Source organism: Streptomyces sp. GbtcB7 (assembly GCF_019091445.1).
Lineage (GTDB): Bacteria > Actinomycetota > Actinomycetes > Streptomycetales > Streptomycetaceae > Streptomyces > Streptomyces mirabilis.
This window is the reverse complement of the sequence record NZ_JAGXJM010000056.1, coordinates 1-56357: the sequence shown is the minus strand read 5'-3', so window position 1 is coordinate 56357 and position 56357 is coordinate 1. Positions and strand designations below refer to the sequence as shown.

Here is a 56357-nt window from a genome sequence, read left to right as displayed (position 1 = left end):
AGCCGACCTGGTCCCCGGGCCCGGCTGGTCCAATCCCTGACAGACGCGGTTCAAAGGGCCCGGTCCGTGGCCACTGGGAAATATGTTGCCGATCAGGTGGGGCTGAGGCAGTGCTGTGCACCAGCCGGACGATCTACGCAACCATCGACGGTACGTGCGCGTTGGGTCCTGTTTCGCTCACGATGTGGCCATAGCTCGTGCCGCTGTCCGTGGATTGCTGGTAGGCCCATTCAGCTCCTGCTTCAACGGGCCTGTCAGCGACGGGCTCGCGGGGGATGGAGCATGCGCGGGGCCGGGGGCGGAAGGCTGTGGACCACATCGGTCATCGGCCCCGGCCGTTCGGGGGACGCACGGGCCGCCTCCAGCGCGGCTCCGTCCCGCCGACCGCCCAGGGGGCATCGTTGACCCCGGAGCGGTTGCGCGCGGGAGGCGTGGCGGCCTCTCGTGCTGACGTAGGCGTCGAGCCGGTGGACCGTTGCGGGGACGGGCGATTGGCCCATCCCCGCTTTCGACCGACGTCAGGCCGCTTTGGTCACGTCGTCGCGCGAGAGGGCCGTCCACAGCGAGAGCAGGCGCCGGTACCTCTCGGCGCGCTCGGTGGAGGCCGGTTCGTCCATCAGGCTGCGGATGCGGTCGTTGACCTCGTTGAGGGCGTGCGGCACCTGGCCGTCAGGCCCGGGGGAGTGGGACATACCCTCACCGTACGGGGAGGGTCTGACAATCGAGACGCGTGTTCTATTCTTTGTTCGAGGCGATGAGCGCTCGTCGCCCAGATGAGGACGCAGACATGACGACCCCAGTGCCACCGATCACGGAGCCCGACCCCAGCACCATGATCTGCCCTGGTAGTCACGTCGGCCTGTGTGCGGGATGCCAGCGGCAGGCCTGGCGGTACGGCCCTGCCGGGCTCCCGCTGTGCACCTGGTGTTTTGCCGCGCAGCGGGAGAAGTGGGGCAGCGGGGTGCGGTTCACCAGCACCCGCGGGTAGCCCGGCCTTGCCCGAGGTCGGCAAGGCCGGACCGCGCGTCAGCCCTGCTTCTCGCCGAGCGCCGAGCGCAGCCAGTCCAGCGAGCCGGTCTCCAGGACCGCATCCGCCAGGGCGTTCCCCGCCTTGGTGACGATGCGGCCGCGGCTGTTGTCGATCCAGCGCTGTGCGTTCTCGTAGCCCTGGGCCTTGTACTCGATGCCCTGGATCATGCACTCCAATTTGTCTGCGTCGCGGGCGCAGATCGCCTCCGGGGAGTCCTTGGCCTCGTACTCGGCGACCAGCTCGGTGAGAGCCTCGGCCAGGATGCCCGGCATGCCGGCGACCTGGTCGGCCGTGATGTCGCGAGGGTCGGCCTCCCCGGCCGTGTACTTCTTGCCGAGGTGGTTCACGTCACCGGTGCGCGTCTCTCCAGTGTCGTGCCACACGGCGAGGAACGCCGCCCGCGCCGGGTCCGCGCCTTCGAGCTTGGCAATGATCGTCGCGATCAGCGCAGTGCGCCAGGAGTGCTCTGCCACTGTCTCGGGCTGGCGTACACCCGCCATCCACCACCCGGTGCGAGCAGTGTGCTTGAGCGTCCCCGCCTCGTACAGGAAGTTCGCCACCGCTGACAGCTCCTCTGCCACCTCGGACTCCTCTCACGCCTCAGCGAGGCGGATTGCGTACTGGATGCTCTCCAGCTCCCGGCGAGCGCGCGCCGACAGCTCCCGGCTATCCAACATCACAGTGAGGCGGTCGCGTAGAGCGCGGCCTGCTGCACCGGATCGCGGCAGGTTGGGGCGGATCTGGAGAAGAGACCACACGCCGTGGACGTTCAGGTCCACGTACCCGTGATGCGAGGCGAGGCCAGCAGAGAGGTGCGTGAGGAGCCGTTCGCCAGGCCATGGGCCGGGTGAACGGCGCGCGATGAAGTCGTCGGACAACTCCAGGTGCGGGGTCTCCCCGAGCCAGTACGCCCAGTAGTTGAGGTTCGCGGCCTCGCCCGCCTCGTCACCTGTGAGGTCGTTGTCGATGAAGTAGTTCATGCGGTCGCGGTCGCCTTGCCGGGCGGCGACTGCCGCGACGGAGCGGCTGTTGAGCCAGCGGGTGAGTCAGTCTTGGGGCCGCTCGATGCTCTGCTGGTAGGCGAGCCATTCCGAGGTGTCGGCCTGGTGGTCGTATCCGGAGAGGTAGAGGGCCTGGCGGCGGAGCAGGAACTGCTGCTGGCCACGGGCCTGCTCGGCCGTACGGCGCATCTGCCGGAAGAACGTAGCCCGGTCGCCCCACGGCAGCTCGGGCCCGGCGGGCGCGGGGCCTCGGCGTGGCCGGGGAGGCGAGGGGAGCTCACGTACGGGCTGAGGCGCTACGCCGTTGAGGGGCCAGGCCAGCACCTCGACCAGATCGCGTTGTATCACCCAGGCCCCGAGTGGGCTCCCTCGACTGCGGCCTCGTCGTCTAACGCGCTCGCGAGGAGCACGTCCGCTTCGAGGGCGCGCTCAAGGGCTTGGAGGAGAGCGGGCGCGGTGCCCATCTGCATGAGCCGGTGGCGGTGCATGAGCATCTGCCCGGAAGGCACAGCGGTGAGGGGGTGGCGTCCGGTTTCCCAGCCGGCGATCGTGTCCGCGCTGACTTTTAGGAGTTCGGCTGCCTCCTCCTGAGTGCGCCCTTGCTGCTCTCGTATCACGCGAAATACGTAGCCCGAGATGACGCCCGCGCGGGGGCGACTGGATGAACCCTGACTGCCGGTCAGGGTGGGTGGCGAACTCGGCCGCATGACTGCCCCAATCCCGGTGACTGACGGCAACCTACCTGTGCTCCCGGTCACTTCAGCAGCTGAGCGAGGGTTTCTACCGTCGTAGTCATCACCGGACGAGCCTAGTAGGGAGGCTCTCCGCATGTGCTCCGATGCTGAAGCCCGCGCCCCGATGGAGGCGGCCCCCGGGGTGATGGTCCACCCCGGGCAAGACCGTGACCTGGCGGTGGAGCACTGGTTGTGCTGTGCCTCGCGGGAGCCGCGGGAGCCGCGGGAGGCGCGTCAGGCCTGGCGGGATGAGGAAACGCCACTGCTGCGATGCGGCATCCTGTTCACCGCCGTCAGCCTCCCCGGCTACCCCATCCACAGTGTGGCCGGGAGCACGGAACCCGCCGAGGTGGACGCCTTCCTGGCCCAAGCCCTGGAGGGAGGCCCGGTCATCGCGTCGGGCGGCCTCATGCGGTACTGGGCGCTGGTGCCTCCTACTGCCGTCGACGGGTGGACGGACCCGGCCAGCGAGTGCCTCACACCCGGGACCTTCCTAGGGGTGCCACCTATCCATCGGAAAACGCGCCAGCCGGGCCTGTCGTACTGGTCGGTGTCCATGGACAGCCCAGCCGTCCTCTGCTCTACAGGTCTCGTCAGTCGGCTGTCCCGGATGGGGCAGACCGTCCACCGCGCCCAACTCGACCGTGAGGGCGCCTGATGAGCAGAGCCCGCCTCGCCGGCGCACCGGTAATGAGTGAGATGCTGCCACGCGAGCTGGAGTCCGTTCCCGTCGCGCGTCACGTCGTCCGCGACATCCTCGACCACTGGGATCTGCCCGAGCTCGCGCAGGACGCGGAAACCGTGATCTCCGAGCTCGCCACCAACGCCATCCTCCACGCCCGAATGGCCGCGATCCGCATAACCGTCACCCGCGTCGACGAGCGCACCGTGCGCCTGGCCGTCATCGGCAGAAGCCGCGTCCTGCCTGTGCTCCGGTCACCGGACACAGATGACGTGCACGGGCGCGGCATGGGAATCGTGGATGCCCTCACCAGGTGCTGGGGCACGGACCGGCTCCCGTGGGGGAAGCGCGTGTGGGCCGAGCTGCGGGACCAGCGGTGAGGGGCGGCTACGGACGCCGATGGCGTAGGGGGGCGCAGATGCCCGCCCCAGCTTGCCCGGCCGGCCAGGTCCTCTGCACGCTTTCCGTCGCCGCGCTCCTTGCCGCACTCATCTACGGCATCGCCACGAGGTAGCAGCCACCCCGCCCGCCACTCCCCACGACGAGGACCCTCATGAAATCTCAGCCCTCCAGCGGCAACCGCACCCCCGTACAGGTTGTAGCGATCAGCATCGGCGCCTCCGGCATCCGGGTCCGCGCCGACGGACGTACGGGGCGCGAGGCGTGGCGGATTATCCGGCAGCGGCATCCCGGGGCGGTCTGGGCCGCTGCGGCGTACGCCGCCGTCCTGGTGCTCGTAGCTTCCCTGGGCGTCACGTCCCTGTTCTGACCTTCCTGTTTTTGACTCCCGCCCTTGGCCGGTCGTGGCACCGGTCCCCAGCCCGGACCTGCAGCCTGCCCTGTCTGGTACCCGGCCAGGGGTGGGACCCACGTCCCGGCTGGTCCTCCGTGGGGGAGTGACGGCAGTCCGGGACAACGGGCCCCGGCCGTCACCGAGACCGGCGATCGGGGCCGGGCCCCTCACTTTCCGCCCCGGCCGAACGGAGCGGACAACCCCCGACGGGAGACCTCATGCACTCACTGATCACGAGCCCGTTCCTGGAACAGCACATGCTCGTACGGCCGGGAAGCCGCGGCGGAGCCCCCCTGCCCGCGCCCCGCTACGAGGAGCTGCGCTCCCTCGATCCCGCCGAGCCGGCCCCGGCCTGGCTCGCGGAAACCGTCCGGGACCAGTGGGACGACCTGGACGTGGCGGGCCGCCCGACTGGTGAGTACCTGCTCGTCCGGCAGCCGTCCGTCTGGGGCTACTCAAAGGCGAGCTGGGAGGTCAACCTCGGCTGCAACTACGCCTGCAAGCACTGCTACCTCGGACTCAAGGTCAACTCGGGCATGCCGCTGGAAGAGAAACTCCAGTGCCTGGAGGTCATGGCCGAGGCCGGGGTGCTGTTTCTCCAAATCACCGGCGGTGAGCCGACCATCGACAAGGACTTCATGCGGTCCTACCGCAGGGCGTTCGAGCTGGGCATGATGCTCACGCTCTCCACCAACGGATCGCTCCTGTGGCGCGAGAACCTGCTCCGCCTCTTCGATGAGTGTCCGCCCTACCGCGTCACGGTCTCCATGTACGGCGCGACCAAGGCCAGTTACGACGAGCTGACGCAGCGGGACGGCGCCTGGGACCTGTTCGTCCAAGGAATGAACGCCGCCCGCCGGGCTCGGCTGCCGCTGCGCATGAGCATCATCGTCACCGAGGACAACGCGCCGGAAGAACAGGCGATGGTCGACCTCTGCGAGCGGTGGGGCGTGGAGTACAACGTCTTCACCAACATGACCCCCACCATCTACGGGGGGCGGTGAGGTCCTCACCGCGCAGTCCAAGGACCACTTGCGGATGCGGAAGCCGTTCACCGGCTGCAACGCCGGCCACACCTTCTTCCACACCGACCCGCACGGGCAGGTGTCCATCTGCAAGATCGGCCGCGACGACCAGATCAGCCTCCCCCGCCAGGGGATCCAGGGCCTCGCCCGGCTGGGTGCGATCGCGGACCGCCTCATGCTTCGCACCGGAGGCTGCTCAGGTTGCCAGCTCTCCGGTTCCTGCACCGTGTGCAGGCCCCTGGCCAAGCACTACCAGGAGGCGAAGGCACCACTCGCAAGTTACTGCCGGCACGGAAAGAAGAAAGCAGGCTGAAATGACCGCTGTAGCAGTCGAGATCTCCCCGAGGCGCCCGCTGCCCGACGACGGGCCCACTCAGAGCGGAGGCCTGCCGTACTTCACGCGGCCCGTCCTCGCCGCCGCCCCGCCGGCCACCGAGATCACCGTCATCACCGACATGGACGAGGTCATGGACAGCGTGAAGCGCTCGTGCAACGCGGGCGACGACAACCCCCACTGACCGGATCCGATCTGCGTCTGACCCGGTCCTGAATGCGCAGGCCCCGGCGTGTTGGCGCTGGGGCCTGCGGCAGGTGCGCGGCATGGGTAGCGTGCGAGCATGCGCTTTCACTGGGGTTGGATCGAGCCCGTGATGCCCGTGCCGTACGTGCCGACTCTCGGCCCTGTCCGTCGAGAGGACCCGCTCCCCGGCCTGTTCGAGGCAGTCGTGGAGGTCGCCGGAACCGGCCGTTTCCTTCCGTACGACAAAGACCGCCGCTGGTCCGACACCAAAGTCGAACGCGTCCTGGCCGACGCCATCGAGCATGACCGCCGCCAGACCCTCGTGCCCACGCTGGTCGAGCGCGGTGCCGGCATCGTGAAGGCCCACGTGTACGGGCTTGGCCCGGACAGCCTGTCCGCTGGCGCCGACCTGGCTCGGAAGCTTGCTTCCGTCCACGGTGCCGCCAAGGCTCGGGTGGTCTGGTTCCTCGGCCCCGACCAGCCCGAGGCGTACGCCCAGGGTGTGGGAACCCGCGTTCAGCTCAAGGACTTCAATGACGGACCTGGACAGGCTCCGGACGTGCCGGTCCGCGAGGACAAGTAGATTTCCGAGGAGGCCGGTTTCGGTGCCTTCGCCGAGCAGATGGCGGCTGACGAGTTCGCGTTCCTGCACGAGCAGATGCGCGCCGGGACCGTCGGCCCCGTCCTCACGGTCCTGCACGACGGTCGCGTGGCCGGCGCCATAGGCCCGATGGAGACCATGGCCGACGCCAGCGGAGCCGCTCGCATGCTGCCCCAGTACTTCGGCGTGCTGCCGCAGTACCGCGGCTGCGGCTATGGACGGGCCCTGTGGCGTGCGGCGATGCGCTGGGGGCACCAGCACAGCGCCGCGTATCAGCTGCTCCAGACCGAGGTAGGAGGCGCCTCTGACCGCCTGTGCGCGGCCGAGGGGCTGACGTCGCTGGGGTTCGTCAACCAGAGGGATGTGTGACGCCAGCCGACCGGCTGGACGAGGTCCGCGAGCGGGTGGGGGCTCAGCCCGAGATCTACGGCATGTGCTGAGGCGGCAGCCCTTGCTCAACTGCGCCTGAAAGGTACGGAATTGTGATGACTTGTTCGTCCGGCCGGACGGATCATCTAGTTCGCGTGCACTAGTTCATCACGGTGATGTACAACCCCGTCTATATGTACAGACGATCGTCGTAGATTGAACCATTCCGGCTAGAGCGGGCCGGAGCGGTCGAGGCACAATGGACATGCCGAAATCGTCCAAGGTCGTTTTGTGTCGGTGCTCCCCGTCGTGCCATTCGCGGGAGGGGTGGGGCGGTTCCTGTCCTTACTCCGCAAAGTCGGGTTCGGAGCCGCAGGTGGGCTCGGCAGACCCATTGCCGGGCCCATCGGTTGTCCGGAGGCGTTGCCCGGCTGGATTGGGTTGCGCGCCCAAGCACGCGCCCATGGGCGCAGAGGTCCGGGTGGAGGCGGGGCGAAGCGGGCCGAGACGGGGAGGAATCCGCTGGTCAGAGAAACGTCGCAGGTCAGAGGGAGTGCCTTCAAGGGTTCAAGTCCGGCTCCGGGCACTTCCTCGTCTACGGAGCAGGATTCCACCCATCGCGACCCTGACCCCGCCGCACTCCCGGCAGGTCTACGGCGCCATCAGCATGGGCCCACCCTTCCAGGCGAGCGGCACCCCGCCGGTGTCTGTGCTGGGACGAACTCGCGCGCCGTGGGCGAGTGGCCGAGCGCGAAGCCTCGCTCGTGACCTCCTGGCGGCGTGGCGCGGCCCTGTCTGCCGTCATGTCGGATGGCTGGGGCTGCTGCTGTACCTGGCGGGCAACGGGCGAGGCGGGTGGGCGACAGCTTTCGGGCAACTTGGCGGTCGGTGCGGACTCGTGGAAGCCGGAGCGGGATACCGGCAGGTCAGGCATCTAAGCGTTCACGGTTCCGGTGTGGCGTTCCCATGGGAACAGGACGGCGGGCTGAAACGGCTTGATGCGGGCCGGAACGGGTCGATGCGGGCCGAAACGGTGGGCGTTTGTGCAGGTCGGATGATAACCGCAGGTCAGGGCGTCGAATGGGGCCCAGTGGCGGGGCGTTCCGGAACGGTACGAGCCGTGGGACCGGACCTATGACCTGTTCCGGCGCTGGCAGCGCGACGGCACCTGGAAGCGGATCTTCGAGCAGTTGCAGGCCGAGGCCGACGCGAAGAGCCTCATCACGTGGGACGTCGGCGTGGACTCCACCATCGCCCGGGCACGCCGTCGGGCCGCGTAAGAGGGGCGCTGCAGAAAGAGCCTCCCGGCGGCGTCGACACCGAGCCCGACGACCACGGCCTTGGACGCTCGCGCGGAGGACTGGCCACCAAGCTGCTTCTGGCGGTCGACCAGGGGCAGAAACCGCTCTTGCTGATCGTCACCGCGGCTCACCGGCACGACAGCCCTCAGTTCCAGCAGGTCCTGAAGGCCATCCGGGTGCCCGGTACCGGCCCGGGCCGGTACCGGGCACGACAAGGTCCGGGCCGATAGAGCTTACGGCTCCCGCGCGAACCGCGCCTACCTGCGCAGACGCGGCATCCTCTGCGCCATCCCGGAGAAGGCCGACCAGGTCCGCAACCCCAAGAGGCGCGGCAGCCGAGGGGGCCGACCGTTCAAGTTGGACAAGATCGACTACCGCGATCGGCACGCTCTGGAGCGCGGCATCAACCGGATGAAAAGGTACCGGCCGTCGCGACTCGCTACGACGAGCTTGCCGTCCGCTACGAAGCAGCCGTGAGGTGGACCATTTTCTTGGGGTCGACGATCCGGTCGAAGTCCTGGGCTGTGATGTAGCCGGTGGCGAGGGCGGCTTCGCGCAGTGTGGTGCCCTCGTTCTCCGCCTTGTGTGCGATCTGGCTGGCTTTGTCGTAGCCGATCTCCGGTGAGAGTGCGGTGACGAGCATCAAGGAGCGGGAGAGGTAGTCGTCGATCTGCCGGCGATGCAGTTCGACGCCTTCGATGCAGTAGGTTCGCAGCTTCTCGCTGGCGTCTCCGAGAATGCGGGCGGAGTGCAGGAAGTTGTTGATGATGACGGGCCGCATGGCGTTGAGTTCGAAGTTGCCCTGGGTGCCGGCGAAGGCGATGGCGCTGTCCTCGGCCAGGACTTGGATGCAGACCATGATCATCGCTTCGCACTGGGTTGGGTTGACCTTGCCGGGCATGATGGAACTGCCTGGCTCGTTGGCAGGCAGGGCGAGTTCACTGATGCCGCAGCGGGGGCCGGAGGCGAGCCAGCGGATGTCGTTGGCGATTTTCATCAGCGGCACGGCGAGAGCCCTCAGTCCGGCCGAAGCCGCCACCATGGCATCCAGGCTGCCTTGGGCGGCAAAGGAGTTGGAGGCCGTGGCGAACGGGTAGTCGGCCAGCTGTGCGATCTCCTGTGTCACCTGGGCACCGAAGCCTTCGGGGGCGTTGAGACCGGTGCCGACCGCGGTCCCTCCTACGGCCAGTTCGTACAGGCCCGGCAGGGTGGCCTCGATGCGGTCGATGGCGTCGGATACCTGGGCGGCGTAGCCGGACCACTCCTGGCCTACGGACAGCGGGACGGCGTCCTCCAAGTGAGTGCGCCCGATCTTGACGATGTCCCACCACGCCTGGGACTTGGCTTCCACGGCGTGTTGAAGGTCCCTCACCTTCGGGAGCATGTGCTCGTGGATCTGGCGGACGGCGGCGATGTGCATGGCGGTGGGGAAGGTGTCGTTGGAGGACTGTCCCATGTTGACGTGGTCGTTGGGGTGGATGGGTGTCTTGGACCCCAGCGTGCCGCCGGCCAGCTGGATCGCCCGGTTGCTGATGACCTCGTTGATGTTCATGTTGCTCTGCGTGCCGGACCCGGTCTGCCACACGTACAGGGGGAAGTGGTCGTCCAGCGAGCCGGAGATCACCTCGTCGGCGACGTGGGCGATCAGATCGGCCTTCCAAGCGGGCAGGCGGCCCTCGCGCCCGTTGACGAGCGCGGCGGCCTTCTTGACGTAGCCGTACGCGTGGTAGACGGCCTTCGGCATGCGGTCGTCACCGATGGAGAAGTGGATCAGGGACCGCTGCGTTTGGGCGCCCCAGTACCGGTCGGCGGGCACCTCAATGGCGCCCATCGAGTCCGTTTCGAGGCGGGTACCAGTGGCAGTGATGCCGATCGGGATGTCCCGCACCTTCGGTGGCTGCCCGGCGGCGGCGTGCTGGTCCCTGGAGGTCATGGCGACGCCTCCTTCTCGGACAGTGGTCCATAGACCGGCTGCCACATGGTGTCCTGCACGGCCTGGACCAGATCGGCCGGCTGGCGGGTGGCGACCTTGTCCTGGACTGCCGCACGTACTACCGCCACGGCTACCGTCGCCGAGGAAGCGCGCAGGTTCGCCACCGGCGGCAGCAGTGGCGCGCCGGGAGCCCTGGCGTCGACCTGCCCAGCCACCGCCTCCGCGGCGGCGAGCAGCATCCCGGCGGTGAGCCGTGCAGCTCCGGCGACGACGGTGCCCAGGCCCAGACCGGGGTAGAGCAGCGCGTTGTTGGCCTGCCCGATGACGTGGCGGACTCCGCCGTATTCGACGGGGTCGACCGGGATGCCCGTCGCCGTCAGGACCTTGCCGTCGGTCCAGGCCAGCAGGTCGGCCGGCATGGCCTCGATCTTCTCCGTGGGGTTGGACAGCGGGAAGATGATCGGCCGCTCGACGTGCTCGGCCATCGCGGTGACGACCTCTTTGTCGAAGGCGCCCGGCGTGGTCGAGGTGCCGATCAGCATGGTGGGATGGACGTGCCGGGTGGTGGTCAGCAGGTCGATGTTCCCTTGCGCCCAGCCCTGTACCTCCGAGGCCGGCCGTGCGTAGGGGGCCTGGTAGTCACGTAGGTCCGGCATGCCCTCGATCAGCAGCCCCTGCTTGTCGACCAGCCACACCCGGCGGGTGGCCTCCTTGGGCTCCAGTCCGTCGCGGACCATCGCGTCACGCAGCTGGTCGGCAATGCCCACCCCGGCCGTGCCGGCGCCGAAGACCACGACGCGCTGGTCACGGAAGGACTCGCCGGTGATCTTCAAGGCCGACACCGCAGCGGCCAGGGTGATCGCCCCGGTGCCCTGCATGTCGTCGTTGAACATCCGATAGCGGTCCCCGTACGTCTCCAGGATGCGTCGGGCATTGCCCGGCCCGAAGTCCTCGAAATGCAGCAGCGCGTTCGGATACAGCTCTGAGACCGTCTCCAGGTAGTTCTCGATGAACGAGTCGTACTGCTTCCCGCGCACCCGGCTGTGGCGCACGCCGAGGTAGAGGGGATCGTTCAGCAGGTTCTCGTTGTCGGTGCCGATGTCCATGACCACCGGCAAGCAGCGGGCGGGATGCAGCCCCGCCGCAGCGGTGTAAACGGCGAGTTTGCCCACCGAGATCTGGATGCCCTGCACACCCCAGTCGCCGATACCCAGGATCTCCTCGGCGTCGGTGACCACCACCAGATCGACCTCATCCCGGTGGAGCTGAAGTGCCTCGAACGAGCGGCGCACATCCTCCGGCCGGTCGATGGACAAGAACACCCCGCGCGGGCCCCGGTACTCGTGGCTGTACCGCTTGATCGCCTCACCCACGGTCGGGTCGTAGACGACCGGCAGCAACTCGGCAAGGTGATCTTGCAACAGCCGGTAGTACAACACCTCATTGCGGTCGTGCACCTGCTCAAGATTGATGAACTTCGCCAGATCGGTCGGCTCCTGCTGCAACTGCTCGTAGGCACGAATCGCCTGCTGGTCAAGGGTGAGCACAGCGTCCGGCAACCGGCCCGCCAGCCCGAGGCGCTCCCGCTCCTCCGCCGTGAAAGCGGTACCCCGATTGGTCAGCGGATCCAACAGGACAGAATGCGTGTGTATCGGCATGAGAACCCCTCTATGGGCATGACTCCAGCGGTCCAGCCCCTATTTCCATGCTTGACCCGTTCTCCAAGCAGTGCCACCGGGGAAGCCCGCGCATTCCGGCGCCAAGGTCCGCCGCCGTATGCCGTCGATCAGCTGCCGACGCGACCGCGCCGGCAGCCGGCTCGACTTCTTGCCCACCAGCAACGACGGCTCAGGCCAGGCCAACTGACTGATCGTCAGATCTCACGCCGCACAACGCTTGATCATCCGCAGCCGTGATTGATTTGTGTGCGCCCGCACAGAACGGCCTCAACGCTGGAGGGGCCGGGAGCGTGGTCCGCCGGCAGGCCGTCACCAGCGTCGCCCTGCCATGCCGACCGGCCCTGACGCCTCCCGATGCGCCGGCTTCCGTGATCAATTGCCGCGGCAACATCCACTCCGCACCAGCACCGGCTGACCGGCCCGATGTCCGAGGTCCGCCGACTATCGGTCGGTGGGCCAGCCGTCGTTCGTCCGAGCTGCTCACGCAGTTGGTGCGGGGCTCCCCGCACCGAAGCGCCATTCCTCTTCGAGGATGCTGAAGATCAAGGAGTCTCGCCAGCCGTCACGGATCACCTGGGTGTGGCGCAGGCGTCCCTCTTGCGTCATACCGAGCTTCGCCAGGACCCGGGAAGAGCCGGCATTCCGCGGATCACAGGTGGCATAGATCCGATGAAGCCCCAACTCGCTGAAGCCACGAGAGAGGAGCTGCCGGCCGATTTCTGTCCCGATGCCCTGCCCCCAGACCTGCGGATGCACGACATATGTGATCTCGCCCTGGCGCTGCACTTGACTACGAACGTGCAGCTCACCCATGCCCACCACGTTGCGCCCGAGGCGTGCGGCATAGGAGAACCGGCGCTGAGGGCTGTCCGACCAGGCTTTGGCCACCTCTTTCACGAAGTCCCTCGTCTGATCTTCTGTGTTCGGCCCCCACACCTGATAGCGGCACGCCTCCGCGAGGCACGCCCACGAGTGAACGGCCGGCCAGTCCTCGAAAACGATCTCGTCTAAGGTCACCGCACGCCGATTCATGAGGCGATCATGCTCACCCCGACATGCCGCCTTCAAGAGCAAGCCACACGCGTGCTCACGCTCGCCATCCTCCGCACTCCACTCAACGGTGCCAGCCCTCGGGCCTGGCGATGAATACGGCCGGACGACTGCGGAATAGGGGTGGCCCTGCTGACGAGCAGGGCCAGGATGATCAGTCGCGTTCGTGCTCCCGGGAGGTCTGCTGACCGCTGCGGCTCTCGATGTCTTCCGGCATGGCCCTCACCACCCACCGCGAGCGGGGCACGACCCCTCGACCGCGACAAGACTCCGCCCGCATCCGAAACCGAGAGTCAGCTGAAAATCGTAAGATCGCAACGAATGACCGCAATAGGGAGGCATCCGACCGAAGTTGCGGTTCTGGTGCGTTCGCGCTGCGGTCACTGTGACCATTCGCCGAACGATTCCTTCCGAGCCCTCCAGGCCCTCGTCACGCACCGCCGCGAGCAGTAGACCGCGTCCGAACGACGGTCCACCCCGGCCACCCAAGTAGCCCCGCACTCAGGGCACTCGGCTCGGCCGGCACCATCCATCTCAGCCGCCACCCGCTTGCGCAGCCGACGGTCCCGACGCCACTGGCGTCGCGGGCTTCGATGACGCCGTCGGTGTAGAGCAGGAGCGTGTCGCCGGGCTCGAAGGAGAGCACATCGATCGTGTATCCCTCCGACCCCGATCTGCACCACCTGCGCCGGCTTCTCCCAGACCTTCGACTGCTCACGCTGCGAATTCGAGGGCAAGCTCCTGCGCGGGCGGCTGTGTGAACGCTGCACGCTCACCGACCGCCTCGCCGCGCTCCTGGACGACGGCACCGGCCGCATCCGTCCCGCGCTGGTCCCGCTGTTCGACCTGCTGGTGGCGATGGACAAGCCCAGGAGCGGGCTGGCCTGGCTCGACATACGCCGCGACCAGTCGGGAAACGCATCGCAGTTGCTGCGGCGGCTCGGCCTCGGCCAGATCCCGCCGACCCACGATGCCTTCCACGCCTTCTGGAGTGAGGTCGCCGGCCCCGAGCGTCCGGACGCCCGCAGCAAGCTCAAGCAGACACGCGGAGCCGAACTCCCGCACGATGACCGGCTGGTGCAGCGCACGCAGGTCGCGCTCCCCAGTAGCGGGCGTGGTCGTCCAGGACCCGGTGGAGGTTGCCGACATCGGCCGTGACGATCTCGAGTGGCATGCTCCGATCCTCGCAGACGCCCATGGCCACCGGGCCGCGCTGGTCAGCCCCTGCGGCGGCGGGCGAACAGCACCGCTCCGCCGCCGAGCACGGCGAGAGCCCCGGCGGCCGCGGCGAGTGGGACGGTGGCGTTCGAGGTGCCGGTCTCGGCCATCTCACCGTCGGTGTCCGACGGCGCGGCGGGCGGAGCGGACGTGGTGGCGGGCGGCGACGTCGGGGCGGCCGTTGCCACGTCCGTCGGTGAGGGCGTCGAGGTCGGCGCGGTGGCGCTCGGCGTCGGCTTCGCGGTGGTGGGCTCCGGGGTCGGGCTGGTGGCTGTCCGCTGGATCCGGAAGGTGTCGTTGCCGTGGGCGACGCCCGCGCAGGCGACTTCCTTGCCGGTGTCCGGGAAGCGGTAGACGTCCGCGAAGGCGCCCGTGAAGGCGAACTCGGAGCCTCCGAGCGTCTTCGGCACGTCCTTGACGACGCGCACGCGCAGCTCGTACGTCCTCGTCTCGCCGGGCTTCAACGGAGGCGCGTCGATCCTGCCGGAGCCGTCCAGCGGCTGCCACCCGCCGTCCGCGGTCCGTGCCTCCACCTTCACGAAGTCGCTCATGTCGGCCAGCTCCGGGTCCTCGGTCTCAAGCCAGGGGTAGGCACTCGCCACGACCGCCGGCAGGTCCCGCTTGCCGACGTTCGTCACGGAGCCCCGGGCCGGCTGCCAGTCGCCTCCCGCCATCAGCACGGTGGCCGCCACGTCGACCGAGACCGTCACCTCGTCCTGCTCGTAGTCGCCGTAAGCGGTCGACACGTCGGTGCACTTGGGCAGAGACCCAGGGTCCTCCGCCGCCCGGGCCGCGGGCGAGCCGGCGAGCAGGGCGGCGGAGGCGGCGGCCGCGATCACGACCGGACGGAACTTCATGGAAGGGGTCCTCACAGTGTGGGCGGAAGCATCGGGACGTTGCTTGCCGTACACCGTGAAGACATCCGACAAGTGCCCCGGGTTGTACGCTCACCCCTCGGCGATCCTGAGCAACACCGCTCACGGCGTCGAGGGCCGCACCCAGTAGCCGCCGATGACGACCACACACCGTCACCAACATTCAAGACGGAACCGAGAATTGGCGACAGTTGAACACGCGAGCCCACCAATATCACACCCGACAGTCCGGGCCGCCAGCGGCGAGCGACGGCCACCCTCGGCCGGACTCCTTCCGTGTCCCCAGGTGCTGACCTGCGTTTCGTCCGCACGCTGCGTCGCGTCAGCGCGTTGACCAGGTCGACAGCCGCAGTGGTGACAGGCCCTCGCTACGTCGCCTCAACGGTGACGGGCGTGCCATAGATCAAGAAGCTCACCCCTCTCACTGCAGTTGGACGACGTCGACGTGGGCAACCGGCGCATCACCGTTGGCAGCCACGTCAGCCCGCTCGACGACCTCACCCACCGAGCGGTCCTGGACTGGCTCGACCACCGCCGCAACCGCTGGCCGAACACGGCCAACGCCCACCTGCTGATCACCCAGAAGACCGCCGTCGAACTCGGCCCGGCCGGCAAGCTCTGGACCACCCGGGCCACCCGCAACCTCACCGCCATCCTCGGACGGCTCCGCGTCGACCGTCAGCTCGAAGAGGCGCTCACCCACGGCGCCGACCCGCTCCACCTCGCCCTCGTCTTCGGCGTCGACGAGAAGACCGCCATCCGCTACGCGGACTCAGCACGCGCGCTCCTGGGAGAAGCTGCAGAGCAGGCATCGCAATGAAACCCACTCGACCCGCTCAACCCACTGACGAGATCATGGACAGATGCCGTCGACCGAACCAGCAGCCCGCCGGCTTCAGGATCGTGCCGATCTCTGGCGCATGGGCGAGATCCGCGCAACCGACGTCGTCACTGCTGCCTGTGATGCACTCGTTGCCGGCCTCGACAGTCCTGCCCTGCGGATCTTGGCCGCGTGCACACGCGCGGAGGCGGATTACGGCGTCCCCGACCTCCTTCCCCCGGCACTCGACGAATTGGGCCTCACCTTCTACTCAGTGGGCAGCGTTGCCGGACAGGAAGCCGCCGCACGAGCACTTGCCGCCCGGATGCTGGCTGGCGAGCTGACGCCACGCGAGCTGGCCTTCAGGATCCATCAGCGCTTCGGGCACGAGCTGCCTCTGGCCGAGCGACTCGCCGAACTGGACGACGACTACGACGTCCTCGAATACGGCGACAGAACACCGGCACAGGTCGACGCCGATGTCACGGCCGAAGCTCTTCGCCTTGCACAGCATCCTCGTGTTCCAACCGAACCCACGGGTCTACCGACCTGAAGCAGACCGGTGGACCCGTGGGTTTGCTTCGCGCCCAGCCCCTTTGTTCTCCGTCCGAGGAGTCGGCGCAGGGGTGGGAGCGTTCATGCGCCGGGAGTGGTCGTCCGAGGATGTGGTGGCGTGCTGGACCCTGGCGGGCAGTGACTGGGACCTGGTCGCGAACAAGTCCGGCCCGACCCGGCTCGGTTTTGTTCTGATGCTGAAGTTCTTCGAGCTGGAGGGCAGGTTCGCCCAGTTCATCGAGGAGTTCCCGCAGGCCGCGGTCGACCACGTGGCCGATATGGTGAATCATCCACGAGGAGCCGGTGGGGGTGAAGTGGACGTGAAAGCGTACGCGGGCCGCCGGGCGGAAGTCGAGCGCCTCGCGGATCTGCGTACGGTGCCCCTTCGCCGAGCGAGGCGACAGGTCGTACTTCGCCAAGTCCTCCGCCGGCACTGGACCAAGACCGCCGACGAGATCCTCAACTCCCTCGCCGACTACCTCACCAAAATCAACCCGCCGACCACTGAAACCTGAGACAGACTTAAGACCACAATTTTTTGGCGCATCAAGCTAGCTAGGGCCGGGGCCAGCGTCGGGCTCGGGCGATCAGCACGGCGACGTCGTCGTGATCGTCCGGATCGCGCAGTGCGTCCAGGAGCCGATCGCAGGTTTCTTCCGAGGATCGGTCGGGGCTGTGCAGCAGTTGGAGGAGGAGGTCCAGGCGCTCGTCGATGGCGTGGTGGCGGGTCTCGACCAAGCCGTCGGTGTAGAGGACCAGTTGGTCGCCGGGGGCCAGGCCGAAGGTGGTGACTTCGAAGGCGACACCGCCGACCCCGAGGGGTGCGCCGGTGGGCAGATCGAGCAGTTCGGGGGGCTTGCCCGTGCGCATCAGCACGGGGGGCAAGTGTCCGGCGACAGCGATGTGGCACTGGGCGCGGTGCGGGTCGTAGATGGCGTAGGCGCAGGTGGCGTACTGCTCCAGGTCAGCGGTGATCTTGTCGAGGTGGTGCAGCACTTCGGTGGGTGGGAGGTCGAGGTCGGCCAGGGTGGAGGTAGCGGTGCGCAGGCGTCCCATAGTGGTGGCGGCGCTTATGCCGCTGCCCATCACATCGCCCACGACCAGCGCGGTCTTGTCTTCCGTGAGGGGGATGACATCGAACCAGTCGCCACCGACCTCAATGGTCGTCCCGGCGGGCCGATATCGGGAGGCGATCTCCAGGCCCGCCTGCTGCGGTGGGAGGTCCGGCAGCAGGCTGCGCTGGAGGGTGACCGCGGTGTTGCGTGCGCCTTGGTACAGACGGGCGTTGTCGATGCAGACCGCGGCTCGGTCGGCCAGTTCACCGGCCAGGAGGAGGTCGTCGTTGTCGAAGGGCAGCGGGTTGCGGGCGCGGGTGAGGCCCAGGGTGCCGAGCACCTCGCCACGGGCGATCAGGGGCGTCAAGAGATAGCTGTGGACGCCGGCGCGGGCCAGGATGGCGGCGGCCTCGGCGTCACGGGCTATACGGGCCAGGTCCCGCTCGCCGACGTGGGGTATCAGAATGGGGCGGCCGGTCCGCACGCACTGAGTGGCCAGGCGCTCCGCGCCGTAGCTGGCGAGGTGGCCGGGAGGGTCGGCGGCGCGGACGGCCTCGGTGGGGTACGCGGCTTTCACGGCGAGGGCGCGGAAGAGTGCCCGGCCGGCGCCGGGTGCCGTCGGGTGGCGGTCGTTCAGGATGGAATCCAGGATGTCCACCGCTGTCACGTCGGCGAGCTCAGGGACGGCGACATCGGCCAGCTCGCGGGCGGTCTGTTCCACGTCCAAGGTGGTGCCGATACGGGCGGAGCCGTCGGCGATCAGGGCCAAGCGCTGCCGGGCACGGTGCCGATCGGTGACATCCACCAACACGATGGCTACCCCGAGTACCCGGCCGCCGGGACCGTCGAGCCGGTAGTAGGAGACTGACCAGGCATGATCGTTGTCGGGGTCGGCGGGAGTGCGCCCCACGCTGTGCTGGTCGATGATGGGCTTTCCGGATGTGAGGACTTGCCGCAGCGCGCCCTCGATCGCATCGACCTCCAGGAAGGGCAGGGCCTCGCGGACTTGTCGCCCGAGGTGGTCTTCGGCAGGGACGCCGTTGATCTGCGCCAGCGCCGGGTTGACGGCCACGTACCGCAGGTCGGTGTCCAAGACGGCCAGCCCGATCGGGGACTGCGAGACCAGCCGCGTGGACAGGGCCACGTCCCGTTCCACCTGGCGCAGGGCCGCCTCGTCGGTGGCGATGCCCAGGGCATAGAAGTCACCCCGGTCGTCCAGCAGCCGCATGTTACGGAACTCCACCAGCCGGGTACTGCCGTCCTTGTGCCGGACAGGGAAAGTGCCGGCCCATCCCTGTCCCGTCCTCATGACCTCGCTGAACAGCCTGATCATCAGGTCCACGTGCTTCTCATGGACCAGCAGCCGCGCCGCGTACTGGCCCAGCGCCTCCTGCGAGGTGTAGCCGAACAGCTCCTCGGCCTGCGGGCTCCACAACACGATCCGCCCCTCGGCATCCAGCAGCACAGCCGCGACACTGAGCAGATCCAGCAACTCACGCGGCTGTCTCGGCCCGGAACCCGGCTGGTCACCCTCGGCACCGAAGGGATCGGCTGTCCTCATCCAAGCACTCCCTCCGCCTGCCAGCGCGACACGCCCCCTGCGCCGGCTTCAGGCTGTGGCCTGTGTCCCCTGCACCTCGCAGTGCTTCCATGGTCCCCCGGATCTGGGCGGCCGCACGGTCGCGCGAGACAGCTCGCCGCGTCCCAGGCCCCACAGAGGGGCACCGACGAAAAGCTCCGGCCTCCCGGGTCAAGGGGTGGGCGGCGCGGGCGATGGCGAACAGGCCGCCCCCGATCCGGGCCTCGTTCTCGGCGGTCAGGTACAACCAGGCCACGCGCCACGAAACGATCCGGCGGGGCGGAGGCCGCAGCAGAACTCGCTGCGCCGTCTCGGCAACCGAACGTGACAGGACCAGTTCCCGGCCGAGCCGCTCCCGCAGACCGCAGACCACCAATGCGGAAAGCAGGAAACGCAATGATCTGGGCCACGTGGTTGGTCGCGGGCAGCTCGAACGCACCTCCCCCCACCACCTCCACCGGCCCCATATCACCCCCAACAGCCTCAACGGCTCACCCGACTCCACACCAGCGCAACACCCCAACCCCCAGCCGGCCAACCACCGCCACCGCACCCGCTCTCCCCGCACGTCACCAGCGCGGGCCATGCCCCAGGCACCGAGCACAACGGTCTCACCCGGCAGCGGGCACCGTGCCTTCGCCGAAGAGCGCGACATCGGCCACGGTGACGTCCAGGCACGGCCGGACAAAGCGAGCGGGTGCCGCCAGCGCCGCGGTCTCAGGCGTCAACGACGTCGCTGAGCCGTACCCCTGGTGTGGAAGGCTGACAGCCGGAGAGCGCAAGCGGGCACAGAACCGACGGAGCGAGGAGAACGTGATGCGGGACGCTTATCACGAAGAGTTGGACTCGATCAGTGACGGTCTGGTGGAGATGGCGAGGCTGGTCGGCTCGGCGATCGGCCGGGCCACGACCGCCCTCCTCGATGCCGACCTCCAGCTGGCCGAGAGCGTCATCTCGGCCGACACGAGGGTCGATGACCTGCAGCGCGACCTGGAAGACCGGGCGATCGCGATCCTGGCGCGGCAGCAGCCGGTCGCCACGGACCTGCGGGTCGTCGTCACCTCGCTGCGGATGAGCGCGGACCTGGAGCGTTCGGGCGACCTGGCCGAGCACGTGGCCAAGCTGGCCCGGCTGCGTTTCCCCAAGTTCGCGGTACCCGGCGACCTGCATCGTACGATCCTGGAGATGGGCCAGCTCGCGCAGCGCCTGATGGCGCAGGCCGCAGAAGTGATCATCACCAAGGACGTCGATGCGGCCCTCCAGCTGGAGCAGGACGACGACCGGATGGACGAGCTGCACCGCATGCTGTTCCAGCATCTGATGGACGACCGCTGGAAGCACGGGGTCGAGACGGCCGTCGACGTCACGCTCGTCGGCCGCTACTACGAGCGGTTCGCCGACCATGCCGTGTCGGTCGCCCGCCGAGTGGTCTACCTGGTCACCGGCGAGCTGATCACAGACGCGTCAAGCACCCTGTGAACCCGGCCTACGACGGCTCGGCCCCCTACGCTCGGCGAACTGGCGCGACCCGGGGCATCCTGCCGACGGACTGGTCACCGGCCGTCAAAGGGGCTGGGTGAAGCGCCACAGGCGGCAGGGCAGGTCCCCTTCGTCGAAGGCGCGGACCTCGTCGAGTGTCCAGCCGTCGGCAAGCATGCCGACCAGGTCGCGGGGGGGGGAAGTGCACCGCGAAGCCGCCGTGCTCAAAGATGTCGTCGCCGTGGGCGGCGCCGGTGTCATAGTGGGCGTCACCGGTGTGGAGGAAGGTCCCGCCAGGCCGCAGGACGCGGCGAACCTCACCGACCAGTGTCTCAGGGCCATGCACGTACACGCTGATGTTGTTGCCGCCGTTGACGAAGGTGGCCGCCGTGACTTCCCATGGCCTCGGGCCGCCTTCCTTGGCCTCGGCCTCCTTCGTCGGTGGTGTCTGATGGGTGCCCTGGCAGGTCACTGAACGGCGCTCCAGGGCACGGCCTGCCACATCGCAGGACCGCGGAGCAGGCTGGGTGCTCGTAGAAGATCTCTTCCTCTGCTTACCCCTCTTCTTTTGATCCCAGGGAGCCAGACAATGGACACGGACGTAGGCGGTCATCATCGGCGCGGGCGGCATCGGCCTGGCGATCGCCCGACGCGTGGGCATCGGCCGCACCGTGCTGCTCGCCGACTACAGCGAAAAGGCGCTGGACGTCGCCGCCGAGCAGCTTCGCGGCGAGGGCCATGACATGGCCACCCACACCGTTGACGTGTCGCAGCACGAGGCCGTTGTCCAACTCGCAGACGCTGCTGTGGCGTTGGGTCCCGTCACGCAGGTCGTGCACACCGCCGGGGTCTCGCCGGGACAGGCGACGACGGAGCGGGCCCTGCACGTCGACCTGCTCGGCACCGCGCTGGTCCTCGACGACTTCGCGCGCGTCATGGCGCCCGGCGGTGCCGGTGTCGTCACCTCCAGCATGGCCGGCCACATGGCGGGCGCCTATCCCTACGACACCGAGCACGCGCTGGCGAGCACCCCCGTATCCAAGCTGCTCGCCCTGCCCTTCCTCGCCCCCGAGGAGGCGGGCAATTCAGGCGCCGTCTACGCTCTGTCCAAGCGGGGCAACGCGGCGGCGTGTGAGCCGCGGCCTTCGCGGGGACCGTGCGGAGCCGGGCCACGCAGACGCGGCTGTGCGTCGGGTGGTCGCGCTCCGCGTGCAGGCCGCCACCGTCGAGTGGGGCAAGCGCGGTGCCCGCATCAACTGCATCAGCCCCGGCATCATCTCCACCCCCGTGGCCCAGGACGAGATGTCCGGCCCCGGCGGCGACGGGTTCCGACAGATCTCACCCAGTTGCATCGCCTACGCCGAGGACGCCATTTGGATGGCGGGCCTGCGGGGCGAGCGCCTTTGGCGCATCCCGCTCGACGGCTCCAAGGTCGCGGGCGAGCCGTCAGTCGCCCTTGAGGGTTCGTACGGCAGGCTGCGCACCGTGATGGCGGCAGGTGGAGACAGGCTGTGGCTGGCTACCAGCAACACCGATGGCAAGGGCTCCCCGGAGGGCGGCGACGACCGCATCCTGCTGCTCCAGGTGTCCTGAAGGCACGCCACGGCAGTCAGGTCTGCTGCCCCGGCCGTCGGAGTCGGCCGTCTGGACCGGTAGTCGTGTGCGGTGCAATGTTCGCGGCCGTCTCGCGGCCGCGGGGAAGCTCGCGGATCACCCGCCGGATGGCGGAGATGACCTGGGTGACGGTGCCCTGGGTGGCTACCGCGTCATCGAGCACAGTGGAGTCCAAAGCGCGCCGTCGCCTGCTTTTGAGCACCCCGGCTGCGGCCACTATCTCCTTGATCCTGGCGAAGTTCCCTAGGGCCACCACCGCGGCCAGCACCTGCGGCGGGAGACTCGGACGGCTGTCGGACAACGGATAGACGTCGACGAACATCGCCGGCGGGAAGAGCGCCTCCCGGTGCTCAGTCAGGAACGCAAACGGACTTCCGCCGGGATCAACTTCCGATACGTCTCCCAGACATCCGGTCCGACCGTCTCCCCGGCCCATTCCGCCTGCATGCCTACAAGACTGGGTCCGACGCACCGGATCGGCCAGAAGTCGAGATTTGCAGCAGCCTTCTATGCCACTTCTAGGGCGCGTATCGAGTCGTGATCACCAGAGACAGCGGTTCGATCTGCGGCCGGAGCACGGCCGAGGAACGGTGTTGCCCTCGCCTGCGGTGATCACTAAGGTCGGTCGCGTGACTGCCGGGTCGGCCTTGGGCCATGCACGAGTGAGTTTCCCGGCCTCGGCGTGAGCCCGAGGCGGGCCAGAGGCCCGCCCCCTTCTCCGCGTCTTTGCTCCCGGCGCCTGCGTACGGCGCCTTTCAAACGGATCCCAAGACCGGAGACACACCGCTGATGTCCTACAACCAGCCGTACCCACATGCCGGCGTCCAGCTGAACCACACGGCTGTCTACGCGAGCGACCGCTACCTGTCCGCCGAGTTCATCGCCGCGATCCTGGGCCTAAAAGTCGGCGCACCGTTTGGGCCGTTCCTGCCAGTTGACCTCGGCAACGGCGTGACGCTCGACTACTGCGAGAAGAGGGACGAGCCGATCCAGTCGCAGCACTACGCCTTCCTCCTGCCTGACGAGCAGTTCGACGCCGTGATCGCCCGGCTGGAGGTGGTCGGGGTCACCTACTATGCGGACCCTGGCCACACCGACCCCGGCCGGGTAAACGATCTGTTCGGTGGTCGCGGCGCCTACTTCGACGACCCGGACGGTCACAATATGGAGGTCATGACTCGGCCTTACGCCCGCCCGTAGAGCATGACAGGGCTGTGATCAAGGGGCGCCTCGGGTGAGGTCTTTGATCCAGATCATCGAGGCGCGTAAGTGGAGGCCGGCGAGGTAGCTGTCCGGGGTCTTGTCGTACCTGGTGGCGATGCCTCGCCAGGCCTTGAGCTTGTTGATCAGGCGCTCGACGGTATTCCTCTCCTTGTAGAGGTCGGCGTCATGCCTGATGCGTCAGCGCCTCTGCCCCGCGGCTCGTGAGGCACCATCGCAGTGGCCCCGCAGTGGCCCCGCAGTGGAACGCGCGAGGGCGGCGCAGGAGTCGGACAGGCGCTTCGGAGGGCGCGGTTGCTCCTGCGCCGCTCTTGACTGCTCGCGCTCGCTCGGACGAGGACAGGAGGCAGTCGTCAGGATGGAGTGTCGATTCCGAGGGCGCTGTAGACGGCGGTGACGTAGGCGGCGGCTCGTGGGGAACCCAGGATGTCGGGCACCATGTTGTTCATGACATAGCTGATCGTCATGCGCCGGTCGAGGTCCATGATGGCCATGGAGCCTCCCCAGCCGCCCCAGAACGCGACGCGTCCGTCAGGGATCCAGGGCAGGGTGCGCCGGTCGGGCAGCGCGTATCCGATGCCCCACCTGAGGTGTAGGCCGTTGACGAGATCCGCACCGCGGGACTGCTCGTCGAAGATGAGCTTGACGGTGTCGGGTCCCAGGAGCCTGCCGTGGGCGGTGGCGCCTTCGCGGGATACCGGCGCGAGGATATCGGCCACGGACAGGGCGTTGCCGTGCCCGCTGGCCGCGCCCAGGTCCGCGGCGCGCCAGGCCGGGGAGTTGGCCGCCGACGCACGGAAGGAAGGGCCCGTGAAGGTCTTGTACGCGACGGTGTCGTGGTCGAGTGCCGACGGGTCGAAGTCGAGTGCCGGAGGAATGACGCCGGCGACCCGCCCGAGGTCTGCCTCGTCCAGCCCGATGCGGAAATCGGCACCGAGCGGCTCGATGATGTGCCGGCGCACGAAGTCGCGCAGCGACAGACCGGTCAGGCGATGCACCAATTCGCCGACGAGGTGGCCGTAGTTCAGGACGTGGTAGCCGGAGGCCGAGCCGGGCCGCCACCAGGGCGCCTGGGAAGCCATCCGGGCCGCCGCCTCGCGAACGTCGTAAAGATCCTCGAGCCGGGCCGGGTGGTCCAGGCCGGACACTCCCGAGGTGTGGGACAGCAGGTGCCGCACCTCGATGTCCTGCTTGCCGTTCGCGGCGAACTCGGGCCAGTAGCGGGCCACCGGGGCGTGGACGTCCAGGTCGCCGGCGTCGACGAGCAGCAGGGCGGCGAGGCTGGTCACGGTCTTGGTGATCGACCACACGTTGGTGATCGTGTCGCGCTGCCAGGGCTGCGTGTGTGCCGCGTCCCGGTGGCCGCCCCACAGATCCACCACCTTCTCGCCGTCCATGTCAACGGCGAGGGACAGGCCCACCTCGGCACCGCTCTGCAGTTGGTCGAGGACGGCGTTGCGGACGGGCTCGAAGGGTGCGCTGACAGTTCCGTTCAGTTCGGTCATGTCCTCAGCCTCAAACCTTGACGCTGGTGTCAAGGTCAAGTGGTAATCTGCGGCCGTGCGTATCGGCGAGCTGGCCGCACGGGCGGGCGCCACCCCGCGGCAAGTGCGGTTCTACGAGGCGAAGGGTCTGATCACCTCGACGCGCAAGCCCAACAACTACCGGGACTACAGCGAGACGACCCTGGGCCGCGTCCAACAGATCCGCGAGTTGCTGGGAGCCGGCCTGTCGACGGAAGTGATCCGCGCCATCCTGCCCTGCATGGAATCCCCCCGCGACCCGATCGTCTTCGACGGCGTCCTCCCCGAAACGGTGACCGCACTGGAAGCCGAACGCGACCGGCTGACCGAGCGCATCGACATCCTCACCCGCAACCGGGACGCCGTTGCCGCCTACTTGGGGGAGCTCCAACAGCGGGCACGCTGATCCACGAGCAACGGCCCGGACGCCTGGGCCACTCCGGGATGCCGCCGGCATGCACCTGGGTCCGGGCGTCTTCACAGCCTTGGAGAAGGCCGCGGCCGAGGCGGAGAAAGCCAGGTCAAAAAAGCCGAGGCGGAGAAAGCCAGGTCGAAAGAAGGCCGGGCGGCATCGACGGACGAAGCAGGCAGGAAGCCGAAAGCGATCCCGAGCGGGCGGAGCGGCGACGCCTTCGACCCGGTATGACAAAACCCCCGACAGCTACCTCGCCGGCCTCCACCTGCGCGCCTCGATGGTCTGGATCAGGTTTCTCACCCGGACCGCCCACTGATCACGACTCGATACTCGGCCCAGGGCGCCCGTCGTGCGACACGAAACGAATTCTGGCAGGCATCCTCGTCCCCGGCCGGAACATCCCCGTAGCTGTACGGAAGTTCGGCCAGGGACGGGGCGATGCTGTGCTCGCGCTGTTGCTCACCGCGCACGAGACCGGGCCGTATTGTCAGCGCTCGCGCTGATGACGACCCCTTCGCCGTCTAGTCCGTGACGCCCCCGGGTAACGGGCGCATGGCAGAGACACGAAGCCGTCGTTGCAATGCCAAGCAGTCAACCTCCGCTCGTTGACCGGGAATTGGGACGTGGATAGCGTCCCTGGCATGCTGATCTCTCTGCGGTTCACCCGGCGGCGCGCCGTTGATCTGTTGCGTGTCGCCGCCGCGCTGTGTAGCTGAGCCTCACCGCACACGCCGCGGCCGTCCCCACGCCCGTCCGTTCTTGGCGGCGGTGTCGAGCGCGTGAAGGCCGGCGCGTGTGCCCCGGCAACAGCAGTCACCCGCACGTCCGCGAAGGAGTATCCGTGAACCCGAACAGAACCCGCCGCTCCGCCCTGAAGGCGCTGGGCTCGGCCGCCCTGCTGGCCGCCTCCGTCACCCTCCCGTCCGCCACGGCCGCTGTGGCGGACGAACGGAAGTCGCGCCCGTCCGTGGTGCTCGACTGGTACGACACGACGGCCGCGACCATCTCGGCGGCCGGCGCCGCGACCCAGATCACCAACAGCCGTACCTGGGCCATCAGCTGGCTCGCGGCGGCCCGAGCCACCCGCGAGGTGCCGCCCGGCGTCGACCGGAGCGACTTCCAGGACGCGGCCCTGGCGTCCGCCGTACACGACTCCCTGGTGGCCCTGGTCCGGTCCCGCACCCAGGAACTGGACGCCGCGCTGCGCACGACGCTGGACCGCGTTCCGGACGGACCGGCCAAGACGAAGGGCGCGGCGGCCGGTGCCCGCCAGGCACGGCTGCTCCTCGCCTCCCGTGCGGGCGACGGCCTCGACCCGGCCTCGGTGGACGCACCGTTCACCGTGCCGCCGGCGGCTCCCGGCGTGTGGCGGCCGACCCCGCCCGCCTACGCCCCCGCCGCGCAGTACGGCAACCGGATCGCGAGGCCCTTCCTGCTGGTCAGCCCCGAGCAGTACCGGCTGCCCGCGCCGCCCGCACTGGACTCCGTACGCTACCGTGCCGACCTGGCCGAGGTCCGTGCGTACGGGGCTGTGAACAGCACCGTACGCACGCAGCGGCAGACCGAGACCGCCACCTTCTGGTACGGCTCCTCCCTGACGCTGTACACCGAGCCGCTGCGGGTCGCCCTGGCCCGCGCACCGCATTCCACCGCCGGACAGGCCAGGCTGGTGGCCCTGTTCCACGTCGCCGTGGTGGACACGCAGATCGCCACCTCCGACAGCAAGTACGCCTACCTGCGGTGGCGCCCGGTCACGGCCATCCGCACCGGAGCAATCGACCCCGACCCCGAATGGACGCCGCTGCACATCACGCCGGCCCACCCCGACTACCCCAGCGGGCACAACACCTACGCCGGGGCGGCGGAAACGATCCTCACGGCGCTCATCGGACCTCGCACCGCACCGTTCGAACTGACCAGCCCCACCGCTCCCGGAGTGACCCGCACCTACACGGCCTGGCGCCAACTGTCCCGCGACAACGTGAATGCCCGCGTGTACTCCGGTATCCACACCCGCTCGGCCGACGAAGCCGGCCTCGTCCTCGGCCGGCGGGTCGCGGCACACACGCTGCGCAACGCTGCCCGCTTGTTCGACACGCCGTAAGCCGCGCCGACACCGGACGTCCCGGGGACATCCCTTCCCACACCGCGCTGTGGGAGGGGGCCCGGTCGTCCCCGCGGCGGGCGCGGAAGGCGCCACGGCTTCGTTCTGAAGAGGCGGAGAGGTTCCAGGTTTCCGCAATGTGAGACCTGTCCGGAACCTATTGACCGAGGGGGTGGACGTCTGCTCAACTCACGTTCCATGACCCCGCGCGTGGATTTGACTCGGAGGCGCCACATCGACCTGGCGCACGTCTCCAGCGCGTTCTGTTGCCGTTGATCCGGAGAGCGTGTCGCTGAGCCGAAAAGCGTGTCGCTGATCAACAAAGCGACCCCCGGCAGCGATCGGTGTGCGCCGAAGGTGTACCTCCGGGTGGGACGGTGCGAAGCCGTCGCCACATCGGTGCCTCCCCGAGGGACCGCGGTACGCACCGCGTGACCGTCCCCTTCTCCTGATCGTCTCTCCGCCGCTCCTCTCCCGCTGGGGAGAAGTACCTGCGGCACAGCTTCAGGTCGACGAGGTGACGTGCCGTCAGTCAGCGGTCGCGCGACCTCCACCACACGAGCATGACCTTCATCCGGCACTCCTCGAGTAGTCGTCGGTCCCTTGCACGACGCCCGGACCGAGTACTGACTTCGCGGTCGCCCATCCCTGCCCATCACCCGTTCACTCCGACTCTCAGCACCCGGCAGTGCCCCCGAATTCCTTGAGAGGGATTTCCCATGCCTCCGTCCATCCGCAAGCTCACGGGCCGCATCGGCGCGTTCGTCGAGGGCGTCGACCTCGCGGCGCGCCCCGACCCCTCGACAATCACGACACTCCGTCATGCCCTCAACGAGCACAAGGCGATCGTGTTCGGCAACGTGAACCTCGACAACGCCGGTCAGGAGCGCGTGGCCGGGTGGTTCGGCGACCTGACAACCGCCCACCCGAACGTGCCGGCCGCCGACGGCACGACGAACGTGCTCGCCGTCGACAGCGAGACCTCCAAGGCGAACGAATGGCACACGGACGTCACCTTCGTGGTCAACCCACCGCAGCTCACCACGCTCCGGTCCATCGTGACGACGCCGTACGGCGGTGAGACGCTCATCGCGAACGCGGCCGCGGCCTACCGCGACCTGCCCGAGCCGCTCCGCGCTCTTGCGGACTCACTGCGCGTCGTGCACACCAACCAGTACGACTACGCGCGCCCTTCGGCCACGACGGCACAGCGGAAGGAGTACGACCGGGTCTTCGTCTCGACGCCGTACGAGACAGAGCACCCTCTCGTGCGGGTGCATCCGCTGACGGGCGAACGCGGCCTTTTCATCGGCGGGTTCGCCAAGCGGATCGTCGGCCTGTCGAGCAGTGAGTCGGTCGATCTGCTGCGCATCTTCCAGTCGTACGTGACCCGTCCGGAGAACATCCTGCGCTGGACCTGGTCCCCCGACCAGTTGCTGATCTTCGACAACCGGATCACCCAGCACTACGGGGTGGACAACTACGACGGCCACGCGCGTCGCCTCAACCGGGTGACGGTCGCGGGAGATGTGCCGGTCGGCGTCGATGGACGCCGCAGCGAGCCGCTCGTCGGTGACGCCTCGCACTACAGCAAAGTGCTGGAGGTGGCTGCCTGATGACCGAGGTCAGCCTCGAGAGGCCGGTCGTCGGCTCGGCGGCTGCCGAGACGACGAGTGCGCCGGGGCGCGAGGTCTTCCTGCCGCGCGACGCCCGGCGCCAGATCTTGCTCCGCGCACTCCGTGAGCGCCTGCGCTGGCCGCTGGGGATCTACACGACTCCGGTCGTGATCCTCATCGCCTGGGAGATCCTGGCCAGGGCCGGAGTGCTGAAGAAGACCTATGCTCCGGCACCGACCTCCATCGTCAGGTCCGCCGTCGATCTGTGGCAACAGGGCGTCCTCGGGCCAGACTTGGCGATCTCGCTGCAACGGGCCGGCATCGGTCTCGCGATCGGTCTGACGGTGGGCATCGTCAGCGGGGTGCTTGGCGGGCTGCTGCGCAGCGGCGAGTATCTGTTCAACGGTGTCGTGCAGATCCTGAACACGATCCCGCTACTGGCGGTGCTGCCGCTGATGATCGTGTGGTTCGGCATCGACGAGCTCACGAAGGTGCTGCTGATCTCGTTCGGTGCAGGTGTCCCGATGTATCTCAACCTGTTCGCCGCGATCCGGGGTGTCGATCAGCGGTTGATCGAGATGACGCGGACGACGGGCGCCGGCACCTGGCGCCTCGTGACGCGGGTGTTGGTGCCCGGAGCCCTGCCGGGGTTCCTGGTCGGTCTCCGCTTCTCCCTCGCTTACAGCGTCCTGGGTCTTGTGGCCGCCGAGACGGTCAACGCCGACAAGGGTCTCGGCTTCCTCATCACCCAGGGGCAGACCTATCTGCAGACCGGCCAGGTCTTCGTGGGGCTGGTGATTTACTCGCTCCTCGGTCTGCTCGCCGACCAGTTCGTCCGGGTTCTCGAGCGGGTGCTGCTGCGGTGGCGCCCCAGTTATGAGGCAGCATGAGCACTACGGTCGCTACGCGAAGCACACAGCCCAGCCGGCAGGCCGGCGCCGTCGTCGAGAAGGTCGTCCGCCGGTTCGGGGACCGGGTCGTCCTCGACCACCTGGACCTCACCATCGCCGACGAGGAGCTGGTGGTCCTGCTGGGCCCCTCCGGCTGCGGCAAGAGCACCCTCCTCAGGTTGCTGGCCGGTCTGGACCGGCCCGACGGCGGGCGGGTGGAGGTCCCGGCGAAGCGCGCGATCGTGTTCCAGGCCGACCGTCTGCTGCCGTGGCAGCGGGTGCTGCGCAACATCACCCTCGGCCTGCACGGACCGGACGCCGACCAGCGGGCCCTCGACGTGCTCGCCGAGGTCGGACTCTCGGGCCGCGAGAAGGCGTGGCCCAAGGAGCTCTCCGGCGGCGAGGCCCAGCGGGTGTCGCTGGCGCGGGCACTGGTCTCGGAGCCCGAACTCGTGCTGCTCGACGAGCCGTTCGGGGCGCTCGACGCGATCACGCGGCTGCGCATGCACGACCTCGTGCGGGCGCTGCGGAGCAAGCACCACGCGGCCATGCTGCTCGTCACCCACGACGTCGACGAGGCCATCGCGCTGGCCGACCGCGTCGTCGTCATGAACAACGGACGCATCGGCACCTCTCACCTCGTCGACCTGTCCGCCGCGGACCGCGAGGGGAGCATCGCGCGAGAGGAGCTGCGCTCCTCGCTGCTGGGCGACCTCGGTCTGGCCAACCAGCACTGACTTCTCCCACCACCCCCACTGACTTCTCCCACCACATCACAGCACAGAAAGCACGTGAGAACCCATGTCCAGAAGATCCTCCCGAATCGTCGCCGCCGTCGGCCTGCTCGCCCTGGCGGGCACCCTCGTCGCCTGCGGATCGGAGTCGGAGACGGCAGCACCGCTGAGCGATGCGAGCGGATCGGGCGCCGGCAGCCATCCCGAGTGGAAGAAGTACACCTTCACCATCGGTGACAACGGCGGTGACGGCAGCCAGGAGCTGGCGAAGATCACCGGCGTGTTCGACAACGCGCCCTACAAGGTGAAGTTCGCCCGCTTCACCTACGGCCCGCCGCTCGTCCAGGCGGCCGCGTCGGGCGACATCGACCTGGGCAGCGTCGGCGACGTACCGCCGATCACCGGCGCCGCGAAGGAGTACGGCTTCAAGGTCGTAGCCGTCAACCGTTCCCTCAGGCCCACCCAGGCGAACGAGAACATCATCGTGCCGAAGGGCTCGACGCTGAAGACGCTCGCGGACCTCAAGGGCAAGAAGATCGCTGTGCCGCAGGGCAGTTCGGCTCACGGGCTGGCGCTGAACGCGCTCAAGAGCGTGGGCCTCACCCCCAACGACGTGAAGCTGGCCTTCCTCGACCCGGCGGCCGGCGCCACGGCGTTCAACACCGGCAAGGTGGACGCCTGGTCGATCTGGAACCCGCAGTCGGCGATCGCGGTCAAGAACGGTGCGCGGATCCTGGCGAAGGGTCTCCCGCCGATCGACCAGACGAGCAGTTACTACGTCGCGAGTGCGAGTTCGCTGAACGACAAGACGAAGCGGGCGGCTCTCACCGATGTCCTGCATCGGCTGGCCCACGAGTTCGCGTGGGCGATCAAGCACGAGGACAAGTACGCGGAGGCGATCTCCAAGGAGGAGGGCATCCCCCTGGACGATGCCAAGGCGTCCCTGACGGCCTTCGAGACCCGGGTGACCCCGGTGGAGAAGTCGGACATCGCGGCGGAGCAGAAGCTCGCCGACGCCTTCCTGGAGGCGGGCCAGATCACCAAGAAGGTCGACGTCTCGTCGATCACCGACAACCTCCTCTCGGCCGGCTACGACAGCTCGAAGCTGTCGGTCGGCTGAGCCGGCGCACCACGAACGGATTGGAGAGCAGTCGTGAGCGATCAGAGAAGACGCCGGCTCCACCTCAACGCCTTCCTCATGGAGGCGGGCCACCACGAGGCGGCGTGGCGGCTCCCGCACAGCAACCCGCGGGCGGACTTCGACCTGCGGCACTGGATCGAACTGGCTCAGCTGGCGGAGAGCGCCAAGTTCGACTCGCTGTTCCTCGCGGACGGCCCGGCGATCATCGGCACGGGCGAGTTCCGGCCGCCGGGCCAGCTCGAGCCACTCACCCTGCTGACCGCGCTGTCGCAGGCGACCAGCAGGATCGGACTCATCGCGACCGTGTCGTCCACGTACAACGAGCCCTACAACCTCGCCCGTCGCCTCGCGTCGGTCGACCACGTCAGCGGCGGCCGCGCCGGCTGGAACATCGTCACCTCGGCGGGCGCCGACGAGGCGGCCAACTTCGGCCTCGTGGGCCGTCCCGACCACGCCGAACGCTACGCTCGGGCCGACGAGTTCCTGCACATCGCCAAGGCACTGTGGGACAGCTGGGAGTCCGAGGCCGTCGTCGCCGACAAGGCCACGGGGCGCTACGCCGACCCCGCCCGGCTCCACACGCTCGACCACCGAGGCACACACTTCTCGGTGGCTGGCCCGCTCAACGTCGAGCGCCCGCCCCAGGGTTACCCCCTGCTCGTGCAGGCCGGCTCCTCCGAGGACGGCAAGGACTTCGCGGCACGCCACGCCGAGGCGATCTTCACCGCCCACCAGACGTACGAGCGCGCGGCCGGCTTCTACGCCGACATCAAGGCCAGGACCAGGGCCGCGGGGCGTGACCCGGACGGCGTGATCGTGTTGCCGGGCATTGTCCCGTACATCGGGTCGACCGAGGCGGAGGCCCGGGCGCTGGCGAAGCGGTTCGACGAGCTGCGCGTTCCGGAGTACGGACTGCGTCAGCTGGCCGCGGTCTTCGAGACCGAGCCGTCGGTGTTCGAACTCGATGAGCCACTGCCGGACTTCATCCTCGCGAGACCGAAACTGGAGGGCTCGCAGAGCCGCTCCGACCTGATCATCGAGCTCGCCGTACGCGAGAGGCTGACGGTCCGCCAGATCATCTCGCGGCTCGGCGGCGGCCGCGGCCACTTCGAGTTCATCGGCACGCCCGAACAGGTGGCGGACACGATCATCACCTGGTTCGAGGACGGTGCCGCTGACGGGTTCAACATCATGGCACCGGCTCTGCCGTCAGGCCTGGAAAGCTTCATCGAGCACGTCCTGCCGATCCTTCGCGGCAAGGGCCTGTTCCGTGAGGAGTACGAAGGCACGACTCTTCGCGAGCACTACGGGCTGCCGGTGCCGGCCAACCAGTTCCACCCGGAAGAGCCCCATGCGCCCGGTGACTGACAGCAAGCCGTCGGCTCTGCTCGTCCAAGGGCTCAGCAAGACGTACGGGGACGGCTTCACCGCGGTCGCCGGTTTGGACCTGGAGATCCCAGACGGCGCCTTCTTCGGGCTGCTCGGCCCCAACGGGGCGGGCAAGGCCACGCTGATCGGCTCGGTCTGCAACATCGTCCGTCCCACCACCAGCACGCTCACCGTCTTCGGTCACGACCACCGAAAAGCCGTGCGGCTCGACGGCTGCTGGGCCTGGCCGAGCGGGAGATCAACGTCGACCGGTTCCTGTCGATCCGGCAGATCCTGATCTACCACGCCGGGTACCACGGCATCGGCCGAAAGGCGGCCGTCCGGCGCGTGGACGAGTTGCTCGAGGTGTTCCGCCTCGACAGCAAGGCCACCGCACGCGCCTATGAGCTGTCCGGGGGTATGCAGCGGCGTCTCGTTCTCGCGCGGGCGCTCATGCACCGTCCCCGCCTGCTCATCCTCGACGAGCCGACCGCCGGCGTCGAGCTGCGCGCGGAGATCTGGAGACTCGTCAAGGGCCTCAACGCGGCGGGCACCACCGTCCTGCTGACGACGCACTACCTCGAGGAGGCGGAGACGTTGTGCGACGAGATCGCGCTGCTGCGCACAGGCCGGATCGTCGACCGCGGCTCCGCGGCCCTGCGGCGGAACCGCTACGAGGCCCGGGACATCTCCGAGGTCTCCGACCGGGTGATCACCGGGGAGGAGGTGGCGTGACGACCGGCCCCGACGCCCCGTCGGCTCTCCCGTCGTACGACGAGCCCTTCCATCCCGAACGGTCGCCGTTCCTGTGGCTCTTGGAGCGCGAGGTCCTGCGGTTCCTGACCATCTGGCGCTACAGCGTCGTCGGTCCGGTGCTGTCGACCGTACTGTTCGTCGTCGTCTTCGGGTCGGCTCTCGGACGGCACGTCGACACGATCGACGGCGTCTCCTACGGCAGGTTCATCGTGCCCGGCCTCTTCGCCCAGGCGATCGTCAACGTCGGCTTCGTCAACGGGACGACCAGCCTGTTCGAGGCCCGGCGCGACCGGTACATCCACGACGTGTTCGCCAGCCCGCTGCGCTGGTGGGAGCGCGGCACTGGTGAGCGGTGGTGTCGCCCGAGGCGCCGTCGTAGGTGGGGGAGTGCTGGCGGTGGCTCGCCCGCTCACCGGCGGCGGGAGCGTCGCCCGCCCCCTCGTCCTGCTGTTCGGCACGCTCGGTGTGCTCCTGGTCGCCGCACAGGTGGGCGTGATCGCGGGCAGCCTCGCCAGGTCGCTCGACCACGTCTACTCCATGGAGTCAATCGTTCTGCTGCCGCTGGGCTTCCTCGGCGGCGTCTTCTACTCGGTCCGGCAGCTGCCCCCGGTCTGGGACGTTCTGAGCCACCTCGACCCGGTCTTCTGGCTGGTCCAGGTCGAGCGGATCGGCTTCCTCGGCCAGGGCGACGTCGGCGCGGGATGGGCCCTTCTCGTTCGTTGCCTCGACCCGACAGCTCTTCAGCCGCTGGTGCTCGGTGCCGCACGCGGTTCACGTGGGTGCCTGCCAGCTGGGCATGACCGTCGTCTCCGAACTGCTGCCCGGGCAGGCGGCTCAGATGCTCCACCGGGACGCGGGGGTATACCCCTTGCCGGCCGGCACCGGACCTGTGATGGTGACCGCCGTCTGGGCCATCGACGCGTTCACGGCGTCAAACGGTGCCACCCGCGTCGCACCAGGCAGTCATCTGAATTCGGGGCGCGCGAAGGACGTCGTGTGCCTCCCGGTGGAGATGGATCCCGGATCGGTGCTGCTGATCGACGGCCGGACTGTCCATGCAGCCGGAGCGAACCGAACCGCTGGACCGCGCCTGGGGGTCATCCTGGAATACGTGGCGTCCTGGCTGCGGCCGCCCGACAATCACACGCTCGCGGTCCCGCCGGAGACGGTTGCCCAGCTCCCCACCGAGCTTCAGGAGCTGCTGGGCTACAACCAGCGCACCCCGTACCACGGGTTCGTCGCAGGCCGACATCCGCACGAGTGGCTCACGGCCCGGACGAGGAGATCGTCGATGTCACCCACTTCGGGGCATGGGTCGCAAGCGGTGAGTCGATCACTCCCCTGAGCTGGCACGTGACGCGGCCCAGGCATGCCGGGGCCGGGCAATTCAGGCAAAAAATCCTATATCTACCCCGTCCGCCTCGTGGCGGACGGGCACGGGAAGAAGTAGAACGAAGGGGCAAGGGGTCCGCCCCGGGCCCCCTCACCCCCAGGAGGAGCCATGAGCCAGCCCGGATCCATGCCCGCGATGAGCAAGGAGATGCAGGACTGCGTCGAGGCGTGCATGTCGTGCCACAGCATGTGCGAGGAGACCATGAGCGCATGCATGCAGATGGGCGGCGCGCCCTCGATGCAGATCATGCGCGCCGTCATGGACTGCTCCGAGATGACTCGCATGTGCGCGGACATGATGATGCGCCGCTCGCCGATGTCGGCCGAGATGTGCGCGATGTGCGCCAAGGCGTGCGACATGTGCGCCGAGGCGTGTATGGCCGTGCCGGACGACCCAATGATGATGCGATGTGCCGAGGCGTGTCGCCGCTGCGCGGAGATGTGCCGCACGATGGCGGGCGCCACGATGTGACCCCTGCCTGATCGGCGTCGAGGGCACCCGGCCCCGGGTGCCCTCGACGCGACAGCTGGTGCTGGGGTGTTGCTGCTGCTCATGCGGCAAAGCCGACGTTGGTCACGTACTCGTACTGTCCCCACTGCGAACCAAGATCCACGATTTGCTCGATCCAGGCTTCATCCAGCGCCTGGCTGTCACCGTCCGCCCAGGCCCTTACCACGGCGTCCCAGTGACGGATGTTCAAGCTCCGGTACTCCACGATCCGTTGGCGGGGGCGGTCTACCTGGGATTGATTCAGCGGGTGCAACTCGACTCGTGTGCCACGACCGTCATGGTTGAGACGGTCCAGCAGGTATCGGGCCACGTTGTGCCGACACACCGTGCGGTACGCGGTCCCGGGATCGTCTTGTGGGCGCCGACCTGGCAGAAGCCTGACCACACGCGGGCTCCGATGGGGCGGCGCAGCATTATGACCTTGCCGATGCGGCTCTGCGCGGTCACGTTGATTCGGCACGCTCGATGTCCGGGCGCTCCATGCCCTGGAGTGTCTGTACGAGGCCGCGCGGCGGTGCGGGACCGAGGTGCACGTCCAGGTGCTCCCCGCCACCGGACCCCTGGTCGGGCCCCTGCTTCACCGATGCGGGCGAGCTGGGGATCCTGGCGGCGGCGCGGGCCGACCGGGGCAGGCCGTTGGGGCAGCTTCCCGTCTCTTGAAGCGGCCGGCTGCCGCGATCGGCGGCGCTGGTCACGAGCAGCCCGGGGAACTCCCGGCAGCCGGCGTGAGCGGTGGGCGGGCATCACCCCGGCCTCGCTGGGCATGTCGCCGACCTCGGTTGCGATGCCGGCTTCGCCAGTCCGTCAGGTGGACGGAGTGGGTGCAGTGCGGGTCGGTCTGGTCCGGCTTCCACCGCTCTTTCTCGTGGATGAGGGAGGGGAGTGCGGCTGACAGGGCCGTGATGCGCCTGTCAGCCGTACGTCGGCCGCTCCGCCCGTCGGCTTCTGCTCCAGCCGGCACTGGGGAAGCGGCTGAATCGGCTCGCGATGTGTGTGGAGGCTGTATCTCAGCAGCCGGCTTCTTCAGGGGCGATCGACTCTCGCTGGGCGGTCTGCGCGACACGGGAGAGGAGGGTGCGCAGTTCCTCGGCGTCCTGGTCACTCAGATCGGCGAGGAGACGTGCTTCGGCGGCGGACAGGCCGTGTCGTACCTGCTTGAGCCGGGCGCGTCCGGTGTCGGTGATAAGGACCTGGCGTGCACGTCGGTCGCGAGGGTCGGGCCTTCGGGTGATGAGTTCGTGTGCTTCGAGGTCGTCGAGCAGGTAGGTCATCACGGTGCGGTCCAGGCTGACCTCTTTGGCCAGAGCGAGTTGTGAAGGTGGTTCGCCGCCGGCCAGGGCGACCAGTACGAGGTAGCCGCGTGGTCCTCCTGGCAGTTCGGAGACGGATTCGGTGGCGACGCGGCGGAACTCGGCGGAGACCATCCGGATCGCCCAGCCCAGGTCGGTCTCCAGTGCCAGGTCTTCGGCCCCGCTGCGCCGCTTGTCGTTTTCGGAAGTCGGTGCGCTCACCCACCCAATGTAGCACCTAAGCGCTACTCCACAGATGTTCTTGCCGACAGAACATCTGCTGTGCATAGTTGATGGGGCAGGGGTGCCAAGCGTGTGATCCGCACGCTGAAGCGTCATGACAACGGCGAAAGAGACTGCAATGAACATCAGCACCGCTTTGCGGGGCAGCACCGCACTGGTGACCGGAGCGACGTCAGGTATCGGGAAGGCCATCGCGCAAAGCCTGGCCCGGCAGGGGGCCGAGGTCGTGTTGCACGGGCGGGACCAGGCCCGTGGCGAGGCCCTGGCGAAGGAGATCGCGCACGAGAGCGGCGCCGCCCGTTTCATCGCCGCCGATCTCACCGACGCCGAGGACACGCTGCGCCTGGCCTCGCAGGCCGGCGACGTGGACATTCTGGTGAGCAACGCGGGCTTGTACGAGTTCGCGCCGACCCCCGCGACCGACGCCGCGAGTTTCGACCGGCACATCGCGGTCAACACGCGGGCCCCGTTCCTGCTGGTCGGTGCGCTGGCGCCCGGCATGGTCCAGCGCGGACAGGGATCGATCGTGCTGGTCGGGTCGAGTGCGGCGCGTATGCCCGCTCCGGTCGGCGCGGCCTACGGTGCCTCCAAGGCCGCTGTGGAGATCCTCACCCGTTACTGGGCCACCGAGTTCGGCCCGTCCGGCGTGCGGGTCAACGCCGTGTCTCCGGGCCCCGTGCACACAGAGGGCACCTCGGCGATGCTCGGCGAGCACATCGCGGTCCTGGACAGGACCAACGCGCGCGGCCGGGCGGGCGACCCGAGCGAGATCGCCGACATCGTCTCGTTCCTGGTCGGCCCGGCCAGCAGCTACGTCAACGGCTCCATCCTGTTCGCCGACGGCGGCGAGCTCAGCGCTCTGCCCGGCTGAGGAGTGCCGCTGTGAACGTCTTCGTCATCGGTGCCACCGGCTTCGTCGGCGGCACCCTCGCACGACGTCTGACGGCCCGCGAACACCTGGTCACCGGCCTGGCCCGCACCGACGTCGCCGCAGTCGCGCTCGCCGCCGACGGGATCACCCCCGTGGTCGCGGACCTGGATTCCAGGCGCTCCGCCACGATCGACGCGGCGCTGCGGGCCGATGCCGTCGTCTACACCGCCCAAGTCGACCCGGTGCTGGAGACAGCGACAGTCGGGAGTCTGACCCGCGCCATGGCGGGAACGGGCAAGACGCTGATCTTCCTCTCCGGCAGCGGCGTGCTCCTGCAACGCACCGCAGGCGCCTGGAGCCAGGACAGTTTCGCCGAGCACGACCCCTTCACCGTCGAACCCCTGGCGACCTCCCGCAAGGCCGCCGAGGACACAGTCCTGGCCGCCGCCTCCGACAGGCTGCGCGCCATGGTCATCCGCCCCGGCCTCATCTGGGGCCCCGGCGACCACGGCCACGTGCCGATGACCTACCAGTCGGTCGCCGCGACCGGGGCGGCCTGCTACGTCGGGCCCGGACTGAACACCTACAGCCACGTCCACATCGACGACGTGACCCACCTGTTCACCCTCGCCCTGGAAGCGGGACGCGCGGGAGGGTTCTACCACGCCGTGGCCGGGGAAGTGCCCAACCGCTGGATCGCGGAGAGAGTCGCGAACGACCTCGGCTGCGACACCCGCAGCGTCACACCACAGGAAGCGGTCCTGGTTTGGGGAGAGTTCGGGGCCCTCGTCATGGCAGCCTCCAGCCGGCTGCGTGCCGTGCGCGCACAGGAGGAATTGGGGTGGTGCCCCGAGCGCACCGACATGCTGTCCACGATCGGTGAAGCACGCCTGCGGAAGCTCGCCGACCACAGCACGTGACGGACGTTTCGCTGTCATTGTGAGAGGCCCAGCCCAGAGAGCGGTTCGCGTCCAGCACAACCACTCAGTGCTCTCCTGCGGCGGGAAACCACCGCGGGAGAGCACTGAACAGCTGCTGCCAGCCCCGGAGGTAAAGTCCAGACACCCGCCTCGTATCACCAGCAGCTGAAGCGCCCCCGGGTCTGATGGAGTGGTATGCCCCGGTTCTAATGGAGTCGGGTTGCTGGACAATTGACCATCCAGCAGCCTTCGGAGGCCGTGATGCCCCGCAGCTATCCGCCCGAGCTCCGCCGCAAGGTTCTCGATCTCGTCGCATCCGGAAGGAAGGTCGCCGAGGTCGCCCGGCTCCTCGGCATCAGCGATCAGACGATCTATGTCTGGCGCCGCCAGCACCTCATCGATACGGGGCAGTTGCCCGGCACGAACAGCAGCGACCTGTCCGAGCTCGATGCGACCCGCAAGCGCATCGCCGAGCTGGAGGCCGAGTTGGCCATTCACCGGCGCGCTGCCGAGCTGCTGGGTCAGGTGACGTCCCCAAAAGGCGGTTCGAAGCCGTCCGTGTGATGGCCCGCGAGCATCTGCCGGTGCAGCTGGCCTGCCGGGTGCTGCAGGTCGCGGAGTCCGGGTACTACGCCCGGCGGGACCGTCCGCCGTAGAACCGCCTGGTCGAGCACGCCTGGCTGACCGAGGCCATCGTGGGCATCCACGCCGCCTCCCGCGGCACCTACGGCTCCCGCCGGGTGCACGCCGAGCTCAGCCTGGGCTTGAGCATCCATGTCAGCCACGGCACCGTGGAGCTGCTGATGCAGCGCGCCGGCCTGCACGGGCTGCCCGGCAACCGGCGCTACCGCGCCAGGCACGTGCCCCCGCCGGTCGCCGACCTGGTGGAGCGGAACTTCACCCGTCACGCCCGGGACCAGTTATGGGTCACCGACATCACCGAGCACCCCACCCGGGAGGGCAAGGTGTACTGCGCGGTCGTTGTGGACACGTTCTCGCGACGGGTGGTGGGCTGGTCGATCGACGCCTCGCCCACTGCGGCGCTGACCACCAACGCCCTGGCCATGGCCATCGGCAACCGCTCCCCGCGGCCGGGTGGCACCATCATCCACTCCGATCACGGAGTGCAGTTCGGGTCCTGGGCGTTCGCCCAGCGCGCGCATGCCTCCGGCCTGCTGCCCTCGATGGGCTCCATCGGGGACTGTGTGGACGACGCGATGATGGAGTCCTTCTGGGCCCGGGTCCAGGTCGAACTGCTCAACCGCAGACAATGGCGGACGCGTCTGGAGCTGTCCACCGCGCTCTTCGAGTATCTGGAAATCTTCCATAACCGACAGCGCAGACACTCCGCCCTGGGCATGCTCAGCCCGGTGGAGTACGAACTCCGCACCCCGCCAGTAGCCTGAAACCAAGCAACTCGACTCCACCCAACTCGGGACAGTCCGGAGCCTCCACCGATCCCGGGGCGCTTCATATTTCCCCACGGGTAAGTTTGCGCAATTCCCCACCCTCGTGACTGAGACGGGCCCCGAAGAGGACTCCGGAGGGTGGCAGAATCGGTGCGTGATCACTCGGCTCGGTAGCGTGGCCTCCTTGTCGGAGGACCTGACGGACGGAATGAGAGTTGAGGCGTGCGTTGATCCGCGTCGCGCGAGGAGCCACCGGGGTCTGGGGGCAAGGCGATGACCTGTTGCCGCAGGTGGACGTCGTGGCCTTCAAAACCGCCTGCCATGCGGCGGCCTGGTCGATTCGGGCCACGGTCGGCGAAGTGACTCTGGCCGGGGTCACGCAGAGTTTCCATACGGTTCTGATCACCGCCTCAGGCATTCGGTCGACCGTCTTGTGCCACGAGGTACTCCCGGTCGTTGCCTTTGTGGCGAGTCCTCCGCAGGCTGGTGCGCCGCTGGCGGACTTCACATCCCCACCGGCGTGGGCGGACGCATTTGAGCTGGGCGGCTTCCGGCTGCTGGATGTCGGAGAACTAGGCATGCCGTTGGCCGCGGCTGACACCAGCGAGCTCGCCGAAGCAGAGCTGGAACAGGTGCGTTACTGGCGTCCCAGCACAGTCGGCGAGCTGGTGTTCAACTGGTGGGACTGATCCAGGTCATTTGACTGAGGGCTTGTCAGTGCGGTTCTTGGGACGCCTGTTCGGGTGGTAGCTGGGGCCGTTGATGATGATCTGGTGGCTGGTGTTGATCAGCCGGTTCAGAAGGGACTCGGCGACGACGGGGTTGAGTAAGAGGGTGCCGGAGGCCAGCGCCTAGTCCAGATGTGGTGACCTACTGAACCGCGGTTTGTACCGAGTGACGGTCGCGCGTAGAAGCGCGGAGACCGGTGAACCGCCGTACGCCGACGCGGATTCAGGGGCTGCCTGCCCATCAGTTCATGGAGTGGCTGGTGGCAGGGTCTGTGTTATGACCGCGTCGTCTTCGGCCTGCTGGCGCAGTGAGTCGATCGCGGTGGCGAGGTCTGGGCTGTCGGCCAGGTCCACGCTGCCGGGGTCTGCGGCATGGATGACGAGGCCGAAGAGTTGGTGGATGGAGCTGGCGACCCGGGTGGCCTTCAAGCGGGACCCGTCGAGATCGGATGCCAACTGGACGGGTGGCGTCTTCTGGAGGGCCGAGTCGTCGGCGAGAGCTTCATGGAGCCGGTCTGGCCACGGGCTGCTGGCCAGTGCCGGCGGGGCGATTCCGGCGAGTTGGGCCTCGCGTACGGCGGTGCGGTGTTCCTGGAGCGCGCGGGGGGGGGGACGGTCGGCGCGTTCCTGGAGGTTGTCGAAGGCCAGCAGGCGCCGGGCCAAGGCGCGGATGTGGGAGGCGTGCTCGATGGTCCAGGAGCGTTCCGCGTGGCGTTCACGCTGGTCGCGGGCGTAGGCGACGCGTTCGTGCTGGGTGAGGGGGGATCCGTGGAGGTCGTCGATGTCGGTGCGCAGTTGCAGGAACCGGCGCTCGGCGGCCTGGCGGCTGCGTACTTCCAGGGCGTGTCCGATGCGGACCCAGGTGATTTTCCGCCGGCGGGCGGCGGCGATGAGCCGCGCCTCGTCCTCGAGGAGTTTGTCGCGTAGCGCGCGGACGACGAGCAGGCCGCCCAGCAGCGCGGTCTCGGTGAGGTCCTCGGTGAGGCCGGCCTGCAGGCAGCCCCGGTACCGCCTCCCTGCTCCCGGACCAGTCCTTTGGGCGCTGGGGTGTGAACAGTAACTGCCAGGCGTGATACCGGTCGCTCTCGGCCTCCGGCCGTGCTGCCTTTGTAGTCCGAGAGCCGACGTTTTTTTATCGTCCGGCGGGTGACAAATTGAAAAGCGGACATGGGAATACCTCCGCACGAATTGGGAACGGCCACTTGAGCTATTCGTCGGTGTCGAAAGTGGAGCTCTGTTCGCGCCGCTGACGCCGGCGCCGTCAGGCCGTGCGCAGGGCGCCCGCTGCCGCTACGGTGACCGCGCAGGGGGCGGCGGCGATGTACTGTGCACCAGCTGCATGCACGATCGAAGCAGACATACAGGTCAACGCACATACTCGTTTGCTGCCCGGCCCGCGCAGCCGCGAGGCCCGAGTGTCCGCTCGGGCTCCCGCAGGACACCGGTCGGGCACCACTCCCGGCGGAGCGGCTGGATATGCCCCGCAGTTCCCGAACTTGCGTCCGCAGACAGTTTTATGCCTGCGACTCCTTGTCCTTCCGATCCTTGGATTCGCCACCCTTCGCGAGACCGCGTACCGGGAATTTAGATTACGGTGCGAGAGCGCCAGAAACGGAATTTCCGTTTCGCCGACGACCGGATATATGAGGTGCCTGCCGGTATGCGGGCAGCTGATTGGCCGGCCCCTCGGCGGGGGTCCAGGAGCAGGAGATGATGGCCGCCGTCCGGTCGGCCGCCACGACAGTCCTCGACCGCTCGTTCTCCTTGCGGTCGTCCGGGAGTGGCAGCAGGGTCCCGACGGCGACCCAGGCACGGCGACAGCCACGGCTATCGGACTTCCTCGCCGGTGACCCGGTCCGCTGGGGCACCGGGAAGATGGTTCGGCCATCGACCAGCATGGGGGCCCGGCACGGCGGTTCCTCGCAGGTCGCATGTCGGGTCCCCTTCGAGATTTGTGCCGGTCTATGAACAAAGGGGAGTGGTGAGCCCGCCGCGACGACACCGCGCAGGGGCGGGCTGCTCATGAGTGCTTTTCGGTCGGCCAAGGACTCCAAGGCGGCGAGGGACACCGTTCGGCGGCGGACGACCGACCCGGGCAGCCCTCTGCCCGCCATCGCCCAGGAGACATGCGCGTCAAGTGCCGAGAGAGTCGTGGCGGCACGCCCACGGATGGTCTCAGCAAGAAGTGGCCGACCGTATCCACGAGGTGAGCAGCCAGCAGCCGGGCGAGACGACCGCCATCGACACCTTCGCCGTCAGCAAGGAGAAGCGGTGACCTCCGAGTTCCTCCCGCAGTCCGACGATCCCTATCCTGCTGGCGCTGGCCGACGTCTACGGATGCACCGTGGAGGCCAGGCGCCCGAGCGCGATCGCAGGGCGGACATCTTGCGGCCGCCGTTCACGGGCAGATCCTGGGCCAATGGGAGGTCTCGCTGGTACCGTCGCTCGTATGGACCAGAACGGACCTCAGGTACCTCCCTTCGCGCCGGAGGAGTACGCGCGCGTTGAAGAGGCCGCTCACCTCGTCGGCAAGTCCCCCGAGGTCTTCGTCCGGGATGCCGCGCTCGCGGCTGCCGACGACCCGTTCCTCAAGGCCCTGGGCAAGACCCGCGACCGTGTCGCGCAGCTCGCGGAGGTCTTCGCCACCCAGGACACCGATGCGGCCGGCGCCGACACCGCTGCCTGGCCCGACCCGGCGCCCATGGGCAGCCGCGATCTGCACGAGATCCAGCGCGGTCACGCCGCGTGACCCGCTTCCTCACCCCGCAAGAACTCCTGCAGATCGCCCAGACACTTCCTGGTGACCCTGCGTGCCTCGACCTGGGTGTCCTGGACGCCGTCTGCGCCCGCGTCCTGGCGCGGTACATGTCCCGCGACGTCTACGCCAGCGACTGGCTCAAAGCGGGAGCCATGCTGGAGACCCTCGCCCTGCACGAGCCGCTTGAGAGCAGGAACGCTTTCTTCGCCTGGCTGGTCGCCGAGACGTTCCTCAACACCAACGGCAAGTACATGCACTACGAGCCGGAGGAAGCCCTCGCGCTCGTCATGCGCGTCAAACACAAGGGCGCCGCCGTGCAGGAGATCGCCGCTCAGCTCCGTTCCTGGTCCACCGCCTGACCCTCCGCAGAGGACCGTCTGCCCCTTTCCGTCGGGCACGGTGACTTGCCCGGGCGAAATCGGTACCTACCTCCCCCGAGGAGGCTTGGTGTCATGGCGAGTTGATGTCAGTGCGGTCAGCAGCGCCAAGGCCATCTCATGGGCCGGTCCTGCCAGATCCGCCGTCGTCAGCCAGTCGTGGAGGTCTGTCTCGTCGTCCAAGCCGGGCTTGTAGGTTGCGGCCTGGCGCGGATCGTGGCCGGGACGTCCAGCGGCCAGCGCGATCTGTTTGCCTTTTGGATCAGGCACGGCCACGGCCCAGCTGCCGCTGACGGTTTCGAGGATGAAGGCCGTCCGCCGTCCGGGGTTGGTCGATGCCGCGGGGTGCCAGGGTGCACCGAGGGCGGCTGCGAGAGCGGTTGCCAGGCGTGCGGCGGCAGCGGTGTGCGCGCCAGCACGGCCATATCCCCTCCAACGTCACCGCCACCGTCCGCGAGCTCGGCCTCAGCCGCCGCACGGTCCTCAACCACGCCCGCTACCTGTGCGAACTGGGCCTCATCGCCTGGGCCGAACACGGTTCGAAGCGCAATGTCCTGCGGACCCGCCACCGCGTCGCGGGCAGGGTACTGTCACCAGGACGTGCCTGCGCTGTGCGAGCGGCTTCGCCTCCCGGCTCCGCCCTCCAGCCATACAAAGCACCAGCGTCTGTCGGCCAGCCTGCAAGAGTGCTCAGACGACCGTCTTGAGCATGTGACTGAAGCCATCCTCGACAGCGAGCCGTTTCCCGCTTGGGAACGCACTCAACTCCAGGGCGTGCTGTGGAGCGGATGCCCCGGACCGTGGCTCGGCGCCACGGTCCGTACCGGCGGTGCAGCGCTCGGGTGGTCAGCGGGCCCGGTCACCGTGCCCGGGGCCTGCGCGAGTCCGGTGGCCCACAGCTGGTCGACACGCGAGCGCTCGGTGACGTTCGGGTAGCGGTTGGTGCAGGACGGGCCGGCGCTGCCGCCTGACATCAGCTCACTGCACGGCCCGCCGTAGTCGTCCGGCAGGCCCAGCACGTGCCCGGTCTCGTGGGTGGCGACGCGGACCGAGTCGTACTGCTGGCTCTGGGCGTAGTCGAGGAAGACATAGCCACTTCCGTGGCCGTTGGTGGAGGCGTAGGACCCGCGCGGGTCGTTGCCCTCGTAGTAGGAGAAGTCGGCACCACTCGACGCCTCCTGGAGCTTGACGTTGGACTCGGAACTGTTCCAGATCGAGGCCGCGCTCGATATCTGCGAACGGAAGCTCGGCGCCTGGGAGGCGTTGTAGTAGACAGTCACCGCCTGCGCGTTCGGCTGGGCGGCGCGCTTCTCGGCGACGGACTTGAGCACGGCCTCGAAGAACGCCTTGTTGTTCGCGGCCTCCTCAACCGACCCGGCGTACCGTGCCACGGAGGTACCGGCGGCAGCGGACGGGGTGGCGGCCGTCTGGGCGCTCGCCGGCACCGCCGCGCCCAGCGTGCTGGAGGCCAGACCCAGGCCGAGAGCGAGGAGTCTCGCGGACGTTCGGGACGACTTCATGTGGGGGGCTCCTACTCACTCGGTGACGCCGAGCGCACGGTGCGCAGTCGACTCTGCGTGAACACCGGTTCCGAACTGCGGCGACGTCCTGTGGGTCGCCATTCTTAGAACGGCTCGACGGGGAGCGCAAAGGGTCCCGCCACTACGTCGCCTCGTAGGTCCCGGGACCTCTCGCCAGGGCAGTGCACGGGTCTTCGCTCCGCACATGGCGGCAGGAGGGGAAGCTGTCGCGGCGTCAGAAGCCTTACATCACGGGGCAACGGGCGTGCGGGCCAGCCGGGCGGAATCCCGGGACGCGCGGCAGGATCCACATCCGGGCCAAGACGGACAAATCCTCAGATGTCTGCCAAGCCGCGTCTACTAAGTGTGCCGGTTTGTTAGTGGGGTGCTGTGACCGACGTCATAGAACATGAGCTTCCGTTTCTTTCGCGCCCCACCGGCCTCGGGGCGCCCCCCGGGAGTCACCCTCGGCGCTGGGCGGCAGCTCTGACCGCTGAGCCGCCGCCGCTCAGTCCTGATCAGGATGGAGGCCGCGCACGCCGTGCCGGCGAGCGGCGTGGGGGAGAGGTCGGTGGGTTCAGCGCCCGCCTCCAGCAGCGTGTCCGCCGCACCCGGTGGCTTCGGGACTATGCGGGCCGGGCTGTCGTCAGCCACGCGAACGAGGTGCGTGCCCGGTCGTAGAGTGCCAGCTGCACTCCGGCCCCTTCCGTCGGCACCAGCAACCACCCAGTCGTCTTCCATGTCCTTGCGCGGGACGTATCCCAGGGCCTCCATCCAGAACGCGGCCGCACGCGGCACATGCGAGACACCCAGCACAACGGAACCGACTCTCAGCATGCGCCGATTCTGGTGGACAGCAGGGAGCCGAGGCCACCGACTACGCCCCGCAACAGTGAGGCGAACGTTGCCTGGTATGGCACTAGTTCGCGGGGGTGTCGTCAGTGGAGAGGGTGGCGGTCATATGGCGGGTGGAGTTGGCCGAGCCTGTTGCGCTGCGTTCGTTGACGTTCGCGCCGCGCCTGCCAGGACCTTCATGTTGTCCGGATCGCTCCTACGCAACACGAAGATCTTCATCAGGGCGAGCAGACTGGGACCGCACAGCAGAGTTGCCTGGCACCAGGCATCCGCGGCTACGTACACGCCCGCGCCGAGCATCGCGAGGGCCACGAGCGCCGACTGTGAGGTCGGCCATGTGTGGCACATGCGCGCGTCGCTTCTGGTGCTCGCGTACTTCCAGTTCCGACCGTCGTTCACGTTCCTTGCGGTCGGCGGCTTCGCGTTGCATCCCCAGACGTATCAGAACGGTCTTGTGCTGACGGCGGAGTTCGGGCTCCAGCGCCTTCAGCGCCGCCTCCAGTTTGTCCGTTCCGAGGTGGCGCCACTGCATGGCGATGCTCATGCCGGCCGACAGGATCGGGTCTCCGCCTTCCTGAGACCACTCGGCGGGAAGTTGCGGTTCCGCGCTCACTGCTGTGCTCCTCCGCCACCGCTCGCCAGGGGACGAGGTCTCCGCCGGCTACCTCAGGTGGCGGGCCTAGCCGCATAAAGCAGGAGAGCCAAGGCGTGATTGATGGTCGAAGCCGATTCACCGGAAACCACGTCCGCCTCCTCGGGGGAAAGATCATCCGTCTCGATGGAGGGAAGATCATCATCTTCTGCTGAATCGGCATCCACTGAACGTTCCAGGCGAGCCAAGACAGATTTGATTCGCGACAGAGCAGTCCATGGGAATGACGGCTGTGGAGGTGAAGGCCCGTACTGCGGCGTGCCCGTGGCCTGGTCCTGCGGGGCGTCGGGAATGGGAGGCGCCTTGGGCGCGGCCGTGTGGGCGGTCCCGCCCGCCCACGGCGGCTCCGAGCCGGGGCCGAGCTGGGGCCGGGGGTGCGACTGGGGCGTGAGGATCGCGGACAGCGCGGCCGTGGTATCCGCCACGGTGATCCGGTGGGCTGGGTCCTTGGTGAGCCTGGCCGCCAGGAGCGGCTCCAGGACGCCCGCGCGTAGCGGCGGACGTGGTTCCTCCAGGACGACGGCGGTGAGTGCCGCGAGGACCGACTCCCGGTCGAAGGGGCCGCAGCCCTCGACGGCGTAGTAGAGCGAGCAGCCTTGCGAGAACAGGTCGGCCGCGGGGGTGGGCGGTCCGCCCTGGGCTCGCTCGGGCGCCAGATGCCCGGCGCGGCCCAGCAGCACGGAGGTCTGGGTGTACCGGGTCTCGCCGGCATCCGGCTGTGCGGAGATGCCGTAGTCGGTGAGCAGAACCCGGGCGTACGGGGCACCGGTGCGATCCGGCGCCAGCAGGATGTTGGCGGGGTTTACGTTCCGGTACATGACGCCCCGCTCGTGTCCGGCAGTGAGCGCGTCGAGCACGGCGAGTCCGATGCGGGCGCACTCGGCGGGTGCCAGCGGGCCGAGCCGGCCGACCAGGTCGCGCAGGTCGACGGCGTCCGCCACGTACTCCATGACGATCCACGGCGGCCCCTCGTGCTCCAGCACCTCGTGCACGGTCACCACCTGCGGATGGCCGCGCAGCCCCGCCGCGTACCGAGCCTCGGCCTGGGAGCGCGCGACCCGGGTCTCCCGCTCGGCGTCGGCATCGGCCGGATTGCTGAACACGATCTCCTTGAGTGCGACCTCGCAGGCCAGCCGTTGGTCGTGGGCGAGCCAGACGTGGCCCATGCCGCCGCTGCCCAGCTGGTTCAGCAGGAGGTACCGACCTGCGATGACCCGGCCGACGCCCGGCTGCGGTGATCCTGATGTCATCCGGTCACCCCTGATCCTTCTGCCTAGGAGCTAGAGGGCGTCTGAAAAGCCGGTCAGCGGGGCATACGGGCAGGTAGCGGGGTGGTGGTGCACTTACGGGGGCTGGGGTGGGCGAATCGCGCGCCCGTTTATCGACGGATCTGTCCGACGCCGAGTGGGAAATCCTGCGACCGCTGGTGCCGGCGGTGAAGCCAGGTGGACGGCCGCCCGGGCACACGCGGCGCCAGATCGTCAATGCCCTCGCGTCTTGGCTGCGGGCCGGCTGTGCTTGGCGGCTGCTGCCGCACGATCTGCCGCCCTGGCAGACCACATATCACTACTGGCGGCAGTGGCGACGCGACGGCTTGTGGGAGCGGATGCTCACTGAGCTGCGCGAACGTGAACGGCTGCGGCTGGGCCGTGACCCCACCCCGAGTGCGGGCATCATGGACAGCCAGAGCGTGCGAGCCACCGAACGAGGCGGTCTGTACGGCTACGACGGCGGCAAGAAAGTCAACGGCATCAAGCGCCACCTGCTGGTGGACACCCTCGGCACTGTCCTGCTGGCCTGCGTCAGCCCGGCCAACGTCGACGACCGGGACGGCGCCGAAGTCCTGCTCTGCCAAGCAGCCGACAACTTTCCACGCCTGAAGCACATCTGGGCCGACCAGGGTTACCGCGGCGCCGACTTCCACGCCTGGATCCGGCAGGCCACCGGCATCACCGTGCAGATCGTGCAACGCCGGGACGGCGGGTTCCGCCGTACCTGGGCCAAGGCCGGAGCCCCGCTCCCTGAAGTGCCCTACTTCGCTGTTGTCCAACGCCGTTGGGTCGTGGAGCGGACGTTCGCCTGGCTGGGACGGTGCCGACGCCTGTCCAAGGACTACGAATACCTCCGCGTCAACTCGGAAAACGTCATCTACCTCGCCATGGCCATGCTGCTCCTACGGCGACTCGCAAGAACGCCCCGCTGACCGACTTTTCAGACGCCCTCTAGTTGCTGGAGCTTGACAGTGGTGAGCTTGCCGCGCTTCGACTTCGTGTTCGACAGGAACACACCGAGCTTCACTTCAGTCCCGTCCTCCAGCCATCCTTGCGGAGCCCTTCGTTCAGAGTTTGCCGACCTGGATGACTTCACCGCCGAGAAGAGTGTCCAGGACTGAACCGTGCCCACCTGATTGAGACTTGCAAAGGCAGCGTGAGTTGATCGACGCGATGGCACGATAGAGCTCATGAGGGGGCCGAGGGGGCAGTGGTTTGCGCGCCGTTTCGGGCGTGTCCCTCATACGGTCGTCAACCGCATGGACGGCGGTTACGTCGAGAACCTCATCCAGACCGGCGCGATCCACGGCGGAGTGCACTTCCATGTCCATCGCCCGGAGGGCCCCCGGGTCCAGGGGCCACTGCGGCCCGTGGCGGTGGTGTTCCTGGCCCTCGCCGCTGCCGCGCTGATCGTGTCGGACCTCGGCCGACGCCGCCCCGGCCCCGCTTGGACGGTCGCTGCCTGGCAGACAGCGCCGGAGCTGGACCCACCGCCGCCCGGATGGCCGAGCTCGCGTCCCAATGTGCAGGCCGACGCGGTGGCGAACTCCACGTGCAGCGGGTGCAGGTGCAGCGAGTCATCCTTGACCTGCCGGGCAATGTCAGCCTGTCCGCTCCGATGCCCGACAAAGGGGCGGTGGCCTCCGCGGGCTCGGCGATGTCACCGAGCGAGATGACACGATGAGACGCTCCTACGAACAGACTTGCTTCATCGCCCGCGCGCTTGACGTGCTGGGGGAGAGGTGGACCCTGCTGATCGTGCGGGAGCTTGTCCTGGGGCCCCGCCGCTACAGCGACCTCCTGTCGGCCCTGCCGGGCATGGGCATCAGCCTTCTGGCTGCACGCCTCAAGCACTTCGAGCAACACGACGTGCTGCGCCCCACCACGCTGCCCCCGGTCAGGGCCGCGTCGCGGCCTACGAACTGACCGACCGGGGCGAAGCGCTGATTCCGGCCCTCCCCGGCCTCTCCGAGCGGGGCGCAGGTCTGGGAGACCCGCCGCCCGGCTACACCGACCGCGCCGCCTGGTCAGTGGTGGCGATGCGCCTTACAGCCCTGGGTGAGGCCGCACACTTCGGTACTAGGCGAGGAGAAGCTGTGGCTGCAGGGCGACGGCGAGCGGGTACGGGTGGAGACCGGCAGGGCGCCGGTAAAGCCCGGTCTGAGCCTGACCTGCGAAAAGGAAACGTTCTACGCCTTCGCGAAGGGGCAAGTCGCCGTCGATGAAGCGGTGGCTTCAGGGCGGCTCCTCGTGGATGGTGAACCTGAGGCCGCCCGGTTGTTCTTCGAGCTGTTCCGCCTGTCCGACGGACAGCGCACGACCTCTCAATGATCCCGTGCGGCGCCCGCTTGGAGGACTCCCCCCCCCACGCACAGGGCACTTCTCTAGAAACGGATGACAGCATGCGAGGTGTGCTCGGTGCCGCAACGGTACTCCCCTCCGGACCCGGAACCGACCCGCCAGGGCGTCGCCGGACCCTTCCCCGTCCAACCGGGAACGTTCCCGGCGCTCCGGACGTTGTAGCGAGTGGTTGTAGTTGAAGTTTGCGAACGTGGAAGCGCCCGTGGAGTTCCGACAGCGGGTGCTTCGCCGTTCTCGGGGGGTTTTCTTCGACGGCTGGCGACTGGCAGCCCGGGATCGCGCGAGTGCGCGTTCTCCGCACTACTCGCCATCTCGTAGGAGACGCCACATGGCTCAAGGAACCGTGAAGTGGTTCAACCCGGACAAGGGTTTCGGCTTCATCGCCCCCGATGAGGGCGGCGCCGATATCTTCGTCCATCACTCGGTGGTCGAGACGGGGGGTTTCCGCTCCCTGGAGGAGAACCAGCGGGTGCAGTTCACCGCCAGCCAGGGCCCCAAGGGCATGCAGGCCGACCAGCTCCGCGCGCACTGAGACACCCCATTCCGAGGCAGGCCCGCGCCGCGGGCCTGCCTCGTACTGCTTCCGAACGGGTGCCGCTTGCGGTGCCCCGCCCTCGTGTCGGAGGCAGCGCCCGTGTACGCCGAAAGGAACACTGTGACCACTGACATCAGCATCCGGGGCACCGGTCCGGCGGACCACACCGAGATGACTAAACCCCCGCCCGGCGGCCGGGGCAGCGACTACGCCGCACTGTCCCGCGAGGTGAAGCAGAGCGGGTTGCTGAAGCGGCGGCCGGGCTACTACTTCGTCAAGGTCGGGGCGAACCTGTTCCTGCTGGCCGCAGGCTGGACCGCGTTCGCCCTGATCGGACAGTCGTGGTGGCAGCTGCTGACCGCCGCCTTCCTCGCGGTGATGTTCACCCAGACCGGGTTCATCGGGCACGACGCCGGACACCACCAGATCGCTGCCTCCAAGCGCGTCAACAACCTGCTCGGCCGCGTGCACGCCGACTTGCTGATCGGCCTCAGCTACGGCTGGTGGATCAACAAGCACAACAGGCACCACTCCCACCCCAACCACGTCGACCGCGACCCCGACATCGCCGACGGCGCGATCGCCTTCACCCAGGACCACGCCCGGGTCCGCAGCGGAGCGTACGCATGGCTGGCCCGTCACCAGGCCTGGCTGTTCTTCCCGATGCTGCTCCTGGAAGGACTCGCCCTGCACATCGCCGGAGTACGGGCGCTGCTGGACCGCACCGGTACCGCAACCTCGCGGGCGGCCAAACTGGCCGAGGCGGGACTGCTGACGGCGCATCTCGGCGGCTATCTCGCCGCCGTGTTCCTGGTCCTGTCTCCCGTCCAGGCCGTGTGCTTCCTCGTCGTGCACCAAGGGCTGTTCGGGCTGTACATGGGCTGCTCGTTCGCCCCCAACCACAAGGGCATGCCCATCTTCGCCAAGGACGACAAGATTGACTTCCTGCGTCGGCAGGTACTGACCTCACGCAACATTCGTGGCCACCGGTTCACCGATTTCGCACTTGGCGGACTGAACTACCAGATCGAACACCACCTGTTCCCCTCCATGCCGCGGCCCAGCCTGCGCCATGCCCAGGGACTCGTGCGCACTTTCTGCGCCCGGCACGGCATCGCCTACTACGAGACCGGACTCCTCAACTCCTACGCCCAAGTGCTGCGGCACCTCCATGCGGTCGGCAGCCCCCTGCGCCCCGAAATGGAGTACTGAGCAACTGCCGCCGGTGCCGGCCGACGCACCCACGGTGAGGGTCGTCTTGACGGAGTTCAGCGGGTACACCGCCCCGGTGGCCACGCGCCGTCACAGCGTGTGGCACCGCCTCCACCCGGCCGAACTGCACGCCCGGCTCACCGAGGGCGCCTCCCTCGCCCTGGACAGCGTCGACGAACTCCACCCGCCCCTCGCATGCCTCGCCGAAGCGATCGAGCGCGACTTTCGCACCCGCGTGCAGGCGAACCTCTACGCGTCCTGGACCAGCACCGAGGGCTTTGGGGTCCACTGGGGCGACCACGACACCATCGTGGTCCAGCTGGATGGCGCCAAACGGTGGCGGATCTACGGCACCATCCGCCCGTTCCCGCTGTACCGCGGCATCAAGGACCCCGACGAGGCGCCCCCCGTGGCACGCGGTCTCCGCCGACCAGGGCACCCGCTCGCTGCACGTCACGTGCGGACTGCAGACCCACACCGCGACCGACCTCCTGTCGTGGGTGTCTGAGCAGCTGCTCACGCACGAGGACTGGCGGCGCGACCTGCCGCTGCTCGCCGCGCGGGACGTCCAGGCCGACGCCGTGGACGGGATGCGCAAGCGGCTCGCCGAACTGCTGGACGACCCGACGCTGATCTCCCGCTACCGGGCCGCGATGGACGGCCAGGTCGTCGGCCGGATGGTGCCGAGCCTGCCGTACCTGCGCAGGGAGAACCGGGAACAGCAGCAGACGATCGAGATCCTGAAAAAAGCAGCGGTGCATTCTCCCTGATCAGGGCTCCGGCAGAGCTTCGGGCGTCCCCGTCCGTCAGTGCCGGGCGGAGTCTGACGCGCGGGCCGGCACGCAGTCGGCTGCCCTACTGTTGGCCCACATCTACACCGGCGTTCCGCCGCAAGACCGGGGGTAGGCGAGTGAGGAGTTGTAGCTCGTGCAGTATGCGTAGGACGTCGTCCCGGAAGCCGCAGTGGCGCCAATCGCGAGTTTGCCGCTTTTGCACTTCGCGAACGCGTTGAAGGTGCTGCCGGTGCACTTGATCCCGGCCGTGTTGCCGTCGTCGAACACCACCGCGCACGTGAACGCGGACGGGGCGGCGGAGGCGCTGTTCGCCGTGGCCACGAGGCCGGAGCCGGCCAAGGTCAGGATGGCGAACATACTCATGAGCAGTCGCTTCATCTCGGTCCCTTCAGTGCCCGAATGCAGGGGAGTCCGTCCCCAGCGGTAGTGCGGTCGCCCGCCCGAGGCGATGCTGCCCGGGGGTACATGGAAAGCTAGCTGGAAGGACTGTTCCCTCTCGCCCAGCTGTGGGTTGAACTGCGCCTGCAATCGAGGTGGTTGCCGGCGTACCACCAGGGGTGTAGCTGTGGTCGTAAGCCGGGTGGAGTGATTGTTCCTGGCCTAGTGCGCCCCCCGCATGGGAAGGCCGGGCCCGTCGCTTCCCCGTGGTGACGGACCCGAGCTCTTTCAGCGCACTGCTTCCCTAGCCGTCGCGAACCGTGTCATGTCAGGGATAGAGGGTGTACACCGTGCAGTCGGCGCAGCCCTTGTGCTGAGAGGCCTCGAGGTCGCCGCCCACGTTTACCTGTGCCCGACTGGAGTTGTGCACCCAGTTGCTCCATGTGCCACGCCACTTGGCCCGCACCCAGGCGTCTCCTGCGCAGGAACCGTTGGTTCCCTTCACCGTCGCGGCGTATTCGTCTGTGACGATTGCTCCGTAGGTGGTGCCGCAGCTTCGTGTCCAGCTTTTCACGTCGTCGAGCGCGCCCGAGGGTGCTGCGGCGGCCGGGGCCACGGCGAGACCCCCGCCGAGGGCCGCGACAGCGGCGGCGAGGGCGATGCGCTGGCGTACTTTGTTCATCTTGTGGAGACCTTCCGGTTGTGGTGGGGCGGCGGAGCGAACTACGCCACCCGTCTCCCCTGAGTGGCTCCCCGCGAGTGAAACGGGGAGGATGCGTCGACGTGACGCTTGATGAGTTCATCGGCTTCTTTGCATCCCGCGCACTACTCAGGACGGGGCCCAAGGGCCTTTTTGCCTGCCCGATGAGCCTGTCCCACCCAGGTAGGAAAGGCCGAGGTGTTTCAACCTGGCTTGAATCATGGCCTGCTGGGACAATCACTGGCGATCGCCAGGCATGGCTGGAGCATGGGGGAAGCAGTGGTCTACCGGATCCATTTCACCGCCGACGATCTGGCCCGGACCCGAGTGGCCGAGTCGCCGAGGCCGATGCTGGAACTGGCCAATGCGGTACGGGTTCTCCAAGACCGGAATCAGCCGGTCCGCTACGATGTATGGCGACGGCGGTCCCTTGCCCGGTTACCGCCGGAGGCGCGCCTGGCCCTCGATCTGATCCCGTTGCGCGGATGGACACCGGACTTCCTGGCCTGCGTGCAATCGGGCAGCCCACACGATCTGCTGGAACAGATCCGTTCGACCTCACCGAAAGAGATCCGTCAGACCCTGGCAGCCCTCGCGGAACACCAGCCGCTGCCGTCCTGGACCCGTCGGCTGGGCGATGACCCATTCGTGCTGCAGCAGCTGGCCGACAGCATGCATCTCCTCCACACGACGGTCATGGCGCCGTACTGGCCCCACGTGGTGACCAGCCTTGCGGCCGACCGCGCCGTTCGGATACGCGAGCTGCTCCACGGTGGCGTCGAGCGCCTGCTGACGGGTTTGTACCCGACGCGTATCCGGTGGAGACCGCCGATGCTGGAAGTCGCCATGGCCTCCGGCATGCAAGGCGATCTGCGGCTGGAGGGCCGGGGGCTGTTGCTGGTGCCTTCACTGTTCGGGTCGGAGTCACCGGTCATAGACCCCGATGCCGAGCCCCAGCCCTTCCTGGCCTACCCCGCCAACTCCGGTGCGGCCCTCACCCCCCTCACCCCCTTCTCCGCAGAGTCCAGGGCCGGAGGCGCCCCCGAGGCTCTGACCGCGCTGCTAGGCCGGACCCGCGCCGCAGTCCTCCATGCCATCGCCACCCATCCCGGATGCAACACGGCCGAACTGGCCAGTGTGCTGGGCATCGGCGCCTCTGGCGCCAGCCAACACGCCACCGTCCTACGACAGGCCGGACTGGTCACCACCCTCCGGCACCGCAACAGCGCGGTGCACACCCCCACCAGCACTGGGCTCAGCCTCCTCATGCTGCACAGCTGAAGGCCACCGCAGGCCCACCAAGGGGTTTGCCACCTTGCGAAGGTGGCGGCAGAAGCATCCAGCGGGACGCACCTTTCGCAGGACAGCGCGTCAGCATGCCTGGACAGCGTAGCTGGGATCGAAAGCACGCTCTCAGGGTGTGGGAGGGCTGGCGCAGATCCGCCCGTAGCAGGCGGGCGGGGGAGAGGAGGAGAGGGTGCGGGGACCGAACCCTTGAGCGCGGAGGCCCCGCATGTAACCGTTCTGCGGAGCCTCATGCCCGGCGGCCGTTTCCCCGGATGACACGACGCCGACACCCCCGAGGACCAGCCCCCACTACGGCACACTGTGAGCTGGCCCGTGCCGGCGGCACAGACGGCACAGGCCACTTTCCGGCAGCGACAGCACTCCTCTGCGCCGTCCCGCAGCGAAGACCGAATACCCGACGATGCCTTCGACGCCCTCCTTGTTCGCGCGGTGGGTGTGTCCCGCGCTGGTCGCGTCTCTTTGAGTTGGATCAGCGCGGGATCCGATGTCCCGTTGAGGAGGGCGTTCGTGTCGCTCTTACTGGCCCTAACAAAGCCGCTGTACGTGTCGGTGGGTGATCAGGCAGACGGCGAGACCGAGGAAAGCTTCGTGG

At 68.3% G+C, this 56357-nt stretch carries 54 protein-coding genes and 12 pseudogenes; 45 read left to right on the top strand and 21 right to left on the bottom strand.

The window, feature by feature from the left end; all coding sequences use genetic code 11:
* Positions 1-518: 518 nt before the first annotated feature.
* Entirely contained in the window at positions 519-692 is a 174-nt protein-coding gene (locus tag KVT44_RS50290; protein WP_212726464.1) for a hypothetical protein, read from the bottom strand.
* Between the two features lie 95 nt (positions 693-787).
* Between KVT44_RS50290 and KVT44_RS50285 the strand changes: the two genes are divergently transcribed.
* Positions 788-988 carry a hypothetical protein gene (locus KVT44_RS50285; RefSeq protein WP_217575278.1) on the top strand — a complete coding sequence of 67 codons (201 nt, stop codon included), beginning with the start codon at positions 788-790 and terminating at the stop codon, positions 986-988.
* A 38-nt stretch (positions 989-1026) separates the two neighbouring features.
* Here KVT44_RS50285 and KVT44_RS50280 read toward each other — a convergent pair whose 3' ends face one another.
* Complete coding sequence (locus KVT44_RS50280; RefSeq protein WP_217575276.1) at positions 1027-1611, bottom strand: HD domain-containing protein; 585 nt, start codon at positions 1609-1611, stop codon at positions 1027-1029.
* A 12-nt stretch (positions 1612-1623) separates the two neighbouring features.
* Positions 1624-2750 (bottom strand): annotated as a pseudogene (locus KVT44_RS50275) (helix-turn-helix domain-containing protein).
* Positions 2751-2859: 109 nt separating this feature from the next.
* Between KVT44_RS50275 and KVT44_RS50270 the strand changes: the two are divergent.
* The 9 genes and pseudogenes from KVT44_RS50270 to KVT44_RS59285 form a co-directional block, all read left to right on the top strand.
* The gene (locus KVT44_RS50270) at positions 2860-3423 is read left to right on the top strand and encodes a hypothetical protein (RefSeq protein ID WP_217575274.1); all 564 of its coding nucleotides are present in this window, start codon (positions 2860-2862) and stop codon (positions 3421-3423) included.
* The gene (locus KVT44_RS50265; RefSeq protein ID WP_217575272.1) at positions 3423-3827 is read left to right on the top strand and encodes an ATP-binding protein; all 405 of its coding nucleotides are present in this window, start codon (positions 3423-3425) and stop codon (positions 3825-3827) included. The genes KVT44_RS50270 and KVT44_RS50265 overlap by 1 nt, the downstream gene beginning before the upstream one ends.
* A 173-nt stretch (positions 3828-4000) precedes the next feature.
* The gene (locus KVT44_RS50260; RefSeq protein WP_217575270.1) at positions 4001-4216 is read left to right on the top strand and encodes a hypothetical protein; all 216 of its coding nucleotides are present in this window, start codon (positions 4001-4003) and stop codon (positions 4214-4216) included.
* 242 nt (positions 4217-4458) lie between these two features.
* Positions 4459-5244, top strand: coding sequence for a radical SAM protein (locus tag KVT44_RS50255; RefSeq protein ID WP_254650979.1), 786 nt, complete (start codon positions 4459-4461; stop codon positions 5242-5244).
* Positions 5245-5278: 34 nt separating this feature from the next.
* A complete protein-coding gene (locus KVT44_RS59290; RefSeq protein WP_254650978.1) occupies positions 5279-5578 on the top strand; it encodes a hypothetical protein in 300 nt (99 codons plus the stop codon).
* A 1-nt stretch (position 5579) separates the two neighbouring features.
* A complete protein-coding gene (locus KVT44_RS50250) occupies positions 5580-5783 on the top strand; it encodes a hypothetical protein (RefSeq protein WP_217575291.1) in 204 nt (67 codons plus the stop codon).
* Between the two features lie 99 nt (positions 5784-5882).
* Positions 5883-6368 (top strand): hypothetical protein, encoded by a 486-nt coding sequence (locus KVT44_RS60860; RefSeq protein ID WP_308314361.1) that lies wholly within the window; start codon positions 5883-5885, stop codon positions 6366-6368.
* A 39-nt stretch (positions 6369-6407) separates the two neighbouring features.
* Positions 6408-6755: a GNAT family N-acetyltransferase gene (locus tag KVT44_RS60855; RefSeq protein WP_308314360.1), complete on the top strand. Its 348-nt coding sequence runs from the start codon at positions 6408-6410 to the stop codon at positions 6753-6755.
* Between the two features lie 1124 nt (positions 6756-7879).
* Positions 7880-8035: pseudogene (locus tag KVT44_RS59285) on the top strand (IS5/IS1182 family transposase); the annotation flags it as partial.
* Between the two features lie 481 nt (positions 8036-8516).
* Here KVT44_RS59285 and fumC read toward each other — a convergent pair.
* From fumC to KVT44_RS50205, 6 genes and pseudogenes are all read right to left on the bottom strand, one after another.
* Positions 8517-9989 (bottom strand): class II fumarate hydratase, encoded by a 1473-nt coding sequence (gene fumC / locus KVT44_RS50230; RefSeq protein ID WP_217575268.1) that lies wholly within the window; start codon positions 9987-9989, stop codon positions 8517-8519.
* Positions 9986-11683, bottom strand: coding sequence for an NAD-dependent malic enzyme (locus tag KVT44_RS50225; protein ID WP_302832225.1), 1698 nt, complete (start codon positions 11681-11683; stop codon positions 9986-9988). The genes fumC and KVT44_RS50225 overlap by 4 nt, the downstream gene beginning before the upstream one ends.
* Positions 11684-12148: 465 nt before the next feature.
* Positions 12149-12700 (bottom strand): GNAT family N-acetyltransferase, encoded by a 552-nt coding sequence (locus KVT44_RS50220; RefSeq protein ID WP_217575264.1) that lies wholly within the window; start codon positions 12698-12700, stop codon positions 12149-12151.
* Positions 12701-13289: 589 nt separating this feature from the next.
* Positions 13290-13379 (bottom strand): annotated as a pseudogene (locus KVT44_RS59280) (SpoIIE family protein phosphatase); the annotation flags it as partial.
* A 53-nt stretch (positions 13380-13432) separates the two neighbouring features.
* Positions 13433-13867, bottom strand: a complete 435-nt coding sequence (locus KVT44_RS50210) for a hypothetical protein (RefSeq protein ID WP_217575262.1) — start codon at positions 13865-13867, stop codon at positions 13433-13435.
* A gap of 68 nt (positions 13868-13935) precedes the next feature.
* Positions 13936-14793 (bottom strand): LAETG motif-containing sortase-dependent surface protein, encoded by an 858-nt coding sequence (locus KVT44_RS50205; RefSeq protein ID WP_217575260.1) that lies wholly within the window; start codon positions 14791-14793, stop codon positions 13936-13938.
* A gap of 448 nt (positions 14794-15241) precedes the next feature.
* Between KVT44_RS50205 and KVT44_RS50200 the strand changes: the two genes are divergently transcribed.
* The 3 genes from KVT44_RS50200 to KVT44_RS59275 all read left to right on the top strand — a co-directional run bounded on the left by KVT44_RS50200 (position 15242) and on the right by KVT44_RS59275 (position 16701).
* Complete coding sequence (locus KVT44_RS50200; RefSeq protein ID WP_217575258.1) at positions 15242-15631, top strand: hypothetical protein; 390 nt, start codon at positions 15242-15244, stop codon at positions 15629-15631.
* A gap of 43 nt (positions 15632-15674) precedes the next feature.
* Positions 15675-16184, top strand: a complete 510-nt coding sequence (locus KVT44_RS50195; RefSeq protein ID WP_217575256.1) for a hypothetical protein — start codon at positions 15675-15677, stop codon at positions 16182-16184.
* Between the two features lie 73 nt (positions 16185-16257).
* Positions 16258-16701: a DUF4158 domain-containing protein gene (locus tag KVT44_RS59275; protein ID WP_308314359.1), complete on the top strand. Its 444-nt coding sequence runs from the start codon at positions 16258-16260 to the stop codon at positions 16699-16701.
* A 40-nt stretch (positions 16702-16741) separates the two neighbouring features.
* On the opposite strand, the gene KVT44_RS50185 is transcribed toward KVT44_RS59275, so the two are convergent.
* The gene (locus KVT44_RS50185) at positions 16742-18802 is read right to left on the bottom strand and encodes a SpoIIE family protein phosphatase (RefSeq protein WP_217575253.1); all 2061 of its coding nucleotides are present in this window, start codon (positions 18800-18802) and stop codon (positions 16742-16744) included.
* Positions 18803-19636: 834 nt separating this feature from the next.
* On the opposite strand from KVT44_RS50185, the gene phoU reads away from it, so the two are divergent.
* The 3 genes and pseudogenes from phoU to KVT44_RS50165 form a co-directional block, all read left to right on the top strand.
* The gene (phoU, locus tag KVT44_RS50180) at positions 19637-20299 is read left to right on the top strand and encodes a phosphate signaling complex protein PhoU (RefSeq protein ID WP_217575251.1); all 663 of its coding nucleotides are present in this window, start codon (positions 19637-19639) and stop codon (positions 20297-20299) included.
* Between the two features lie 653 nt (positions 20300-20952).
* A pseudogene (locus tag KVT44_RS59270) lies at positions 20953-21231 on the top strand (SDR family NAD(P)-dependent oxidoreductase); the annotation flags it as partial.
* 400 nt (positions 21232-21631) lie between these two features.
* Positions 21632-21892: pseudogene (locus KVT44_RS50165) on the top strand (PQQ-dependent sugar dehydrogenase); the annotation flags it as partial.
* Between the two features lie 16 nt (positions 21893-21908).
* Here KVT44_RS50165 and KVT44_RS50160 read toward each other — a convergent pair.
* A complete protein-coding gene (locus tag KVT44_RS50160) occupies positions 21909-22235 on the bottom strand; it encodes a hypothetical protein (RefSeq protein WP_217575249.1) in 327 nt (108 codons plus the stop codon).
* A 467-nt stretch (positions 22236-22702) separates the two neighbouring features.
* Here KVT44_RS50160 and KVT44_RS50155 point away from each other — a divergent pair, with 467 nt between their 5' ends.
* Positions 22703-23113: a VOC family protein gene (locus KVT44_RS50155; RefSeq protein ID WP_217575247.1), complete on the top strand. Its 411-nt coding sequence runs from the start codon at positions 22703-22705 to the stop codon at positions 23111-23113.
* Positions 23114-23487: 374 nt separating this feature from the next.
* On the opposite strand, the gene KVT44_RS50145 is transcribed toward KVT44_RS50155, so the two are convergent.
* On the bottom strand, positions 23488-24639 hold the full coding sequence (locus tag KVT44_RS50145; RefSeq protein WP_217575245.1) for a serine hydrolase: 1152 nt from the start codon (positions 24637-24639) through the stop codon (positions 23488-23490).
* A 55-nt stretch (positions 24640-24694) separates the two neighbouring features.
* On the opposite strand from KVT44_RS50145, the gene KVT44_RS50140 reads away from it, so the two are divergent.
* The 13 genes and pseudogenes from KVT44_RS50140 (at position 24695) to KVT44_RS50085 (ending at position 35545) form a co-directional block, all read left to right on the top strand.
* On the top strand, positions 24695-25063 hold the full coding sequence (locus tag KVT44_RS50140) for a MerR family transcriptional regulator (RefSeq protein WP_217575243.1): 369 nt from the start codon (positions 24695-24697) through the stop codon (positions 25061-25063).
* A gap of 650 nt (positions 25064-25713) precedes the next feature.
* Positions 25714-25788, top strand: coding sequence for a putative leader peptide (locus KVT44_RS61280; protein ID WP_351433693.1), 75 nt, complete (start codon positions 25714-25716; stop codon positions 25786-25788).
* A gap of 125 nt (positions 25789-25913) precedes the next feature.
* Positions 25914-27176, top strand: coding sequence for a vanadium-dependent haloperoxidase (locus KVT44_RS50135; RefSeq protein ID WP_217575241.1), 1263 nt, complete (start codon positions 25914-25916; stop codon positions 27174-27176).
* Positions 27177-27895: 719 nt separating this feature from the next.
* Positions 27896-28792 (top strand): TauD/TfdA family dioxygenase, encoded by an 897-nt coding sequence (locus KVT44_RS50130; RefSeq protein WP_217575239.1) that lies wholly within the window; start codon positions 27896-27898, stop codon positions 28790-28792.
* On the top strand, positions 28792-29682 hold the full coding sequence (locus tag KVT44_RS50125; protein ID WP_217575237.1) for an ABC transporter permease: 891 nt from the start codon (positions 28792-28794) through the stop codon (positions 29680-29682). The genes KVT44_RS50130 and KVT44_RS50125 overlap by 1 nt, the downstream gene beginning before the upstream one ends.
* Positions 29679-30419 (top strand): ABC transporter ATP-binding protein, encoded by a 741-nt coding sequence (locus KVT44_RS50120; protein WP_217575235.1) that lies wholly within the window; start codon positions 29679-29681, stop codon positions 30417-30419. The genes KVT44_RS50125 and KVT44_RS50120 overlap by 4 nt, the downstream gene beginning before the upstream one ends.
* 64 nt (positions 30420-30483) lie before the next feature.
* Entirely contained in the window at positions 30484-31536 is a 1053-nt protein-coding gene (locus KVT44_RS50115; RefSeq protein WP_217575233.1) for an aliphatic sulfonate ABC transporter substrate-binding protein, read from the top strand.
* A 33-nt stretch (positions 31537-31569) separates the two neighbouring features.
* Positions 31570-32925, top strand: coding sequence for an LLM class flavin-dependent oxidoreductase (locus KVT44_RS50110; protein ID WP_308314358.1), 1356 nt, complete (start codon positions 31570-31572; stop codon positions 32923-32925).
* Positions 32909-33660, top strand: a pseudogene (locus KVT44_RS50100) (ABC transporter ATP-binding protein). The gene KVT44_RS50110 and the pseudogene KVT44_RS50100 overlap by 17 nt, the downstream one beginning before the upstream one ends.
* Positions 33657-33956, top strand: a pseudogene (locus KVT44_RS61275) (hypothetical protein); the annotation flags it as partial. The pseudogenes KVT44_RS50100 and KVT44_RS61275, both read left to right, overlap by 4 nt.
* A 70-nt stretch (positions 33957-34026) precedes the next feature.
* A pseudogene (locus tag KVT44_RS61270) lies at positions 34027-34293 on the top strand (ABC transporter permease); the annotation flags it as partial.
* Positions 34294-34438: 145 nt separating this feature from the next.
* Positions 34439-35026: a phytanoyl-CoA dioxygenase family protein gene (locus tag KVT44_RS50090; protein WP_308314357.1), complete on the top strand. Its 588-nt coding sequence runs from the start codon at positions 34439-34441 to the stop codon at positions 35024-35026.
* Between the two features lie 156 nt (positions 35027-35182).
* Positions 35183-35545 carry a four-helix bundle copper-binding protein gene (locus KVT44_RS50085; protein ID WP_217575222.1) on the top strand — a complete coding sequence of 121 codons (363 nt, stop codon included), beginning with the start codon at positions 35183-35185 and terminating at the stop codon, positions 35543-35545.
* 79 nt (positions 35546-35624) lie between these two features.
* Here KVT44_RS50085 and KVT44_RS50080 read toward each other — a convergent pair.
* Positions 35625-35924: pseudogene (locus KVT44_RS50080) on the bottom strand (transcriptional regulator); the annotation flags it as partial.
* 667 nt (positions 35925-36591) lie between these two features.
* Positions 36592-37095 (bottom strand): MarR family winged helix-turn-helix transcriptional regulator, encoded by a 504-nt coding sequence (locus KVT44_RS50075; RefSeq protein WP_308314356.1) that lies wholly within the window; start codon positions 37093-37095, stop codon positions 36592-36594.
* Positions 37096-37234: 139 nt separating this feature from the next.
* Here KVT44_RS50075 and KVT44_RS50070 point away from each other — a divergent pair, with 139 nt between their 5' ends.
* From KVT44_RS50070 to KVT44_RS50055, 4 genes and pseudogenes are all read left to right on the top strand, one after another.
* Positions 37235-37987 carry an SDR family NAD(P)-dependent oxidoreductase gene (locus KVT44_RS50070; protein WP_217575220.1) on the top strand — a complete coding sequence of 251 codons (753 nt, stop codon included), beginning with the start codon at positions 37235-37237 and terminating at the stop codon, positions 37985-37987.
* Positions 37988-37998: 11 nt separating this feature from the next.
* Complete coding sequence (locus KVT44_RS50065; protein WP_217575218.1) at positions 37999-38907, top strand: NAD-dependent epimerase/dehydratase family protein; 909 nt, start codon at positions 37999-38001, stop codon at positions 38905-38907.
* A 261-nt stretch (positions 38908-39168) separates the two neighbouring features.
* Positions 39169-40313 (top strand): annotated as a pseudogene (locus KVT44_RS50060) (IS3 family transposase).
* A 302-nt stretch (positions 40314-40615) separates the two neighbouring features.
* Positions 40616-41005, top strand: coding sequence for a hypothetical protein (locus KVT44_RS50055; protein ID WP_217575216.1), 390 nt, complete (start codon positions 40616-40618; stop codon positions 41003-41005).
* Between the two features lie 285 nt (positions 41006-41290).
* Here KVT44_RS50055 and KVT44_RS50045 read toward each other — a convergent pair whose 3' ends face one another.
* Positions 41291-42229: a hypothetical protein gene (locus KVT44_RS50045; RefSeq protein WP_217575214.1), complete on the bottom strand. Its 939-nt coding sequence runs from the start codon at positions 42227-42229 to the stop codon at positions 41291-41293.
* A gap of 1264 nt (positions 42230-43493) precedes the next feature.
* Between KVT44_RS50045 and KVT44_RS50040 the strand changes: the two genes are divergently transcribed.
* Complete coding sequence (locus KVT44_RS50040; protein ID WP_217575212.1) at positions 43494-43793, top strand: hypothetical protein; 300 nt, start codon at positions 43494-43496, stop codon at positions 43791-43793.
* A complete protein-coding gene (locus KVT44_RS50035; protein ID WP_217575210.1) occupies positions 43790-44161 on the top strand; it encodes a fic family toxin-antitoxin system, toxin component in 372 nt (123 codons plus the stop codon). Before KVT44_RS50040 ends, KVT44_RS50035 begins: the two co-directional genes overlap by 4 nt.
* A gap of 779 nt (positions 44162-44940) precedes the next feature.
* Here KVT44_RS50035 and snpA read toward each other — a convergent pair.
* The 4 genes and pseudogenes from snpA to KVT44_RS50020 form a co-directional block, all read right to left on the bottom strand.
* Positions 44941-45699 carry a snapalysin gene (gene snpA, locus KVT44_RS50030; protein ID WP_217575208.1) on the bottom strand — a complete coding sequence of 253 codons (759 nt, stop codon included), beginning with the start codon at positions 45697-45699 and terminating at the stop codon, positions 44941-44943.
* Between the two features lie 720 nt (positions 45700-46419).
* Positions 46420-46536, bottom strand: a pseudogene (locus tag KVT44_RS59260) (VOC family protein); the annotation flags it as partial.
* Between the two features lie 214 nt (positions 46537-46750).
* Positions 46751-47167: a hypothetical protein gene (locus KVT44_RS50025; protein WP_254650975.1), complete on the bottom strand. Its 417-nt coding sequence runs from the start codon at positions 47165-47167 to the stop codon at positions 46751-46753.
* Between the two features lie 371 nt (positions 47168-47538).
* Positions 47539-48456: pseudogene (locus KVT44_RS50020) on the bottom strand (serine/threonine-protein kinase); the annotation flags it as partial.
* A gap of 107 nt (positions 48457-48563) precedes the next feature.
* Here KVT44_RS50020 and KVT44_RS50015 point away from each other — a divergent pair.
* From KVT44_RS50015 to KVT44_RS59255, 7 genes are all read left to right on the top strand, one after another.
* Positions 48564-49409, top strand: coding sequence for an IS5 family transposase (locus KVT44_RS50015; RefSeq protein WP_217575206.1), 846 nt, complete (start codon positions 48564-48566; stop codon positions 49407-49409).
* Between the two features lie 748 nt (positions 49410-50157).
* Positions 50158-50403, top strand: coding sequence for a helix-turn-helix domain-containing protein (locus KVT44_RS50010; RefSeq protein WP_217575204.1), 246 nt, complete (start codon positions 50158-50160; stop codon positions 50401-50403).
* A 132-nt stretch (positions 50404-50535) separates the two neighbouring features.
* Positions 50536-50808: an SCP2 sterol-binding domain-containing protein gene (locus KVT44_RS50005; protein WP_217575202.1), complete on the top strand. Its 273-nt coding sequence runs from the start codon at positions 50536-50538 to the stop codon at positions 50806-50808.
* A 358-nt stretch (positions 50809-51166) separates the two neighbouring features.
* Positions 51167-51370 (top strand): cold-shock protein, encoded by a 204-nt coding sequence (locus tag KVT44_RS50000; RefSeq protein ID WP_217575200.1) that lies wholly within the window; start codon positions 51167-51169, stop codon positions 51368-51370.
* A gap of 123 nt (positions 51371-51493) precedes the next feature.
* The gene (locus KVT44_RS49995) at positions 51494-52585 is read left to right on the top strand and encodes an acyl-CoA desaturase (RefSeq protein WP_308314355.1); all 1092 of its coding nucleotides are present in this window, start codon (positions 51494-51496) and stop codon (positions 52583-52585) included.
* Between the two features lie 46 nt (positions 52586-52631).
* The gene (locus tag KVT44_RS49990) at positions 52632-53093 is read left to right on the top strand and encodes a cupin domain-containing protein (RefSeq protein ID WP_254650974.1); all 462 of its coding nucleotides are present in this window, start codon (positions 52632-52634) and stop codon (positions 53091-53093) included.
* Entirely contained in the window at positions 53086-53355 is a 270-nt protein-coding gene (locus KVT44_RS59255; protein WP_308314354.1) for a hypothetical protein, read from the top strand. Before KVT44_RS49990 ends, KVT44_RS59255 begins: the two co-directional genes overlap by 8 nt.
* 102 nt (positions 53356-53457) lie before the next feature.
* Here KVT44_RS59255 and KVT44_RS49985 read toward each other — a convergent pair whose 3' ends face one another.
* Both KVT44_RS49985 and KVT44_RS49980 read right to left on the bottom strand, forming a co-directional pair.
* Positions 53458-53742: a hypothetical protein gene (locus tag KVT44_RS49985; protein ID WP_217575198.1), complete on the bottom strand. Its 285-nt coding sequence runs from the start codon at positions 53740-53742 to the stop codon at positions 53458-53460.
* A 343-nt stretch (positions 53743-54085) separates the two neighbouring features.
* Entirely contained in the window at positions 54086-54439 is a 354-nt protein-coding gene (locus tag KVT44_RS49980; protein ID WP_217575196.1) for a hypothetical protein, read from the bottom strand.
* Between the two features lie 231 nt (positions 54440-54670).
* On the opposite strand from KVT44_RS49980, the gene KVT44_RS49975 reads away from it, so the two are divergent.
* Entirely contained in the window at positions 54671-55738 is a 1068-nt protein-coding gene (locus KVT44_RS49975; protein WP_254650973.1) for a helix-turn-helix transcriptional regulator, read from the top strand.
* Positions 55739-56077: 339 nt separating this feature from the next.
* On the top strand, positions 56078-56357 hold a 280-nt coding region (locus KVT44_RS49970; protein WP_217575194.1), incomplete at its 3' end, for a hypothetical protein.

Bases quoted from the DNA above. Each gene is read 5' to 3' on its own strand.
- KVT44_RS49980 (WP_217575196.1), bottom strand. From the start codon at position 54,439: ATGAACAAAGTACGCCAGCGCATCGCCCTCGCCGCCGCTGTCGCGGCC.
- KVT44_RS50160 (WP_217575249.1), bottom strand. From the start codon at position 22,235: ATGTTCGTCGACGTCTATCCGTTGTCCGACAGCCGTCCGAGTCTCCCG.
- KVT44_RS50205 (WP_217575260.1), bottom strand. From the start codon at position 14,793: ATGAAGTTCCGTCCGGTCGTGATCGCGGCCGCCGCCTCCGCCGCCCTG.
- KVT44_RS50070 (WP_217575220.1), top strand. From the start codon at position 37,235: ATGAACATCAGCACCGCTTTGCGGGGCAGCACCGCACTGGTGACCGGA.
- KVT44_RS50155 (WP_217575247.1), top strand. From the start codon at position 22,703: ATGTCCTACAACCAGCCGTACCCACATGCCGGCGTCCAGCTGAACCAC.
- KVT44_RS50210 (WP_217575262.1), bottom strand. From the start codon at position 13,867: ATGTCGGCAACCTCCACCGGGTCCTGGACGACCACGCCCGCTACTGGG.
- KVT44_RS50125 (WP_217575237.1), top strand. From the start codon at position 28,792: ATGACCGAGGTCAGCCTCGAGAGGCCGGTCGTCGGCTCGGCGGCTGCC.
- KVT44_RS50000 (WP_217575200.1), top strand. From the start codon at position 51,167: ATGGCTCAAGGAACCGTGAAGTGGTTCAACCCGGACAAGGGTTTCGGC.
- KVT44_RS60860 (WP_308314361.1), top strand. From the start codon at position 5,883: ATGCGCTTTCACTGGGGTTGGATCGAGCCCGTGATGCCCGTGCCGTAC.
- KVT44_RS50255 (WP_254650979.1), top strand. From the start codon at position 4,459: ATGCACTCACTGATCACGAGCCCGTTCCTGGAACAGCACATGCTCGTA.
- phoU (WP_217575251.1), top strand. From the start codon at position 19,637: ATGCGGGACGCTTATCACGAAGAGTTGGACTCGATCAGTGACGGTCTG.
- KVT44_RS50265 (WP_217575272.1), top strand. From the start codon at position 3,423: ATGAGCAGAGCCCGCCTCGCCGGCGCACCGGTAATGAGTGAGATGCTG.
- KVT44_RS50085 (WP_217575222.1), top strand. From the start codon at position 35,183: ATGAGCCAGCCCGGATCCATGCCCGCGATGAGCAAGGAGATGCAGGAC.
- KVT44_RS50115 (WP_217575233.1), top strand. From the start codon at position 30,484: ATGTCCAGAAGATCCTCCCGAATCGTCGCCGCCGTCGGCCTGCTCGCC.
- KVT44_RS50285 (WP_217575278.1), top strand. From the start codon at position 788: ATGACGACCCCAGTGCCACCGATCACGGAGCCCGACCCCAGCACCATG.
- KVT44_RS50130 (WP_217575239.1), top strand. From the start codon at position 27,896: ATGCCTCCGTCCATCCGCAAGCTCACGGGCCGCATCGGCGCGTTCGTC.
- KVT44_RS60855 (WP_308314360.1), top strand. From the start codon at position 6,408: ATGGCGGCTGACGAGTTCGCGTTCCTGCACGAGCAGATGCGCGCCGGG.
- KVT44_RS50010 (WP_217575204.1), top strand. From the start codon at position 50,158: ATGAGACGCTCCTACGAACAGACTTGCTTCATCGCCCGCGCGCTTGAC.
- KVT44_RS50250 (WP_217575291.1), top strand. From the start codon at position 5,580: ATGACCGCTGTAGCAGTCGAGATCTCCCCGAGGCGCCCGCTGCCCGAC.
- snpA (WP_217575208.1), bottom strand. From the start codon at position 45,699: ATGAAGTCGTCCCGAACGTCCGCGAGACTCCTCGCTCTCGGCCTGGGT.
- KVT44_RS50220 (WP_217575264.1), bottom strand. From the start codon at position 12,700: ATGAATCGGCGTGCGGTGACCTTAGACGAGATCGTTTTCGAGGACTGG.
- KVT44_RS59290 (WP_254650978.1), top strand. From the start codon at position 5,279: ATGCGGAAGCCGTTCACCGGCTGCAACGCCGGCCACACCTTCTTCCAC.
- KVT44_RS50260 (WP_217575270.1), top strand. From the start codon at position 4,001: ATGAAATCTCAGCCCTCCAGCGGCAACCGCACCCCCGTACAGGTTGTA.
- KVT44_RS50145 (WP_217575245.1), bottom strand. From the start codon at position 24,639: ATGACCGAACTGAACGGAACTGTCAGCGCACCCTTCGAGCCCGTCCGC.
- KVT44_RS50185 (WP_217575253.1), bottom strand. From the start codon at position 18,802: ATGAGGACAGCCGATCCCTTCGGTGCCGAGGGTGACCAGCCGGGTTCC.
- KVT44_RS50040 (WP_217575212.1), top strand. From the start codon at position 43,494: ATGGACCAGAACGGACCTCAGGTACCTCCCTTCGCGCCGGAGGAGTAC.
- KVT44_RS49985 (WP_217575198.1), bottom strand. From the start codon at position 53,742: ATGAGTATGTTCGCCATCCTGACCTTGGCCGGCTCCGGCCTCGTGGCC.
- fumC (WP_217575268.1), bottom strand. From the start codon at position 9,989: ATGACCTCCAGGGACCAGCACGCCGCCGCCGGGCAGCCACCGAAGGTG.
- KVT44_RS50290 (WP_212726464.1), bottom strand. From the start codon at position 692: ATGTCCCACTCCCCCGGGCCTGACGGCCAGGTGCCGCACGCCCTCAAC.
- KVT44_RS50270 (WP_217575274.1), top strand. From the start codon at position 2,860: ATGTGCTCCGATGCTGAAGCCCGCGCCCCGATGGAGGCGGCCCCCGGG.
- KVT44_RS50120 (WP_217575235.1), top strand. From the start codon at position 29,679: ATGAGCACTACGGTCGCTACGCGAAGCACACAGCCCAGCCGGCAGGCC.
- KVT44_RS50195 (WP_217575256.1), top strand. From the start codon at position 15,675: ATGCCGTCGACCGAACCAGCAGCCCGCCGGCTTCAGGATCGTGCCGAT.